The organism is Gabonibacter massiliensis, assembly GCA_001487125.1.
Taxonomy (GTDB): domain Bacteria; phylum Bacteroidota; class Bacteroidia; order Bacteroidales; family Marinifilaceae; genus Gabonibacter; species Gabonibacter massiliensis.
Genome location: LN913009.1, coordinates 1 through 57,671, shown reverse-complemented (window position 1 = coordinate 57,671; position 57,671 = coordinate 1). Strand labels below are relative to the sequence as shown.

The window sequence follows — 57,671 nt, the reverse complement described above, 5'->3', positions numbered from 1 at the left end:
GAAAGAAGACCGGATCGAATTATCTGGGGTGCGAATAAAATTGTTTTTTTAGGAGAAGGACGTTCTGTAACAGGGATACAATGGCAGAATTATAAACAAGATGTGGTCCGGGAGGTTAACTTTTCCTATAAAGGACGAACCTTGAGTCGATTGACGATCGGAAATGAAAAAGCCGGATTACTGGGGTATTATAATTTTGATTATTACTTGGATACGTTGCATGCCAAAACTCGGGATATATGGGGTTATTATAACGGATCGGCTACGAATATCGAACACTTGATTCCTTTAGTGGCGGAAATACAAACGAATTACCCTTATGTACAATCGGAACATTTAAGCCTGCCTCCCGAGCTGACTACATCTCCTGCCCGATCCTGTAATATCGATTACGCGAAAGCCTACTCTTTACGGCAAATCACGGGAACCGGAGGTTGGAAGTTAAACGTGAATTACGAGTTGAACGAGTATAACGGAAGTAAGTACGGCGGAATTCGTGTGAAGGAGGTCGTGCTGGACGATGGGGAGGGGAACCGGGATACCACCCGTTATCATTACCGGAATCTCGCCGCTACCGGTAACACGGGTTCCGGAGTGTTAGCGTTGGGATACCAAACCTTGACAAAAGAACTGAATTATGGTAGTTTCTCCGATAAAGTCCTTTTATCTTCCGTGCAAAATGACGAAATGGCTATCGTGAACACGGGGAATAACGGATTGTTCTACCAATACGTGGTGGAAGAGCAGGTGGGGAACGGTTACACGGCGCACTATTTTTGCGTGCCCCAATCATTTCAGACGACAACGGTGAATCAACGTTCTTTTTACCCTTATTGGTTACACGGTTTGCCGCTCGGTACTGCCGTGTATGACAAGCAAGGAAGGCTGTTGAAACTGAAAAAGAACCGCTATTCTCAAGCTTTGGTCAATCTTCCGGGGACCACTTATACCATTTCGAGTACGATTAAAAACGAGTTCTTTCCGGGGGCTTCTCTTTATGGTTTCTCTACCCAGGTTGAACAATTGAAATCCTTCCGCTTTTTTGTGGATACGGAGAATGCGTTAACCTATATGCCGAATCGAAACGAACCGTTTTATTGGAACGGGGAGGCAACAGTCTATTTCAATCCCTATACGACTTTTTATGTCCCCAACGTGCAACCCCGGGAGAATATGGTAGTGCCGGACCAATTTTATAAAATATATTACGGAGGAGCGACCGTTTTGACCGGGGAGGTGGAGTACGATTTCTTCGATCAGGAATCGGCAGCTGCCGGAACACCTTCCGAGAGTGATTTTACAAAAACCTCGTTTACCGGAAAATATAACGTGACCACCCGAAGCTACACTTACGGGAATACCCAGCGAACTACCCCCACGAGTGTTGTCACGACCACGGCCGACGGAACAGAGTACAAGCAGGATTTAAAAGTAGTGATGGATGCCTTTCCCGATAACACGAGCGCGTTGTTGACCGATATGCGTGCCGCTAATATGCTCTATTTACCCGTTCGAACGAGTACGTACGTGAAGGCGGCGGGAAGCACGAGCTTTCTCCTTGCCGGTGAAGAGGTAACGACTTACACGGATACCCTGATCGGTGGAAAACATTATTACCTGCCTTCTAAATTGTTGCGATCGAACCAGGTGAATCCCGTCAGCGTGGCAAGCGGTAGTTTGAATAATTACTTCACGCGGGCGCAGTCGGCCTATACCGTGGATAACCAATTACATTACTCCGGTGTAGGTGTGAAAGTGGAAGTTGCCGAAGTAAAATCTGCGGCGGGTAAAGAGACTTATGTCTATGACGAAGAGACCGGTAATCGTATATTTGTGGCCGCGCAGGCCGATCGTTCTTCCGTGGCCGCAATCGATCGCTACCGGAAGAGCGAATTAAAGCATCTGAATTTGAATGAATTGCCGGATAAAGGTATGAAGGAGAAATTGGAAACCTACTACGATTTTCATCAAAATCTCCCTGAAAGTGTTTTACGGGATTCTTTTTTGAGTGAGTCCTGGACACTTCATAAAGAAATTATGAATATCGTGGAGGATATTTTACAAGGTAAAGAACATCGTCAAAAAATCTTTGAGGAGGCCGGTAAAAAGGAGCAGATGCAGGGAGAATACGAAATGGTATGGTACCGTAGACAAAATAATATTGGAATATCTCGGGCGGATTATTTAAATATGATACAGGATATTGTCGATCCGATCCGGTTTGATACCCGGAAACCCGATATGATGGCATTCTTGTCGGGACGGGATAAAATGGGTGTGGACATACCGGGTAAACTACTTGTACAGAAGGTAAATGCTAATAAATATCGTTACAAGTTATTGGTTGAACGTTCTGCCGCAAAAGCCCTCTCCATATCCGTATCCTGGACATTTACCAAGTCGGGGGTAGCGGTCGGAACCGGGGAGAACACGTTCACGGTCACCCAGGGAACAGGACACTATTGCATGGAGGGAGAAATTCCTGTCTCGGCGGCGCAATTGTCAGCAAGCCTGGAATTGAGGTTTTCTGATGACGTGCTGTCCGCCGCGCTCTGTCCGGACGGTATTGAATTCGAACTGACCAGTCTTGACGGTAAAGGGAATGTCGTTTGTCGTACCGGCAGAAACGGGATTATCGAGAGCCGGGAATACGATCCGCAAGGGCGCTTGCTCCGGGCAAGAGATAAAAACGGGAATATTCTTCAAGAGTATCACTATCATGTACAGCCTGGTAATCATTAATCGTAAAAAACAAGATCATGAAAACGATATATATCATATTATGCTTTTTGTTTACCCACTATTTTGTGGCGGGACAAGGTGTGCTGGTTCATTTGGATAAGATACAAAAATTTGAACCGGAACGAGTTATTTTTCCCCAGAAAGGGGGAACAGTAAAGGTATCCTTTTTTACCTCGGATTATGTAACCGCTGAAAATATTCAGACCGCTTTGCGGCAGAAGTTGCAGGGAACACCTTTTTCTTCAGCCACGATACAAGTGGCAGGGGGAGAGATTGAAGGCTATGATGGAGAGATAACCATAACTATGCCGAGAACGAGTGAGCTCTATTTTAGGGAGTACCAGTTGAAGTTGGCTAAAACTTCGTTGTTTCTCCGTCGGAAAGGATCGTACGGCAACCTGAATCGGTTTCGGGTATCGGGAGGCGGTGTCGTGGTCGACACAAACTCGGTCGTTATACGCCTGTCGGGCACGGAACCGGGTGTGAAGTACGGTCTTTATCGTGACGGAGTACAAGTGGCGTATCTTTACGGACCTGCCAATCCGGATCTGAGCCTATACCCGGAGTGGCCGGATGATGCTCAAGCCGAAGAGGTCGAAAAAGGGAAATGGCAATGTTACCTGGATCGTCCCATCGAGTTTAAGGTGAGAGAAGCCGGAGTGTACCAGATAAAGGCTACATTGGATATAGAAACCATCGCGATGATCGGAAGCGTGACGGTCTGTCGGTACGACGGGAAGCTCTACACCGCGGGGGTGGACCAGGTGATCAGCGGGCGTTACGACTCCGGGAGCTCGAGCTCGAACAGGGCCAAACGTGTAGACGACGTGCTCTACACGGGTCCCGGCGGACGCTCCAGGCAATTAGTCTCCGTGGCAGCCTCTCCCTCGGGGAAGGATATCGTCACGCCTTTCGGTTTCGGTAAACTCGGCCGGGAGGAGAAAAAGTTCCTGCCGTTCGAGAGTACCGCCGGAACCGGAACCTACCTCGATAAAAATCTCTTCGCCTCCCGGTGGGGAAGCATTTACGGGAGTGACGAGAGTAATTTCGCGTTTAGCTTCTCGACCTTCGAGACGAGTCCCCTCGGGCGAGTGTTGACCGAGACGGGTCCCGGCAAAAACTGGCACCAGGCGGGAAAACGGGTGGCTCTTTATTATGGTACCAACACGGCCAACGAGGTGCGTCGCTGGAAGGTCGACGCTGCCGGGACATTAATCGACGGGGGCTACTACCCGGCTAATTCTCTCTCCCGGGAGAGAACCACCGACGAGGACGGCAATATCACGGAGAGCTTCACCGACGCGAGGGGGCAAATGGTGGAGAGCGTGACTTACCTCTCCGGGCAACGTCTGGCCACCAGTAACGTGTACGACGACCTGGGGCGTTTGCGTCACGTGTTATCGCCGGAGGCGAATGCCCGTGGTCCTTTGACAGCAGGTATAATTGGTCTTTACGGTTATTATTACGCTTATGACGGTAAGAGCCGGGTGACGGAGAAGAAATTACCGGGATGTGCTCCTGTCTACCTGGTGTATGACGAGCGTGATCGCCTGGTGATGAGTCAGGACGGTAACCAACGGGCCGAGGATGCAAAAAAATGGAGTTACTCCCTTTACGATGACCTCAACCGGGAGATTGAAACCGGGGAGGTAGTGTTGTCGGCGGCTACCACTCCCGCCGCCCTCCAATCGTCCGCATCCGCCAGCGCGAGTTATACCCCGGCGGGAACGAGAACGGTCCTGTCATACACGGCGTACGATACCTATCCCACTACCGGGAACGTGATAGCGATTCCCTTTGTCGCTACCGCCGGGTACGCCACCGCTCCAGGCACGAACACCGGGGGTAAGATCACGAGCGTGAAAACCCGTGTTCTCGGCACGAGTACCTGGCTCACCTCCACCACCTATTACGACGACCTGGGCCGGGTGATCCAGGTGGCGAGCGATAACCTCCTCGGTTACAAGAGCCGTGTCGACATGAGTTACGATTTTTCCGGAAACGTCCTGAAAACCCGTGAAGCCCACGGTTATAGCGCCACGGGAAGCGACGTGCTGGAGACGGCGAACACGTACGATCGCCGGGGACGGCTTCTCACATCGAGCGGCGTGCTGAACGGTGGAACCCCCGCCGTGGTACAACACGAGTACGACGCCGTGGGGCGGTTAAAGACCAACAAGTACAAGACGGGATCGACCTTCCTTCCCGAGACGATGACCTACAACGTCCGGGGATGGCTTACCTCCAAGACCAGCACTCCTTTTACCATGACGTTACGTTACGAGACGACCGCCCTCGGTGCTTCCGGGAAGAAGTACTACAACGGCGACATCGGCGAGTGGGAATGGAAAAACGGGACCACGACTCCCGTGATGTACGCTCTCTCTTACGACGGTTTAAACCGGCTGTCAGGCAGCGTTCATTACCAGGGGGGAACGGCATGGACAGCTCTTGCCGGGAACAACGCTTATGAAGAGAAAGGGCTGACTTACGACCGTAACGGCAACATCCTGACCCTCAATCGCACGGGTTCATCCGCGACCTCTCTCGCCTACACTTACACGGGAAATCAATTGACCGGCCTGACCAAAAACGGGGTTAGCGGGACCTACTCTTACGACCCCAACGGGAACATGATAAATGACAGTCGAAAAAGTTTGAATTTTGAATATAATGTTTTAAATTTGTTATCGGCGGTAAAGTCCGGAACGACGCTAAAAGCCTCCTACACTTATTTGGCCGACGGGACGAAGTTAAGGGTATCGGATGCGAGCGGCAACGGATTCTATTACTTGGGTTCTTTGACATACGTTAAAAACAGCGCCGGGATACAGTTAGAGGGCGCAGCCATGGCGAGCGGTCGTGTTCTTATTGCGGCGGGTAGCCGTGTCGGTACCGATATTCGTTACTTCCTGACGGATCACCTCGGTAGCGTCAGAAGCATCGTGGATCAGTCGGGAACCGTGAAGGAGCGAAACGACTACTATCCCTTCGGCACGAGATACAGCCAGTCGGGCGGTAACGTGGATCCCGCCAACCGTCTGAAATACAACGGCAAGGAAGATCAGACCACGGGCAACCTCGGTTACCTCGACTACGGTGCCCGGATGTACGATACCGAGTTAGGACGTTGGTTCAGTGTCGACCCGATGTCCGAGGCGTATTACTCGTTGAGTTCTTATAATTATTGCGCTAATAGTCCGATTTTGTTTATTGACCCGGATGGACAAGCGATGGATTGGTACCAGAATAGTGATGGAAAGGCTCTTTTATGGAGAGACAGTAAAGCAAGAGAATTAGAGATAAATGGAGAAACTTATCGTAATATAGGTAGTAGCGTGTCTATTAATATGGGAGACATGTATTTAAATTATTATCAAAATATACCAGTTTCGACCTCTTCATTACCTGTAAATGCTTTATCCTCAATTTTGAATCATCCTGCATTGTCATCGAGATTATTGGGTGTAAATAGTCCATTGGCTGATACTTACAAAAATGATATAGTTGTAAATAGTATGCATAGGGCTCAATCTAATTTCTTGAATCATCCGATGACTCAAGTTGCGATCAATTCGTTACTCTTTGTAGGAACTGGAGGAATAGAGGGAATGGTTTCATTAGGAAGTTTAGGAAAATCTCTGTTAGGAAATATAAAGATTCCTATTTATCGTGTTTTTGGAGGAGAGGCTAGAGCTATTGGTAATTATTGGACTCCAATTAATCCAAAATTATACGGCTCTCACTATAGAAATTTTGCGGGTTTACCTAATGTAAATACGGGAGTTTATACATTGAAAGCATCAACACCATTGAAGAATATAAATATTAAAACTTTGAATACGGCAGCTCCATTGGACGGAAATTGGGGAAGATTAGTACCTGAATTTAAAGTTTATAATAAAAATAATATTTTGATAAAAGATTTTTGGGTAAATTATTAACTGTATTAGTTATGTTATATTTATTTTCAGAAGAATACGAGAATTTGAGAGGTCCCTATGAGTGTACAATTAGTGAAAATGTACATGTCAACAATCGTCAAGTTTTAGTTGTAAAAATTAATCATAGTTTAAGTGGTATAGATTATGGGATAGAGTTAAAAGAAATAGCATTTTTATTGTTATTGGCGAAATATAGTGATTCTGCGATCAAGAAATTAGATCATTTTCCGATAGATGTAGTCGTGTTTATACCTGAAAATTTGGATGCTCCATTAGAGGATTTGAAATCGTGGGATCAAATGAAAAGTATAGGATGGGCCACTTTAACAAATGAGATACATATGCAAGTATAGATGAATGGTTTGTTAATGAAGTTTTATAAATGAATAAATAAATTGATAACCCGTCTAACAATAGAAAGTTAGACGGGCTTTTTGTTATTTTTATGATTACTAATTTTTAGTTTTTACGATAATGGTAAAGACGGAGTCTTTCACGATGGAGCATCCCTCGTTGGTCACCCGGATCGAGAAGATGTATTTTCCGGGTGGTACGGTGTGATTCCAGGGTAATTCGATGATTCCTTTGCGTACCATTTTAAACTGGGATGCCTTGTCGGGGTTGCCGTCCGCGGTTTGCACCCGTTCAATGGTGTATTTGATGGGGGCTGTTCCTTGGACTCCTTCTAAGGCGAGGGATTGCCAGGGAATTTGATTCGTGATTTGTTCTTTGTCTATTACCGGATCGAGTTCGGCTTTTATAACGAGCGAATCGGGGGTGTAAGAGAGGTTATCGGTAAACAGATAACCTATCGTGATATGTTCGCAACCGGGTATGGCGAAACAAAGCAGAATCGGGATGATAAGTTTATATATGTTTTTCATGGTATGTCGGTTAAAGTTCTGTAATTTGATAGGTATTACTCAAGGCGTGAACGATTCCATTCGTCATTTCCAGGTTGGAAGTGGAGATATAGACGATATGTCCGTATTTCAGGGAGTGAATAAAGAGATCTTCCGGGCCGATGTCGGGGATGTCCATGTAGGAGCTTTTTGTCCGGTAAATTCTCAAATCGTTCCCGAGAAGATTTTTTTCTATTGTCCCTCCCGTGAGTGTCCCGACATTCTCGTACTCGAAGGTGTTTTTCATTTTTCTTCCTTTGATCACGTGGGAAAGGATCATTTGTCGGCAGAGCTCGACAGGGATTTCATCGACCGAGCGGTAGAGCATTTGATTCCGGTCGTCGACCGTCTTAAACAGAAATTGCATGACGGCTATGTTAGTGGGACCGAAAAACGTGATCTCCTTGTGTTCGCTGTCCGACCCGTCAAAGAGAGATTCCAGTCCTGCCCGTTTGATGATCAATAGGGTGGAATCCCAATTTTCTTTGTCGTTTTGCATGTATTCCCAAATCGTACAGTCGTGCTTGCCGTTTGCCAATCCCGTGTCGTGAAAATAATGATCGTTACATCCGCAGATAAACGCGATGCATGTTATTATAAATAGAATGTATCTGTTCATGGTCTTTTTTGTTTTAAGATTAGTATGCATATCCGTTTCTGGCCCAATAAGGAGTTTGTTTCATCAGCGTGTTGTCTGAAAAGGCGGCAATGCCCACGGGTAAATAGAGAGCTCCATCGGACACGTCTTTGTCGGTCAGAGTTTTATGTTTACCTTTTAATTTTTCCCTGAATATGCCGTTGCGTACGATGTCGTAGTAGCGAGCCCCGAATTCCAGAAATAGCTCTTTTTCCCTCTCGAGGGCTATTCCCTCTTTCAAGTTTCCCTCTTCGGGTGTGTAGGTTTTTGCTTTTGCCCGGTTACGGATCGTGTTTAAATCTGTAATTGCGCCCCTCGTGTCTCCCGTGTTTGCTCTTAATTCTGCCCGGAGTAATATAATGTCGGCCAGACGAAGGATGATTTCGTTGTCGTCAAATGTTTTTAATTTTCCCGCATCGCTTCCGTCCGTGTAAGTAATGACTCCTCTCCATTTTTGAATGTAGGCGGCTCCTTGCGTGATGGATGTCGGTTGAGTGGCCATATAATCCAGTTCGTAGAAATATTCTTTTCTTCTTTCGTCCGACAGATCCGGGAACAAAGCTTTTGCCGTTGCATTGTTCATTCGTAAAAGAGAACGGCGGGTTGAAGGAGTCGTTAAAGGGACGATAGGCCATTTTTGGAATGTAAAGGCCGGGTATGCTCCTACTGATTTCAAATCATTATCGGATATGTTTTGATAGTCTAACTCAAAAATTCCTTCCGGACTATTGCCTCTCATAACCTTTTCGCAAACATCCCTGATATTATCGGCTAAACGATAGGATTTGTCGGCAATGACCGAGTCACAGGCGGCTATAGCCAGTTGATTTAATTCGGGTTCCCTGTTTAAAGAGGCTTTCCACGCGTAAAGGTGTGCAAGAATGGCCCATGCCGTGCCTCGTGACGGGGTTTGTTTACTTGTGACCGACGAACCGTTGGCATCAAGTAGATTTGTCGCAATCGGTAGCATGGCTTTAGCCTGGTTTAAATCCTCGATGGCAAAATCTGCCACTTCCTGCCATCGAATCCTGGCTTTTTCGCCCACATCCGTGGATGTCTTGATCAAAGGTACGTCTCCCCAGGTTTTAAGCAGGTAGAAATAGGTGTAGGCTCGAATACATAGAGCTTGTCCGAGGTAATAGTCGTGGCGTCCTTTTTCCAGTTTGGCCCGGTTGATGTTATCAATGATAAGGTTACATTGTGCCATGACCTCGTATTCTTTTATCCAGTTTAGTTGGCTTGAGGTACTTCTCCAGTTGGGCGTACCGTTTGACGGCCGGGACCAGATGGCATTCATGTAATCAAACGGCAATCCGCGATCCCGGTAAATGTAGTTTACATCCCCAAATGTCAATCTAAACAGGTAATGTAGTCCGTGTAGGGCGGATTCAACGTCTTGTTCTGTTTTCCAAAAATTGTTGTTGGTTACTGCCGTTTCCGGTTCTTCGTTTAAAAAGTCTTCACATCCCGTTAACGTGGAAAGTAAGAGTAATAGGTATATAATCTTTTTCATGTACTTAAAAATTAACGGTTAAACCTAAAGTTACTCGTTTGCTTAGGGGATAATTCCCGAAATAATCGATGCCTGTCACCGGGTCCACGGATTCAGGATCCGGACCGCTGTAGTTGGTGAGCGTGAATAGATTTTCTGCCGAGATGAATACTCGTGCATTTATTCCGATCGACTTCATTATTTTCTCCGGGAGAGTATACCTGAGAGTGATTGTTTTAAACTTGATGAAACTGACATTTTCCACGTTGGAAAGTAAGTTTGTGGTAAAATTCAACAATACGCCTTCCAGGCGGTTTATCGGAAAGTCGGTTTTGTCCCCCTGTTTTTTCCAAAAACTGATTTTATCGAGATTGGCAAATACCGGAGTCGTGGTCTCAGCGAGCGTGAGCCCGAGACGTGTTCCCACGGAAGCTCCTTTGCCTGCATTGAGGATGTGACGCCCGATCACGAAATTGAAGAGCAGGTTGAGGTCGAATCCTTTCCATTCGAGTCCGCTGGTGATTCCCCCGTTGGCGATGGGAAGAGGCGATCCCGAATAGACCCGATCGTCTTGCAAGGGTTGTAACGTGTTGATTTGGCCGTTTCCGTCTATGTCAGCAATGATACGGTCTCCAGCCCGATAATATTGTTGTGTCGAGTTACCGTATAAATACATTTTTCGTCCGTTCGAAAAATAATAGGGTACGTCGCTGTCTTTATCGTAAAACCCGTTGTCCTGATAAGTGTAAATGCCGTTTAGAGGTTTGCCCAAGATACTCAGGTTGTTTTGGAATTTTTCCGACCCGTTTTTGTTTTGGAAATCCATGCCGTTAGTACTTCTTTTTAGTTTGTTCCAATTTCGGGCGATGTTGAAAGTTACCTCCCATTTTAATTTTTCATTCCTGAAAATGTTCCATTTCACGAGAAATTCAATTCCTTCATTCACGATGGCGTAAGCGTTTTGCCATTGTCGCTGGTAACCGGAATAGTTTCCCGGAAGATTGATAATATACAATAGTTTGTTTGTCAAACGGTGATAGTAGTCCAGAGTGATGCTTAATCGGTGATCGAAAAGATCGATGTCTGCCCCGATATCGTATTGGTTTGTTTCTTCCCAGGTTAATTTCTGGTTGATCAGTCCTCCGCTCCAAAGTGGGATAACTCCCGGCTGATTAAGGAAAGGAGGGGATGGCACGAGTAACCCGTGTGCGATATAGGGTTGCGAGAATTGTTTTCCCGATTTCCCATAACTGATCCTGATTTTGCCGAAGTTCAGGATATCCCGACACCAATCCATAAAAGGTTCTTCCGAAAACGTGTAAGCGATAGCGTAAGAGGGGAAAGTTCCCCATTTTACTTTTTCACCGAATTTGGAGGAGGCGTCACGTCTTAGAGTAACAGAAGCGAAATACTTTTGTTTGTAGTTGTAATTGATTCTCCCGAACAATCCAATCATCGTACTTCTTTGGCGTTCGGAATAGAAGTCCTTGAGAATTCGATTGGCGTTGACATCGTACACGTTCGCGTACCAGCTGACGTAGTGGATCAGGTTACTGGGAGCTTTGCTACCGTAACCCCGCAGGGAATTCGATTCATCCGCTTGTAATGAGTGCCCTAATAAAATATCGATGTTATGGTTTTCGCTAAACGAGCTTTTGTACGTTAAAAGATTTTCGTTCAATAGCATCATGGCTCGCTCGATTTGGCCACCGGAATACGATTCGTTGTTCTCGTTCAGGTACGAGGGCTTAAACTGGTTTAAATTTTGTTGGGAATAGTCGACCGCCACGGACGTTTTGAGTGTCAGTCCTTTTATAAATTCGTAACTCAAATCATAATTTGCTCTTGCCCTGTAGGATTCGTTTTTTTCTTTTGTCCCCCGGAATCTTCGGATCATTTGATCGAAAGCCGGAGAACCTTCTCCCGGAAATAGAGTGGAGGTTTTTAATAATTCGTCCGGGATTTGTTCCAGATCGTTACCGGTCGTGAAGTTATAGCCGTTCTGACTACTGGAAGAACGACTTCTGTCGGTACATGCCAGGTAAAAACGCAGGTTCATTTTCATCCGCTTTACCGGGGTAATGTAAAGGTTGGATAGTAACTTGATCCTGTTAAAACCGGTCCCTCTCAATACTCCTGTTTCGTCGTAATACCCTAAACCGATGTTATACGCGATGCTTTCACCCCCGCCGGAAACCTGAATGTTTGCATCCGTAATTTTCGCCGTGCGGAAATAATAATCGAACAGGTTCGTGGAGTTGTTGTAAAAGGGATTCAAACTATCCTGGTAAATGGGAATATTTGCCCCGTTTCCCATGTTCCAAAAATAGTTGTATTTTGCCCCTCTTTCATACGACTCCCTGTAGCTTCCCGGGTAAGTATACCTGTTGTTCGCAAAATCGAGATAAGTCTCCTGTTCGTTCTTTAATGCTTCCATTCTTAAGAGTCTTTCCCGTTTTCCCCCGGTAAGTTCCGGCAAGTTGGGATTAAAGGAAAATGTTCGGGAGATATTGATGCTTACCCGTGCATGTTGATCCAGACGTCCCTTTTTTGTTGTGACAAGTATTACGCCGTTAGCGGCCCGGGACCCGTAGATGGAGGCTGAGGCCGCATCTTTCAGTACTTGTACCGTTTCGATGTCTTTAGGGTCTATCTCGGCCAAAGTATTGAGTCCCGTGATAGGGGAGGTAAAAGAGTACATGGGCACCCCGTCGATTACCCAGAGCGGTTCGCTAAACCTTTGGCCCGCTTCGACGGATAGGCTATTGAATCCCCGGATAGTGGTGATGACACCGCCACCACCGGGAGAACCGGAAGCGTTTATCACGTTCATTCCGGCTACTCTTCCCTGCAATAGATTGGCTAAGTTCGGGGAGGGAATGTCTTTAATTTCTTCCGCTTTCACGACGGACATAGCGCCGATCACGTTTCTCCTGCTTTGTTCCCCGTAAGCGATGATCACCACTTCTTCGAGTTCCGAAATGTCCTCTTGCATTCGAATGATTAACGGTTCTTCCGCTTTAAATTTCGATTTGATCGTTTTGTACCCTATAAATGAAAACACCAGTATTCCTTTCGTTTTTGGTAGACGCATAAGAAATGTTCCGTCGCTATTCGTGGTACACCCTAATTTCGTCGAGTCGAGACGAACGGTTACCCCGGGTATAGGCAGCTTTTTTTCGTCTAAAACCTTTCCTTTTACAAGATACGATTTGGAGGTGTTCTTACTGGAATCTTGTTGTTCGTGTAGAGTACTACCCCGACAGGGCATGATCCAAATTAAAACTATAGATACGCTCATGATTAGAGCATATTTTCCACGAAGGATTTTACTAACTCTTGTTTTTTTCATAACTTTGTAGTTCTAAAAAGTAAAAAATTTATTTGTTTTAGGGAGAGTTCCAAAGTTTACTAGGCGTTGGGCTCTCCTTTTTTTGTGGCTTTTATTTGTGCTTTATTCTTTTGAATTAATTTGTTGAAACTCTTTAAAGAATACCATTTAATAAGTTTAATATCAATAAATTTTTAGTTATTTACCGAGCTATCACTCGTTTTATTTCGCATCTAATTATAGTTTCTTTATCAAAGATTTTAAATATGAAAACTAAAATAGAGAGGTACGTCATAAAACGAGTTCGCGAAATGCGAAAAGCACGAAAACTCACGCAAGCCGAATTAAATGATTTGTTGGGATTTGGTAGTGGATTTGTAGGTCAAGTAGAGAGCAACAAATGCCGGAGCAAATACAATCTGAATCATTTGAATAAACTTGCGGAAATTTTTGATTGTTCAATCAAAGATTTCTTCCCAGATAAATACATAAAATAATTTTTTCATTGCAACATGTTCATTATAAATTTCTTCTATTAAATAGGAGTGTATAAGTTTCTGAATTTCTATTTTCGATATTATTTTTTAATGTAACATAATAAAGGCTTTTCCTGTTTTTAAGCACTTCATTTTATGTATTTTGGGCGTGTATACACGACATTTTGTTTTCTGAATATACTGTTACTTTACAAATAATTTTTTTATAATGAAGTCTGTAATAGAATTGTATATTATCTCAGAAGTTAAAAAGCGTCGTAAGAAGCTGAAAATGAGTCAACGGTACATTGCTGACTGTTTGAATGTTTCCCGAAGCTTTATACGTGATATAGAAAATCTTAAGAAAGATAGTGCATATAATGTTGATCACATTAATGAACTTGCACGGGTCTTAGGATGTTCTCCTCGTGAATTGTGGCCAGAGAAACCTCTTTAATTTTAGTCTGGTGGTTCGTCCATATTCTTTTTATTAAACTTTACCTTCATCCTTTAAAAGCAAAAATTGTACAATAAAGTAAGCGAGGACTGTCGTAATTATCTGAACCAAGGTATCGCTAAACACCCGTATACTGATAGACAACAGTCCACGCTAATTTGTGTGAACGTGTTTGTCCATCTAGTATGTAATAATTTAGCGAACTTTTGGTTCAAGATTTTGACAAACTTTCACTAATATGTTCATGGCGGATTACTCTACCTAATATCAACAACACAAATATAGAAATATTTTTCAATAATCCAATATATTGTAATTTGATTTTAATTTGGAATATTAATTCGTTGTAAATGTAAATAAGTAAAATTATAATACTCTCCGGTAATTTACTGCCGAAGAGTATTATAAACTAAATCATCGAGGTGAATTTACGGTGTGCTTAAAAGTTCCATGATTATATCATCTTGGGCACCTCCTTGGGCGATAATGACATGGGTCGTTTTATACCCGTCACAAGAAAACGATAGGGTAGATCCGGTCGTAATCTGACTAATGGTGTAATCACCGTTTGTGGTAGTAGTGTTACCCGTAAATTGTCCATCGATTAAAATGTCCGCATTAGCTACGGGATCTCCGTATTGGTCGATTACTCTCCCGTAAATACTGACAACAGCTTCACTTTTCGAAGAATGGGTCGTCGCAACTGTTTTTAAAACAACATTTTCCGATAAAATAATTAACAGATTTTGATCTGTTTCCCTATCCGTTTGATCAGCCAACACGTTCAATCCTGTTACAAACAGAACCAACGCGATAATTTTGACAACAACTAAACGTTTGTTCATCGCGGTAAGCATTAGATTGGTGAATAATTAAAATACAAGCACGCGTTATCGCGCTAAGGATCAACCAATCAAAGTTAAGATAATATTTTCTATTAAAAAATAGCAAAAACAATTATTTTTGGAGGGAAAATAAGATGTTTAGAATTTATTCTTATTTATAGTTCTGGCTTGTTGTTGAAAGTTGAATCCTAACATGTCATAGAAGATAAATACAAAAAGATTTGTGAGGTAAGGAATTACAAATTGCAATTTTTGAATTTGATTCAGGTAAGAAAAAGCGTTAAGATATTAGTTTCTTGTTATTAGAATGATATTTTTTGTTTTTTTAAATTATGCTACTTTAAAGAGATTTAAGGATGATGCAGGAATAAATAAAAGTATAAACGCCAAGAAAATTCGTTTTGAAGAAAGTAGGCCCTATGAATGCCATGAAAAGGTTTATGATTATTATAAAGAACTGATAGAAGGTGATTATTATTTAGGACGGTTTTCTATAAAGAAAAAAACAAATTATTATGGTTTGATATTTGGTTCACATCATCCTCTGGGGTTGAAAAAATTTTTGGATGCTTCTTGGAGTATCGATGAAAACAATGGTGTGGCAAACCATGATATAGATGAAACGAAGAAATATGAGAATTCATTTATGGATTTGTTTGATGAAGTTTCAGGAATTAGTAAATTTAAGAAAAAATTAGAATCTTATGAAGAACGTTTATTGAACTATTTTTTCACTCCTAAAACAAATAAGGAAATTTATAAATTTTCATTAGAGTCAGGTATATGTATTTCTAAAACGGTTGATGTTCTGAAGAAACTGGAAAAAGAGAATAAAATACGTGTTGAAGGAGAAGATAACAGAAAACGTGGCGCTTTCTATTTAGACCATAAACCACAAAAAATTATTAAGGTAACAAATAATGAAAACAACAAAAATTGAGTGGACTGATAGTACATGGAATCCGACTACAGGATGTACGAAGATTTCTGAAGGATGTCAACATTGTTACGCTGCGATTATGGCATTGCGCCTAAAAGCGATGGGAATAAAAAAATACAGTAGTGGTTTTGAATTGGTTCTACATCCAAAAACTTTGAATGAACCTCTAAGATGGAAACAGCCACGGACGATTTTTGTAAATTCGATGAGTGATTTATTTCATAAGGATATACCTTTTGAATTTATTGATCAGGTTTTTGATGTGATAAAGTGCACCCCGCACCATCGTTATCAGGTATTAACAAAGCGGGCAGATATACTGAAGCAATATTTTGCAACCCGAGAAGTTCCCTCCAATGTTTGGTTGGGTGTCACCGTTGAAAATCAAAAAGTGAAAAATAGAATTAATGATTTGCGTGATATTCCCGCTACTGTGAAATTTTTATCTTGTGAACCTTTGTTAGAAAATTTGGAAAACATAGATTTGACTAATATTAATTGGGTAATTGTCGGCGGCGAAAGTGGTACTAATGCTCGTCCAATGAAAGAAGAGTGGGTTTTAAATATTGAAGAGCAATGTCGAATTCAGGGAGCTGCTTTCTATTTCAAACAATGGGGAACTTGGGGGGCAGATGGGATTAAACGTAATAAAAAGGAGAATGGAAAACTTTTGTGTGGACATGTAAAACAGGAATATCCTTCTTCCAACCTATTGGATAGCGTTTTTATGGACAAATTTTGATTTGCGAGGACCTTATTATTTATATTGTTTCAAGAATAAATTGTCAATATACATGACGCGTCCTGATTTTATTTTGAAAGCAACAAGTTTGACGAGATGAATTCTTTTGCTCAAAGCAGGTTAAAAGAAAACGAGAATGAAGAGAGGAAAAATACTCGTTATTAACCAATAATTGCGGAGATTTCGCGACAAACGTGCTAAAGCAGGACGATCGAATATCAAAAAGGGCTATGTAGTTTCGAGTGCCTGACCCGTACAGTTTAACAAAACAGTATCGGGGAATAAGTGATTACGATTTCTTTTATAATTACGGTATGGGGATTACAATAAATTATAACGATCAAACAACACGGTATGATGAAAAAGAGAAAAAAACAAGCTCGGAACAAAACTGGTGGCAATAGTTTTGGTATGGTAATAAAAAGTAGTGTAATTCTATTTATTTTAATACCCTTACTATGTGCCTGTTGTTGGAATAACAAAAAAGTAGAGGCGCCTCCAAGAGAATCGGGTATCCCGGAATCTGCCATATGGCATGGTGGAATAGACGGAGGGGTTTGGATAGACATGGACACTACCGAAATACCGAACCAATTTCATGTTCACTGTTATTTTGATGGAAGTGGAAGAACGTGGGAAAAAGGTATATTTCTTTTGGATTCCCTGTCTGTGCAAGAAAATTACTCCATAGAAAAACTCCACGGGGTAATTAATGGTTTTGACGGGGTAAGAATATTCTTTATGCCCGAAATGTATGAAAAGAATCCAAATGTCGTGTTTAAAAAAAAGAAGTGATTACTTCATAAGACCACGAAAAGATTTGTATTAGCCTAAAAGGACGGTTCTCGCGGGTGATTTCGACACTCGAGAACCGTCCCTAGGATTACCGAGTTAGGGTGGTGGTTCTGTGTCGACCCGATGTCCGAGGCGTATTACTCGTTGAGTTCTTATAATTATTGCGCTAATAGTCCGATTTTGTTTATTGACCCGGATGGACAAGCGATGGATTGGTTTGTTGATGCCGATGGTAGCTTGTATTATGATCCGTTTATGAAAAAAGGAGACGAGTCGAAACTTGGAGATTCCTGGAGTTGGTTGGGAGAGAACGGAATGTTCGGAACCCCGGACAGGAATATTTTAAATAAATATTCCAACAGGATTTCCAAAAAGGGATTTTCAACAAAAGAGATGTATATCGCCGGAACGGGAGAATGGAGAAAAGTTGGCTTGCCAACCGCTTATTTCGACAGGAATAATGCCCTGGAGGTGATGGATGATTTGGGATACAAGTACGCGATGACCCAATATATAGAAAGGAAAAGTAGTTATACAATGTCTATGGATAAGGGAAAGGGACATATAGCTGATTTTATTTATGGAGAACGGAATATTTTTGTAGAAAAAGCGACGTATTTTCCTAAAAATAAATCTGTGCTTTTTTATCAAGGACTAAAACACCTTGTAGCTCCAGAGGTTGGAGTTCAGATGTTAACTTTAACGAGAACAAGTTTTATTCGTTATTCCCATCCAGTAGGAATCAATACATTTTGGGCTAACTTTTGGAGTTTAGTACAAGGAGGTAATAAATTTGGTAAGGAATTTGACTACATGAATGAAAATATAATGTATGAAAAAACACGATTAAAATGAAAAGTATAATTAGAACGACTTTATTATTGATAATAATATTGGGAGGATGTAAATACGACACTGCAGAACGGGTAAACAAAGAATTTAATAAAGAGTATCTAAAAACTCGTTCAATGTTTGACAGTTCGCTTGTAACCATATTTCCTTTCTATGTTCATTCTTCATATTCAAGAATTAGAGGATATACTTTGGGTTCATATGAATATTATAGGTTTAACGGAATGATTTTGGAGGTTTCTTACTCGGATTCTCTTGCCCGATCATTAATTAATTGCGAACATAAAGCGGCTTATTCCTCACAAGATAGTAATTTGCTGATTGTCGGTAGACTCGGGGAGAGCACTTTGGAACGATATCGGGAATTTGGAAAAAATTATTCTTGGTCGAAAAGTAAAGGCTATATACCGGTACCTAATTTTTATGAACATAACTATCCTATTGGAACTCATCCGGGTATTACAGATCCACTAAACAATCGTTTACCGGAGGGATACACGATTTACGTGGTAGACGCCTCGCCCGGGATCTATATCAAAAAAGAGTGGTTGACGGAAGGGTTAGGTCTTCCTCCCGAGTGGAAGAACGGTTATTCCCGGGGATATGCAATCAGTAGTGATACCACTAAAAATATTATTTACTGGTTAGCGATTTGGTGATTTTATTTGTAAAATAGGGATATAGTTACGGGGGAATGTCTTTTGGGCATTCCCCCGTTTGTTGTTTTATTTGAATTTTGAATATAATGTTTTAAATTTGTTATCGGCGGTAAAGACCGGGGCCATGTTGACATCCCTCTATATTAATTTGGCAGATATGGTTCTGTGTCGATCCGATGGCCGAGGCGTATTACTCGTCGAGTTCTTATAATTATTGTACTAATAGCTTATTTTGTTTATTGATCCGGCTGGAAGATTTTTTGTACTTATTGATCATACGGGAATTATTTTGAAATAAATTGATTTTTAAGATGGTTCCGATGCTATTTTGCAGGTAGCTTTATTATGAAACATTTTTGTTTAAAACAAATTTGTTTCATATATTTGTTTCATAAAACGGATCTTACAATGAATACACCATTTATTTTCGGAAGAATAGCCAAGTCGGAAAATTTCACCGACAGGGAAAAAGAGACCGCATTGCTGGTCTCTAATTTTAATTCACTCATCAATACGATTATAATCTCTCCGAGACGTTGGGGGAAAAGTTCTCTTGTAGCCAAGGCTGCCGATATTGCAACTTCGCAAAATGAAAAACTTAAGATTTGTAAGATTGACCTTTTTAACGTGCGTAATGAAGAGCATTTTTACGAACTCCTTGCTATGAACATTCTGAAAACCACCTCTTCGAGATGGGAAGAGTCTATTGATTCAGTTAAAAAATTTTTCACCCGAATTATTCCCAAAATTGTTCTTGCCGGTGATATGCGAAACGAAATCTCTCTTGAGTTCGATTGGAATGAAATAAGAAAAAATCCAGATGAGATTTTAGATTTAGCTGAACGAATTGCGATAGACAAGGGAATTCGTATAGTTGTATGTGTTGATGAATTCCAGAATATTGCCGAATTTAATGATCCGCTTTACTTTCAGAAAAAACTGCGTTCGCATTGGCAGCAACATCAATATGTTTCTTACTGCCTCTATGGAAGTAAACGACACATGATGCTCGATGTATTTACCAATTCGTCAATGCCGTTTTATAAGTTTGGTGATTTGCTGTTTCTTGAAAAAATAGACACCCCTTCGTGGATTGCATTCATCACGGAACAATTCTCAAAGACAGGTAAAATCATAACCGAAACACAAGCACGCCTGATTGTCGGCTTAGCAGACAACCACCCGTACTATGTTCAACAGCTTGCGCAACAAGCATGGCTTAGGACAAGTGATTCTTGCACGGAAGAGATTGTAAAAGAGGCTCATATCACTATCGTCGAACAATTAAGTTTATTGTTTGTAACGATTACGGAGTCACTAACCAATAATCAGATAAACTTTTTAAAAGCAATGGTTGCAGGAGAAACAACCTTATCATCAACCAAGGTGATTGCTCATTACCGCTTAACGTCGTCCGGTAACGTAACTCGTTCAAAGAAATCTCTTATAGAGAAAGATATTTTGGACAATAAGGCGAATAAGCTTTCGTTTCAAGACCCGATGTATTATTACTGGCTTAAAAATCAATATTTTGCATGTGGGTTATAGTCGGAGATATAACCGTCAAACATGGGAGTACTCCGCTTTCGTTCTTTGAATATAGGTATATATTTTTTTAATATAGTTAATTGTCAGATGTCTGTGTGGGTTAAAGTTGGATTATCGAGAGCTGCGTTTTACTGATATGTCCAATTTTTGTAGATTTACTGATGATCTAAAAAACCTTGCTGATGGTTCTTGGATGTGATTTTTGTCACCCCAAAAGAACCGTCCCTGCAGATCACTAATTTTTTGTTTGAATTTATCGTGTAATAATTAAAATATTGTTCGTATATTTGCGAACAATATAAAAGTATGAAAAAGCCAGAAATGAGTAAACAGGAGAGATTAGCACGGATTGCCAAAGCAATGGGACATCCTCACCGTATAGCAATACTTTCTTTTCTTGCAGGTCAGGATACCTGTTTTTTCGGTGATATTCACGAGATTTTACCCATTGCCAAAGCAACCGTATCACAACATCTCAAGGAGTTGAAAGATGCCGGGCTGATTCAGGGGGAAATTGAAACACCCAAAGTAAGATACTGTATAAATAGAAGAACCTGGGACTTGGCCCGCAAGTTGTTCCAGAATTTCTTAAGAGAATTGCCGGAAAATAAAGATGTATGCTGTTAGCATATATTTTTTATATATAATGTTCGTAATATTACGAATAATTAATAATTATAATTTATGAATAAAAATGAGATCAAAGAGATGGTCAGGCAAAAATACAATGAGATAGCCTTACAAGATAAAGAGACAAATCAATCCTCCTGTTGCGGCTCCGGCGGATGCTCCACGGAAGTATATCGTATTATGAGTGAGGAGTACAATGAACTCGATGGTTACAATCCGGATGCCGACTTGGGGTTGGGGTGTGGTCTGCCTACTCGATACGCGAAAATTAGAAAAGGGGATACCGTGATAGATCTGGGGAGCGGTGCCGGAAATGATTGTTTTGTTGCAAGAGCGGAAACCGGGGAAACCGGAAAGGTAATCGGTATTGATTTTACTCCTGCCATGATTGCTAAAGCCAGAAAGAACGCTGAAACGCGAGGTTTTAACAATGTCGAGTTTCGGGAAGGGGATATAGAAAATATGCCGGTATCGGATGAGGTTGCCGATGTTATTGTCAGTAACTGCGTTCTTAATCTCGTACCCGATAAACGTGCCGTGTTTGCCGATATTTACAGAGTATTAAAGCCCGGAGGGCATTTTAGCATATCCGATATCGTTCTTACGGGTAATTTGCCGGAGAAGATCAAATCGGCGGCTGAAATGTATGCCGGTTGTGTTGCAAGTGCCATCGATAAAACGGAATACCTCGATTATGTTGCGGAGGCGGGATTCACGAATGTAATCCTTCAAAAACAAAAACCGATTATAGTACCTGACGATATACTTAAGCGTTATTTGAGTGATAACGAGATTACAGAGTATAAAGCTAATCCGACGGTAATTTTCAGTATCACGGTTTACGCGGAAAAGCCAAAATCTTGTTGTTCGTCGAATAGTTGTTGTAAGTAAATCATAAGTACCCCGTAAACCTTGTCATAGTAGGTTACAAATTCGTTTTGCAAGAATTCGGATTATTTTTTTATAAAATGTGAAAGCGCATACGGCTATAGAAAATACGCTATAGTCCAATAGTGTTTTTATATTTAAAAAGAACAGCATAGAAAAAGCGAACGTCAATCCTGGGATGCCGGTAAGAAGAGTAGCCAAACGTTTTTGGAACCCTATCAATAACCGTATGCCGAGAATGATTATATAGATTTATATGTTTCAGCCGGGTATATAGATGTATCGCTGATTTTCAATGTTATTCTCTATGGGTGACTGATTTTATATTTTATTGTAAGTTAAAAAAAATTATTATATTTACGAAGTTGTTGAAATAAATGTTGTTTGTGAGGACATGTGTGATAAAAAATGAATATTTGTAGTATGAAAATAGAAATTTTGGATTCAAAAAAACAGATCGGACTTTTATTATTGAAAGGAGTTTGGTTGTGCTCGTTAGTAGGGCTTGCAATCGCTCTTTTTATGGTAATTCAATGTTACGTGACCGGGGAGACCGGTGAAGTTTTGGGGAAACAGTTGTTTTATACTAAAATAGGGTTTGTCGCGTCTACTTTACTCGGGGTCGCTATGATTTTCACGCATCGTTATGTTAATAAAGCCGTGCTGCAGGTTATCCGGTTTACGGGAATTTTTTACGGCATTTGTTTGGGAAGACTTACCAAAGATATGAGTAATAGGCATTCAGGCGGTATGGCCTGGAGCGATTTGACCGTAGAGTGGTATAATGTCGTTGCGATTTCTATCGTCATCATCGTGCTTTTGTTTACTTACCATTGGGTTTATATCCGGGTTAGACGGGAAACGGTATAAACAGATGTTGATTTATGAAGGAAAATGTACAGGTATCATTGGACGAGGAGGGGATTAGAGTCACGATCTTATCCTTGGAGAAACAGGCTTTAGAGCGATGGAATCATGGAGACCCGGATGGGTTTATAGAGTTATCGTCCGATGATGTCGTTTATTTCGATCCCGCTTTAGAACATAAGCTTGAAGGTAAAAAAGCCTTGGAAGAATACTATGATCTTATCCGGGGAAAGGTTGAGATCGACGAGTATAAGATGATAAGGCCTGCTGTACTGTTATCCTGTGGTATTGCCGTTTTGACATACGATTACGAGGCGTGTAGAGACGGGCAGGTATTTAGAATGCATTGTACCGAAGTGTATAAATCGGGTTCATCCGGTGGGTGGAGTATTATACACACGCATTGGTCTTTTGTTTTGCCTAACCATTGATGTTCTTCGGGGACGGTTTCAAGCACGAAAATGTATTTTGAAACCGTCCCCGAAAATACCCGAGGGTTATTCGGGGATTTCGTTTTGTTGGTCTTCTTCGAGAACAAGATTGATTTTATACTGGTGTTTACCGGAATAGCCGATAGCTTGAGAGGTCGAGACTTTCAGGTGATCGGCGGGAATGCCTTTGGTTGTTAGGTAGTTTAAGGCTTGTCGATTGCGGAGTTCGATCAATCGGTTTATCTGTGCTTCTACAAATGCCGCGGATAGGAGCGACCGCGCTTTTTCCTGTACGGAACGAGTGGAAATGTTTGGGTCTACCTTACTATTCAAGTAGTTGTTGAAATTGGAATCTTTGGTTTCGATTTCCATGATTTTGGCGTAATCTATGGCTTGTAGCGTGGTATCGCTTTTTTCGGGATACATTGAAAGATAGTAATCTTTTTTAATGTCGAACAAGGCTATTTCGTTGTAAGCGGCTTCCCGGTCGATCTCTTGTTCCAAAGTTAATGTCATTTCCGGTTTGGCCTTAAGTAATTCTGTTAAGGCGTTGAAAGTGGAATACTGCTCGGAAGTAAAATCCCATTGGGTTGCGATTAAAGGAATCGAACTTAATTTATCGGGAGAAAAACCTAATGAATTGGCTAAGAAAGAGACCGGGGATACTGCTACTTTTATCAAAAGGTTTGTCAACGTTTTGAAAATGAGTTTACGGTATGAAAATTCGGGGGAGGAGATGTTTCCGCTGACCGGAAGATTCATATTGATTTTATCGTTTTTATCTTTGATCAGGTAGAGAGCTGTTTTTAAGGGGAGGTTATACTCTACCTTAAGACCTTTTTGTCTGTTTTCCAATTCGCAAGCGAATACGTCTAATGAATTGCGCCCTTCCAGTTGATTTTTCTTTACCGTGTTTATACTGGTGAACGCAAGATTACCTTTTCTGATCGGATAACCGAAATATTGTAGGCAATAAGGGGTGAATTCTTTTAGATTCAAGTTCTTAATGGCTAATGTAAGGTCTAAGTCGCTGATGTCGTTTAGCTTACCTTTCCAATTGACATAGGCGGATCCCCCGTCCGGGAGTTTCGTTTGGAGGCGAATATGGTTAATGCCCGATAGCGTTAACGTATCGGAAATGACACTTAATTTATCCATACGGAAAGAGAACGGTTCATGCAGGGTATGATCGTTAAACGTGAAATCGGATTCGGTTACGGCTAATTTTCCCAAACGTAAATCCATGGGGATAGCGGTCGTGTCCGGTGCGGCGGTCGGTGTTTCGGGCGCGGTATCCGTTGGTGTTCCCGATTCTTCTTTGAGAAATGCCGTGTAGTTATTGTGGTCGGAGTAGAGTTCGAACGAGGAGCTGAATTTATGGATGGCTAACGCGTTGAAACGGAACTTAGCTGTTCCGGGATTGATCTCTTCTATATCCAGACCGACAGAGTCGATAGAGACTATTTTTTGTGCTTTTTCATCAGTAATATGCAATTCTCGTAAAGAGGTAAGCCCTTTTATCGAGATGTCCATGATGTGGTTCGTATTTCCCGCGATTTCCAAATCGGCGGAGAGCGAGCCGTTCAATCGACCGATCTTCACGTAATCCGCCAGGTAAGCCTGGAGATTGTCGATGGCGAAATTGTTTAAATTCAAATGAACCAAATACTCTCCGTCCGTCAGATTATATTGGGTTTGAGTCTGTAACGAACCACCGTTACTGAAATTTAAATTAATGCCAACATCTGTATTTTGTCCGCTGAAATAGACTCCCGGAATATGCAAATTCATATCTTCCATATCCCATAGGGAATTGCGGATCAGATCTTTGTATCGTATATGTCCTCCCGCGAGATTGATATTATAGATGGCTATTGCCAGGGAGGAGGTATTTGAAGTCGTATCTTCCGGGGCTGTGAGCGTATCCGTCGAATGTTTTTTCAACAGATCGCTGAAGTTGAATGTCTCGCCTTTTTGCCAAAGGTTTACTTTCGGATTTATAAGTGATATTTCGTTTATTCTTAGTTCGTTAACGATTAAACGATACAAGGAGAGATCTACTACTAACGTGTCGAACGAGATAAAGGTATCGGAATCGTTTGTTTCATACAAGGTAAAACCACAAATCCTGTTATAACCCGTGAAAAGATTGGCATAAAGTTTTTCTATCGTTACTTTGCGGCCGATCAATTCTTTCCCGTGTTTATTAATGTAGTTTTTAGCGATGGGCGGGGCTATTAAAATACCGATAATTATCAGACTAAAAAAAATAACCAATGCGATAATAATAATCTTAGTGATCTTCTTCATGATTTTAATTTTTATCTATAAATCGTCATAAATCCAATCGCGAAATTATCAAAAAAATGCAAAATGGATCCTTTCTGCAGTGGTTTTAAGTCTAATTCTTGCTTGAGTTTTTGGTATATACTATAGAGGATTCCATAGTTTCAATTTTTTATTAAAAAGAGTGATTTAGTTTGATTTTGTTACTTAAATGATTAAATCCTGTTAAAAATTAAGTTAAAATAGATTTTAGAGTCACCCTTTTGCTACCCTTTGGTGTTATATAAGCAGAAGATTAAAATTGATGATACTATGTTGAAAATTATTTTAGTTGTTGGGATGTTATTATTCAATTTGGTAGAAGTTGAAGCCCATGAGAAAGAGATGGTGGCATTGGATGAGTTGGTACGAAAATTTGAAGCAAATCCGGCAGATGCACAAAATACGATTCAATTATTGAAAGAATTAAAAAATCAGGGTAAGCCGAATAGTGATGTGGTAGAGCGCTATTTTAAGACTCAGAGCGAGACGGATTACTTGAAAGAGTATAACTGGTCTATTATTCGGGATTTCGTGGATGATGTCGATGCGCCGCAGATAAAATATTTGTTCAAAAACCAACTTAAATTTATACAGTCTTATTCTAAAGATGATGTTTTCCAGAAGTTGGACAACGTATTGGTAGGGCATCTGGAGCGTTTTTACGATAAGGATAAGATTCAATACCGGAATTATTTGGAATCGTTGAAAAAATCCGGATACGAACATTACGATGTGGTTGCTGATTATTTTTATATCCGGGAATTACGTTCGGAGCGTAAATCGGAAGATTATTTTTATAAAGCCCGGAAGCTTTTCCGTTATTTTCCGGAGAATCGCAAAATGATCAAAGAGATCACGGATGGAGCGTTAGAGATCATGAATGATGTTTCCAGGTTAAAGGTAATACAGTTATGGGCGGGTAAGACCGTAGAGTCTGCTAAGGATTTCGATGCTATATACAATTACGCCTTGATATCTCAAAAGTGTGGATTTAAGGATGTTGCTGAGAAATACGCTCGTTTGGCCAATGCTATCGCTGAAAAATCGAAAAATCAGAACTTTCAGGAGAAGGCTCGTAAATTGATGCAGGTAGTGAGATAGTCTTTGATTCGTAATAAAAATATAACGGAGGGTAATCGCGGTGGTTATCCTCTTTTTTTATATCTTCGCAATTGAACAGAAGAGTAAAAGAATGGAAAAGAAAGGTTTGATTATTGCTGTTGACGGTTACTCATCCACCGGTAAGAGTACGGTTTCCAAGATTTTAGCGGCACGTTTGGGGTATACCTATATCGATACGGGAGCGATGTATCGAATGGTAACCTACAGGGCGATATCCGAGGATATACTGTCGGTGGACGGAGTGGATGACAAGCGATTGAAAGAGGAGTTGCAAAGGATTGTTTTTGGATTTAAATACAACCGGGAGAAAAATCGATACGAATCTTATTTGAACGGGGTTTACGTGGAGGATGCGATTCGTCGGATGGATGTATCCGATTCTGTCAGTTTGATCGCGGCGATTCCTTATGTGAGAGAGGTACTGGTACGTAAGCAACGGGAGATGGCCGAAGAAGGGGGTGTCGTGATGGACGGGCGGGATATAGGAAGTGTCGTGTTTCCTCACGCGGAAGTTAAGTTCTTTATGACGGCTGCTCCGGAAATACGGGCTCAACGCCGTTACAAAGAGTTGGTGGAGAAGGGGGAAAAGGTGACTTATGAAGAGGTTGAAGAGAATGTTCGTAAACGAGATTATATCGATGAAAACCGGGAGGTCAGTCCGTTGAGGAGGACACCGGATGCTATCGTTATTGATAACGGGGAGATGTCTATCGAGGAGGAAGTGTCGGAGATGTTGAAAGTGATAAAATCAAAATATGAAGGTCGAGATTGATGAGAACTCTGGTTTTTGTTTTGGTGTCGTCAATGCTATCGAAAAGGCAGAGGAGGAGTTGACGCGCGGTCCTCTATACTGTATCGGGGATATCGTACATAACAGCCTGGAGGTAGAACGACTGAGAAAGTTGGGGTTGTATACGATCGATCATGAGGTTTTTGCCCGTTTGAAGAATTGCCGGGTATTGTTCCGTGCTCACGGAGAGCCGCCCAGTTCTTACCGGATGGCGGAGCAGAATCACGTGGAGATCATAGATGCATCCTGTCCTGTCGTGTTGAATTTGCAGCAAAAGATTCGCGAGGCTTTTTTAACGGAAAAGGAGGCTCAGGTTGTTATATACGGGAAACGGGGACATGCTGAGGTAAACGGTTTGGTCGCTCAAACGAACGGGGAGGCCGTGGTCGTGGAAGATGAAACGGATATCGAAAATATTGATTTTTCCCGTCCGGTTATATTGTTTTCTCAAACGACCAAAAGTTTAGACGGTTTTCGGAGTATGGTGGAGAGGGTTAAAGCCAGGGCCAGGAATTCGGTAACCGTAAATGATACGATTTGCCGGAAGGTGGCGAATCGTATTCCTCAATTAAAGGAGTTTGCGGCTCGTCATGATGTGATCCTTTTTGTGAGCGGGGAAAAAAGTTCGAACGGCAGACAACTTTTTGCGGTTTGTCTGGACGTGAATCCCCGTACTTATTTTGTTCAGGGAGAGGATGATATCCGTGAAGAGATGATCCGGGATGCTCGGAGTGTAGGTATTACGGGAGCGACCTCGACACCTCATTGGGTTATGGAGGCTATTTTACATCGGTTGGAAACAGACCCTTTTTAATTATATAAGACCGTTTTAAACAATAACGTTTATCAGGAGATTACTATGGGAAGAATAAAAAAAATAGGTGTTTTAACCTCAGGAGGTGATGCGCCGGGAATGAATGCCGCTATTCGTGCGGTTGTAAGAGCTGCTATTTTTAATGGTTGTGAAGCTTATGGTATTTATGACGGATATGAAGGATTAATTTCGGGTAATGTGAGACGTTTGCAATCTCATGACGTGAGTAATATTATACAACGGGGGGGGACGATATTGAAAACGGCGAGGAGCGAAGCTTTCCGGACACCGGAAGGACGGACTCAGGCTTACGAGTGTTTGAAAAAGCATGGTATAGATGCCCTGGTAGTTATCGGGGGTGACGGAACTTTTTCCGGGGCTCGCGAGATGATACAGGAACATGATGTGCCTATTGTGGGGATACCCGGAACGATCGATAATGATCTTTACGGCACGGATTATACGATCGGTTACGATACGGCGGTGAATACGGTGGTGGAAGCTGTCGACAAGATCAGGGATACGGCAAGTGCGCATAACCGTTTGTTTTTTATCGAGGTCATGGGACGCGATGCGGGATTTATTGCCTTGCGCTCGGCTGTGGCTACGGGAGCGGAGGCCGTTCTTGTCCCGGAGATCAAGACGGATTTGGATGCATTGAATCAGTATTTGGAACACGACTATAAGCCACATAAATCCAGCGGCATCGTGATCGTGGCTGAGGGTGAGAAATCAGGAGGGGCGTACACGATTGCGGAAAAGATATCTGAGAAACATCCGGATTATGATGTGCGGGTAACGGTTTTAGGGCATATTCAACGAGGTGGTTCTCCTTCTGCCTTTGACCGGGTAACGGCCAGTACGTTAGGAGTTGCAGCCGTAGATGCTTTAATGGACGACCAGATGAGTATTATGGTAGGGATCATGAATAAAGAGGTCGTACACGTACCTTTCAATAAGGCGATAAAAAATTCCAAACCGTTAAATCATAATCTGTTGGGACTTTTGGAAATACTGTCGATTTAATTGCAGATTTTAGATTGACGGATTAAAGGATCGGGGGATTGAGAGATTACGTGATTAGGGTGACTACGTGATTGAGGGATTAGAAAGATTGACGATGGTGGATTGTAACTTAAAAAACGGCGTTCAATTTACAATTAGAGCGTTTGATATAATCGTAAATATAAACTTGAAGTTTTAGCTTGGTTTACGCGGATGTTATTGTTCCTTTGGGAGTAGAGGGCTTTTTTACGTATTCGGTACCGGAAGAATGGGAGCATGCGGTAACGAAAGGGGGACTTGTTGCTATTTCCTTTGCCGGGAAGAAGCGGTACACGGGCGTCGTGTACGCTTTACATACTCAAAAGCCGGAAGGGATTACCGTAAAGCCTATAGATCGGGTGATGGAGGCGGGATTTATTCTTTCGGAAAAACATTTGAAGTTTTTATTGTGGATGAGTGAATACTACATGGCTCCTCCGGGAGATGTCATTCGGGCTGCCTTTCCTGTTGCCATGCGTTTGGAGAGTCATACTTGTGTGAGGTTGACGGAAACGGATATTGAAGATAGGATATTTAGCGATGCCGAAAAAAAAGTATTGAATCTGCTGCGTCCGGGAGAGTTCCTTTCCGTCACGGAGATTGAAAAGTGCTTAAAGAGTAGTCAGGCGGTTAATATTGTAAAGAGTCTGTTAGATCAGGGGGTGGTTACGATAAAGGAGAAAGTTGATGATCTTTTTAAGCCCAAACGGGAAAAAAGGGTTTGTTGGGCGCGTCGATTTGAAGAGGAGGAGTTATCCCGTTTGTTAGATACCTTAAAGAGGGCCCCGGTACAATACCGTATGTTGTGCAAATGGATTGATTATTGCGAGGTGCAGGGGGTGGATTTTATCATTAAAGAAGATTTTTCCCGTTTGATCGGGAACTCTGCGGTAGCCTTAAAGTCTTTATGCGACCGGGAAATATTGAAAATAAATTCGGTAGAAGTCCATTGGCATGACGAGGATGAACGGGGTGAAAGGGAGGTTAACAGGCTTTCGGATACCCAGGAACTCGCTTTAATGCAAATCCGGGATTCTTTTAAAAAGAAAGATTGTGTTTTGTTGCAGGGGGTGACATCTTCCGGCAAAACCGAAGTATATATTCATTTGATACGGGAAGTATTGGCTCAAGGCAAACAGGTGTTGTACCTGTTGCCGGAAATTGCGTTGACCGTACAGATCGTGAGGAGATTACAAAAAGCTTTCGGTAATCAGGTCGGGATCTATCATTCGGGTATGTCCGACAGGGCCCGGGTAGAGATGTGGAAAAAACAAAACGGAGATGCTCCGTATCGACTCGTGTTGGGGGTGCGTTCTTCTGTTTTCTTGCCTTTTCAGAAGTTAGGCTTAGTCATTGTAGATGAAGAGCACGAGAGTTCTTATAAGCAAAAAGAGCCTTCACCCAGGTATAACGGGAGGGATGCGGCGATTATGTTGGGAAAGATGTTCGGGGCTAAAATCGTTTTGGGATCAGCGACACCCTCTTTCGAAAGTTACGGGAACGCGATGAGTGGAAAGTACGATTTGATCCAGATGAATATCAGGTACGGAGACGTGAAAATGCCGGAGTTGGTTTTTGCCGATATGAAGGAATTTCGTCGGAAAAAGTTGATGAAAGGTGCTTTTACTCCGGTATTGTACGAAGAGGTAAAACGGGTATTGGAAAAAGGGATGCAGGTTATCTTATTGCAGAATCGAAGAGGTTATTCTACTTATTTGCAGTGTGACCATTGCGGTGCGATTCCACGTTGTAAGCGTTGTGACGTAAGTATGACCTATTATAAATACAGGAGTACCCTGAGTTGTCATTATTGCGGAAGTCTTCGTACCGTTCCGTCTTTATGCGAGGAGTGCGGACAGGGACGTTATATTCAGCGAACTCCCGGAACGGAACGTATCGAAGAGGAGGTGTCGGAGCTTTTCCCCGGGGCCCGGGTGGCCAGGATGGATTTGGAGGTGATGAACAGCAAGACGAAGTACAAGACGTTGATCGATCGTTTTGAAGCGGGGGATTTCGATATCTTAATCGGAACGCAGATGGTTTCCAAGGGACTCGATTTCGAGCGGGTGAAGTTGGTCGGAGTGATGGATGCGGATAGTTTGATAGGATACCCTGATTTTCGTGCCGAGGAGCGTACTTACGCTATGTTGACGCAGGTCAGCGGGCGAAGCGGGCGGAAAGGAGAGCGGGGAAAAGTTGTCATACAGCTTTCGGATCCGGATAACCGGGTTTACCAATGGGTGGCGCGGGGGAGTTTTTCTCTTTTTTATGAAGCCTTAGCCCGGGAGCGGGAATTTTTCGGGTATCCTCCTTTTGGCCGTTTGATACAATTGGAGTTGCGTCATAAGGATGAGCTTCTACTTCGTCGTGCCGCTAACGAGTTGGCGGAACGGTTGAGGTCGAGATTGGCTGGACGCGTGTATGGACCTGCCGTTCCTGAAGTTTCGCGTATTCGGGAAATGCAACGGATTCAGTTGTTAATAAAGGCAGAACCCGCTTTATCCTTATCCAAACTGAAATCTTTTCTGAAAGGGGCGATCGTCGAACTGCTTACTCTTAATAATTACCGGACGTTGAAGGTGTATTTTGATGTGGATCCCATGTGATCCGTCGGATTTGGCAAGGAAATGGAAGTTGATTCTCGGGTTGACGGTTTATATTATTCCTGCTTTGTCGCAGATCGGGAGCATAGGGGCGACTAATCTTTTTTTTACGTGTGTTAATATTCATTTTTGCACTTTTATGTTCGTAACCAGTCGCCTTAAATTGGTCCGTCAAGGGAAACGAAAGGATCGGATAAAATAGCAAACGTCGGTTATCGGGAAATTTTGGAAGAGGTTACTATTTTTTTGGGAAAAACTTAAAGTTAGCATTAACATTTTTTAGCGGACCCATTTTAACATTTGGGTGAATAATCTTTACTTTTGAGGAAACCGAAAAAATAAGGTGGTAAATTACTTAGTTCGGTGTGTCTTTTGAAACATGTAGCGGGGGTTTTACGTTACGTGTTATTATGAAAAGTGGAATTATAAATTTCTAATTAAAATATTAAGTATATGAATACTGTTGATATTAAAGCATTAAATGAACGCATACAGCAGGAAAGTTCGTTCGTCGATATGATAAACATGGAGATGAATAAGGTGATCGTAGGCCAGAAGCATTTGATCGAAGGACTTATGATCGGCATGTTATCAAACGGGCATATTTTATTGGAAGGTGTTCCCGGGTTGGCGAAAACATTAGCAATAAATACGTTGGCTCATATTATCAATGCAAAGTTTAGCAGAATTCAATTTACTCCGGATTTATTACCGGCCGACGTGGTGGGTACTATGATCTATTCTCAGAAGAAAGAAGAATTTGTTGTGAAACACGGTCCGATATTTGCAAACTTTATATTGGCCGATGAGATCAACCGAGCTCCTGCAAAGGTACAATCGGCTTTATTGGAAGCCATGCAGGAACGTCAGGTTACCATTGGGGATATGACTTATAAATTGGACGAACCTTTTTTGGTGATGGCCACTCAGAATCCGATAGAGCAGGAAGGTACCTATCCGCTACCGGAAGCACAGGTAGATCGTTTTATGTTAAAAGTAGTGATCGATTACCCGAAAAAGGATGAAGAGAAATTAATTGTCCGTCAGAATTTGGAAAAGAGTTTTCCGGAAGCTAACACGATATTGCAACCGCAAGATATTATGCGGGCACGCGAAGTGGTGAAAGAGGTTTACTTAGATGAGAAAATAGAGAAATACATTGTAGATATCGTTTTTGCAACGCGTTATCCTCAGGAACACGGGTTGGAGAAGTTTGTCTCTATGATCGCTTACGGGGCTTCTCCTCGAGCAAGTATCAGTTTAGCCAAAGCGGCACAGGCTTATGCCTTTATAAAACGGAGAGGTTATGTTATTCCGGAAGATGTAAGGGCTGTTTGTCATGATGTATTGCGTCATCGTATCGGTTTGAGTTACGAGGCAGAGGCCAATAATTTGACGAGCGAGGATATTATCAGTGAGATATTGAACACGGTAGAGGTACCTTAATCGATTTATGGTCTCGGGTAGAAACAGGATCCCGATCAAGTACCAGTTTTGAGGCTGGAATTTCGAATTTAAAATCGGTAAATCTAAAATGAATTAAGGTGGAAACTTCAGATCTGTTAAAACGAGTCAGAAAAATAGAGATCAAAACCCGGGGGTTGTCGAAAAATATTTTCGCGGGAGAATATCATTCAGCTTTTAAAGGTCGAGGAATGACTTTTAGTGAAGTTCGGGAATATCAATACGGGGATGATATCCGGAGTATTGATTGGAATGTGACGGCTCGCTATAATCATCCTTACGTGAAGATATTCGAAGAAGAGCGGGAGCTGACGGTCATGTTGCTGATAGATGTAAGCGGCTCCCGTAACTTCGGTACGATTTCGAAATTAAAGAAAAATCAAATTACCGAAATAGCCGCGGTCTTGGCTTTTTCTGCCATACAGAATAATGATAAGATCGGAGTTATTTTCTTTTCCGATAAGATTGAGAAATTTATTCCACCCAAGAAGGGAAGAACTCATATCTTACATATTATTCGGGAGTTGATAGATTTTAAGCCTGAAGATAAGCGGACCAATATTACGGAGGCTTTACAGTATTTGACCAATGCTATAAAAAAGCGTTGTACTTGTTTTTTAATCTCTGATTTTATGGATGATCATGATTTTGAGCATCCTTTAATGATCGCGAATAAAAAACATGATATCGTGGCGTTAAGGGTATATGATCCTCGGGAAAATGAGATTCCCCCTGTCGGGCTGATGTATTTAACGGATGCGGAGAGTGGCGAACATATTTGGGTCGACACGTCCGATCGCCGGGTGCAGGAGGATTATCGCCGTTATGTATTTGACCGGGAAAAGGAGTTGGATCGTGTATTCAAACATTCCGGGGTAGACGTCGCTTCAATCAGTTCTGACGAGGATTACGTGAAGTCCCTGATAGCTTTGTTTAAACGCCGGGGTGCCGGTTATTAACATAAAATGCGGCGGAAAAGAAATATAAAAGCAAAAGATGCACATGAAAAATAAGTTAGTTATATTGATTGTTGTTTTGCTGGGATGTATCATGGGTGTGAGGGCGCAAAACGTTGAGTATATTGCCGAGTTGGACACGAATTACATGATGATCGGCGATCAGATTCATTTGAAAATGAAGGTGAAGGCTGATCCGGGAGTTCGGGTCGTCTTTCCGGTATTGAAAGATACGATTGTTAATGGTGTCGAGGTTATTTCCGGTCCTGTACGGGATTCGATCAGGGAGAAAGACGGTCGTATGTTGATACAGGAGGCTTACCTGATCACTTCCTTCGATTCAGGGGTCTACAGGATACCTTCCTTGCCTATCCAAGTGGAAAAGGAGAGCTACAATAATGTGTTGCGGACAGATCCCATGCAATTGATCGTAAACACGTATGCAGTGGATCAGCAGAAAGGAAATTACGATATCGTCATGCCGATAGCAACGCCTTGGACTTTTGCCGAAATCTTACCTTATCTGTTATGGGTTTTACTGGGTCTTGTGATTCTGTTGCTGGTTTGGTGGATCATTAAAAAGCGTAGGGCCAATAAGCCTTTGTTTGCTACCGAGAAACCGGCTATTCCCCCTTATGATTTGGCAATGAAAGCCTTGAACGAAATCAAGGAGGAAAAATTATGGCAAAGCGGAAAGACAAAGGAGTATTATACGCAATTGACGGATGCGATACGAAATTACTTGGATGGAGAGCTGGATATTCCGGCTATGGAGCAGACTTCGTTCGAGACCATGCGCTCTTTGGAGGGGTGCAGGGAGGTGGCCGCACCGTTGAAGGATAAGTTAGGGATGATGTTTGAGACTGCCGATTTCGTGAAATTTGCCAAGGCGATGCCGTTACCGGATGAGAATGCCCGGAATTTGGATATCGCTTTTGAGTTTGTCAACCATACGAACGAGCAGGTACAGGAGTTAAAAGAGCGGGAAAAGCAGGAGAAAGAGAGCCGCGAGCGGGAAGAACGGGAGAAGGAGGAGGCTGCACGAAAGGAAGCGGAAGAGGGAGAAGAAAAGTAGAATTGATTTGAAAATATATTCATTTGTAGATTTGGAAAAGAGCGATTCTTTCGAGAGCGTGAACTTTTTCGAATGTCGAATGTTCAAATGAAAAGATTATGTTTGGATATGAATTTGCAAGCCCTGGGTATTTTTGGATATTGTTGGTATTGATACCGATGATTATCTGGTACGTACTGAAGGAGAAAAGTTCGCATGCTGATTTGCAGTTTTCTTCTATCAGGATATTTAAAATGATGAAACGGGGCAATCGGATTTGGGCTCGTCATTTGTTGTTTGTCGCAAGAGTGCTGGCCATTGTATTTTTAGTATTTGCCCTTGCCCGTCCTCAGTCCAGTAACAGCTGGCAGACTTATAACAGCGAAGGTATCGATATCATGTTAGCTTTGGATATCTCCGGAAGTATGCTGGCACGGGATTTTACTCCCGATCGTTTGGAGGCTGCCAAAGAGGTTGCCACGAAATTTATACTGGAGCGTCCGCAGGATCGAATCGGTTTGGTGGTTTTTGCGGGAGAGAGCTTTACCCAAAGTCCGCTGACGACGGATCAGGCCGTGTTAGTCAATGTGATGAAAGATATTCATAGCGGGATGATAGAGGATGGAACGGCGATAGGATTGGGGTTGGCCAATGCGGTGAATCGTTTGAAAGACAGTCCGTCCAAGTCGAAGGTAATCATTTTGCTGACGGATGGAGTAAACAATCGGGGGGCTATTGCTCCGATGACGGCTGCCGAGTTGGCTAATACTTTCGGTATTCGTGTTTACACGATTGGCGTGGGGTCTTTGGGAGAGGCCCCTTATCCGGTACAGACTCCTTTTGGCGTTCAATTGCAACGTATGCCCGTGGAGATCGATGAAGATGTCTTGACGCAGATTGCCAATATGACAGGAGGAAAATATTTCAGGGCGACCGATAATGCTAAATTGGCTCAGATATACCAGGAGATCGATCAATTGGAAAAAAGTAAGATAGAAGTAAAGCATTTTAGTAAGAAAAACGAGCAATATTTTTATTTTGCTTTGATCGGAGCTTTATTGTTGATATTGGAATCCGTATGTCGGTACACGTTGTTGCGGAAAATTCCGTGATCGTTATCGAGGAGATGTTATATGAATAGTATTGAACATGTGGTTTACCACTTAAAAAATAGAAGGTATGTTTAGATTTGCGCATCCTGACTTGTTATATTTATTGATTGTCATTCCGCTATTAGTTATATTTTATATCGTGACGGTAAGGCATAAGAAGAAGGCGATAGCAGAATTTGGAAATCCGGATTTGCTAAGCGGTTTAATGCCTTTATTATCCTTTAAGAGGGGAGCTTTGAAGTTCGTTCTGATCTTGCTTGCGCTCCTTTTTATCATATTGGGTGTTGCGGGACCTCAGTTCGGATCCAAGTTGCAGCAGGTGAAAAAAGAGGGCGTGGAGTTGATTATAGCCTTGGATGTTTCCAACTCGATGTTGGCACAGGATATAAAACCCGATCGCTTAGAGGCTGCCAAGCAAGCGATTTCTCGTATGGTGGAAAAGTTGAATAATGATAAGATCGGTTTGATCGTTTTTGCCGGTGATGCTTATGTGCAATTGCCTATTACAACGGACTACTCTTCTGCCAAGTTATTTTTATCCGGCATAAGTACGGATATCGTACCGATTCAGGGAACAGCTATAGGTAACGCTATCGATTTGGCATCCAAATCGTTTACACCGAACACGGAGGCTTCTAAAGCAATCATTGTGATTACGGATGGAGAAAATCATCAGGATGATGCCGTTGCCGCGGCCAAAGCAGCCCGGGAGAAAGGGATATATGTACATACGATAGGAATGGGACTACCGCAAGGAGGACCGATTCCGGAAAAAGGAAATCCAGGTCAATTTATGAAGGACGGTTCGGGAAATGTAGTGATTTCCAAGTTGGATGAAGAGACGTTAAGGGCCATAGCCAAAGCGGGAGAAGGTATGTTTGTACGGGCAAGTAATTCGAATGTCGGATTGACAACTTTGTTGGACGAGATCAATCGAATGGATAAGACCTTGTTGGAAGAACGGGTATACAGCGATTATTCAGAGAAATATCAATATTTTATCTTAATAGGTTTATTATTCGTATTGCTTGAATTTATCGTTTTAGGGCGTAAGAATAAGAATCTATTGAAGATTAATATATTCGGTAATGAGGAAAACGTAAAAAATTAGGAATATGATGAAAACAATAATACTGATAGCGGTTGCCTTGATGGTGAGTTTGACATCGTGGGCACAACAGGAGAGAAAGTTCATCCGTGGCGGAAATAACTTGTTTCATAAGCAGGATTTTGAAAAAGCGGAAGTGGAGTATCGGAAGGCTTTGGATAAAGAAGTGGATTCTTATGAGGCCGCTTTTAATCTGGGAGATGCTATGTATAAACAGAAAAAATACGATGAGGCCTTGCAACAATTCATGTCTTTGGCCAAGGATGAGACGAATAAAGAGCGATTGGGAGAGTTATATCATAATATAGGCAATACTCTATTGTCTATGAATAAGTTAGATGAAAGTATAGAGGCTTATAAGCAATCTTTAAGGAGTCGTCCGAATTCTTCCGAGACCAAATATAATTTGGAGTTTGCCCGTAAACAGAAACAAGATCAACAGAATAAGGACCAGAATAAGGATCAAAACAAAGATCAGAACAAGGATCAGCAGAACAAAGATCAGCAGAACAAGGATCAACAGAACAAGGATCAACAGAACAAGGACCAGAATAAGGACCAGAATAAGGATCAAACCAAAGATCAGAACAAGGATCAGCAGAACAAAGACCAGAATAAGGATCAACAGAATAAAGACCAGAATAAGGATCAGCAAGGTAAAGATCAACAAGGAACGAAGATTTCAAAGGAAGATGCTAAGCGTTTGTTGGATGCTTTGGAAGCTGACGAAAAGAAGACGCAGGAGAAAGTGCAAAAAGAGAAAGTTCAGGCTCAGAAGGCGAAGAAAATGAAAATAGAAAAGAATTGGTAATTTTGTGTATTCTTAGAGGCTAACGGACACTTTTAAAAAAGGAACAAATGAGGTCATTTATAATTGCAATCATCATATGTATTTTAGGGGGAGTAAAGGGATTTGCCCAGGATGTTAAATTGGAGGTCTCTGCTCCGAGTGTCGTGGGAGTAGGTGAACAGTTCAAACTGATTTATAAGCTGAGTAAGAGGGGAGAGAACATGAAATTACCCGCTTTGAAGGGATTTGAACTGTTGATGGGACCTTCCGTGAGTGAAGCTCAGAACATTATAAGTATTAACGGCAAAACGACGGTGGAGACGTCGATAATCTATTCTTATATATTGATTGCCGATGAAGAGGGTGAATATACTATTGATCCGGCTACGATCGTTGTGGATGGTAAAGAGATTAAGTCTCAATCAATGAAAATAAAGGTCGTAAAGGATGAGGGGACCTCCCAGGCAGACCGGGGACAAAAGCAGACCGAGGGGCGTGAGGTGTCCGGGCGGATTACGGAGGATAATTTATTTTTACGATTGGAGGTTAACAGAAGTAGTCTTTACGTGGGTGAGAGCTTGGTGGCCACGTTAAAGGTATATTCGAGAGTGGATTTGAATGGTTTCGGGCGTACGAAGTTTCCTGCTTTTGATGGTTTTCTTGCTGAAAATGTAGAGGTGCCTCGTGTTGAATTGAAGCGGGAAGAGTACAACGGAAAGATTTATGACGTAGGCGTGTTGAAACAAGATGTACTTTTCCCTCAGCATGCCGGCGTGCTGACGATAGAACCTTTCGAGTTGGAGTGCAGAATGTTGCAAAGGGTGGGCGGTTCTCCGGATTTTTTTGATAGTTTTTTCGGAAATACACGTACGGTAACGGTATTACGACGTACGAAACCGGTAAAAATAACCGTAAAAAATTTGCCGGAAACCGGGAAACCTTTAGGTTTTAGCGGGATGGTCGGAACATTGAGTATGTCGACTTCTTTGTCGCCCGATACGTTGAAGGCGAACGATGCATTGACTTATAAAGTGATATTCAAGGGAATTGGTAATTTGAAATTACTGGAAGCCCCGAGAATCTCCCTGCCTCCTGATTTTGATATATTTGATCCTAAGGTTACCAAGGATCTGCGGACAACGGTAAGCGGTTCGACGGGTACGGTTACCTACGAATACCTGATTATACCTCGTTTCGCGGGCGATTATACGATACCATCCATTGAATATTCTTTCTTCGATCCTTTAGCGGCTAAATACAAAATATTGAAAGGAAAGGAGTATAAGGTACATGTTTTAAAAGGAAATGATACGGGAGGAGGAGTACAGGGAGGTGCCGTACAATCCTTTAAAAAGGAAGATGTGAAGATGTTGGGGGAGGATATTCGTTATATCAAGACGGGGAATAGTGTTTTAAAAGCGAAGGGAGTCCGGTATTTTGCCTCGACGGCCTATTGGCTGAGTTTTTTGATTCCGTTTGTTCTTTTTATCATAGGGATGATATTGAATCGTCGTAGGATCAAGGCGAATGCGGATTTGGTAAGGGTAAAGAGCAAGGCTGCCAGTAAGGTGGCGCAGAAGCGCCTGAAAGCTGCTTCCGTGGCAATGAAGAGCGGTAATTCCGAGTTGTTTTATCAAGAGGTATTGAAAGCTTTATGGGGGTATGTCAGTTTTAAGCTGAATATAGAAGTTTCCGAATTAAATCGGGACAATATCAACGAACACCTCACGAAACGGGGAGCATCTGCAGAATTGATACAGAATTTTATAGATGTTTTGGATCATTGTGAATATGCTCGTTACGCACCCGGAAGCAATCAGGGGGAGGAGATGGATAAGGTGTATAAAGACGGTTTGACTGTCATTACGAAATTGGATAAGGCTTTGTAAAATCGTAAATCTGGAATTATGAAAAAAATATATATTATATTGTGTCTGCTCTCGCTGAATCTGAGCGTGTTTGCTGTCGATGTAAAGGCGTTGGAGGGAGAGGCGAATAAGATGTATCAGGACGGAGATTATCAGAAAGCGATAGAGTTATATAATCAGGTTTTAGATGCGGGAGTGGAGTCTTCTGCAGTTTATTACAATCTGGGTAACAGTTATTATAAATCGGGAGAGATCGCCAAAGCGATTTTGAATTACGAACGGGCTTTGGTTCTGAATCCGGGAGATAAGGATACGAAATATAATTTGACGCTGGCTCATAAATCGACGGTGGATAAAATTAAAGTTTTGCCGGAATTATTTTTTGTTCGTTGGTATAACTCTTTTGTTTCTACCTTTACAGCCGATCAATGGGCCTATTTTTCAGTGGTTTTGTTTATTGCCTTTTTAATCATGGCAGCTCTGTTTTTCCATTCTAACTCGATAAGTTTGAAAAAAACAGGATTTACGATGGGAATTGTTTTGTTAATGTTGACGGTATTGACGGTATTCTTTGCCGCTAAACAATACCACCGGGTGTCGGATCGAAATTACGGTATCGTGATGACGCCGAGTGTCATCGTTCGGGGTGCTCCCGATAGTAGCGGTACGGAGTTATTTGTGGTGCATGAAGGATTGAAAGTTCAGATCCTGGAGGCCTTGGGCGATTGGTATAATGTCAGGATGGCCGATGGAAATGAAGGCTGGATATTGAAAACGGATTTGGAAAAAATTTGATTATTTCAGATCGAAAATAGAAATTTATTGTAGAGTTGGTTTTTACTTTGTAACTTTGTAAACAAATCATACGGGTTGTTGAGGTGGTAGCATCTGTTTTAGCCGAAAAAACCTGATTGTTTATTTCTTTTTGTCCTTCTTGATAATCATGTGGTTATATTATGGAAAATTATGTTGTTTCAGCTCGAAAATATAGACCGGCAAGTTTTGATACGGTGATCGGACAGCGTGCGATTACCTCTACGTTGAAAAATGCCATATTGAATAAACAGTTGGCTCAAGCCTATTTGTTTTGCGGACCTCGGGGGGTCGGAAAGACAACTTGTGCCCGTATTTTCGCTAAGACGATCAACTGCATGAATCTTCAACCGAACGGGGAACCGTGTAATGAATGCGAGTCCTGTGTCGCGTTTAACAATTCCCGTTCCCTGAACATCCATGAATTGGATGCGGCTTCCAACAACAGTGTGGACGATATCCGCGGGTTGGTGGATCAAGTACGTTTACTGCCACAAGTCGGAAAATACAGTGTATATATCATTGACGAGGTGCATATGTTGAGTGCTTCTGCTTTCAATGCTTTTTTGAAAACGCTTGAAGAGCCTCCTGCCCATGCTATTTTTATTTTGGCTACGACAGAAAAGCATAAGATATTACCGACTATTCTTTCCCGTTGTCAAATTTATGATTTTAACCGGATAAAGGTTTCGGATACCATAGAACATTTAAAGAGGATAGCGGATAAAGAGGGAGTGCAGGTCGAGGAGGAGGCTTTAAATATTATAGCTCAGAAAGCGGATGGAGCGATGCGGGATGCCCTTTCTATTTTTGATCAGGTGGTTAGCTTTTGCGGAAAAGAGTTGACTTACGCGAAGGTGATAGAAAATCTGAATGTATTAGACTACGAGTATTATTTTAAATTAACGGATTTGTTTTATAACGGTAAGGTGGCGGAGACTTTTCTTTTGTTTGATGAAATCATGACGAAAGGTTTCGATGCGGGTAACTTGATCGCCGGTTTAGGAAAGCATTTCCGGGATTTGTTGGTTGCAAAGGATGAGGTTACCTTGTCTTTATTGGAAGTGAGTGCATCCATTCGTGAACGTTATTTACGGCAGGCAAAAGAGGTGGATGTCGATTTTATCTTTAATGCATTGAAGGTGATCGAACAATGTGAGATGCAATATAAGGTCCGGGTAGAAAAAAGGCTTTGTGTAGAGATCACTTTAATTAAGCTTTGTCAGATTAATGCATTAAAAAAAAAAGCCTTAGTGTAGAAGAGTTTGCCGGCCTTTTAAAAATCGACGGTTTTATCGGAAAGTTTCAGCAGGAGGTATGTCCGCCTGTTCCGGCGGTTTCGGCTTCCCGACCGGCGGTGAAGCCTGTCATGAGGCCGGCGATTGAATCCTTCAAGTTAAAACAGGCTATGGCTGAAAGCAAGGATTATGCGGAGATACGAAATACGTCTGAAGTCCAAAGAATCGAGAAAAAGGTTAAAGCGCAAGACCCGTTCGACGGGAAAACGGTTTCTTCGGTCTTAAGTACTTTTATTGATTCTTCAGTCGGGGAGGCCGTAAAAGTGGCTCTTACATCACATCCTCCCAAGGTCAACGGATTTGTCGTTACCATAGAGGTTGACAACGAGTTTTTGATGGCTAAAATGAATGAATTGCATCAGCGAATCTTGTCTTATTTAGCAGAACGCCTGAACAACGGTTACATCACGTTGAATATTGAGCTTTACAAGGAGACGGATGATGGAAAAGAGAAAAAGCGTTTATTCACGGCAAAGGATAAGTTTGAACATTTTATGGGATTGAATCCGGCTGTCGGAGAGTTAAAAAATCTTTTCGGTTTGGAGATAGAGTGATGAGTCTTGATTTTAATTGATGGTTTTACCTTCGGCCAGACACAATAATTTTTGGTGTTCACCCACGATCCATACGATATCTCCTTCTTCGAAGACGGTAGAGGGTGAGGGGTTCATGATGGAAGTGGAGCCTCTTTCGATACCAATGACCAGACAGGCTTCTTTATCCCGTATTCCCGATTCCCGGATGGTGCGTCCGACCAATTTCGCCCCTTTTTCGATGATGAACTGTTCTAAACTCACTTCTTCCGTGTTTTTTTCTTTAATCTCTTTCTCTCGTTGTTGGACTCTATTTTCTACAAATTTGCGGAAAATTTCGATCTCGTTATCCGTGGCAGCCACGATAAGGCGGTCAAACGGATAAACCACCTCCTCTCCTCCGGGTATGTTTATTCGTTCTTCTCCCCGAAGAATGGTCACCACGCTAACCCCGCAGGTTTGTCGGAAGTTTAATTCCTTTAGACTTTTCCCTACGCTCGGGGAGGTTTGAGCGACTTCGAATTCGGCCAAATGTAAATCTTTGGATAATAAATGACGTACAAAACGTTGTTTGATGGGCGATTTACGTTCTTCTTCCTGCTGACGTGCCGTAAAGTTTCGTAGGAATCGGCGTTCAAGAAGAATAGAGTGTTTCTTCAGGCGTTTGGAGAAAATAAAAAGCAGAATGGTAATCGTGGCGATAGCGATAAGAAGTCCCGATGCCACGTTGATCAGTTTGGAAATGACAAACATAACGATCCAGATACATAATGCTATCCGTAAGACTATCAGAGAGATCAGGGGGCCCCTGTTGTATTTGTTGTCGTTCCATAATTGTTGAAATTCCGACGAATGATTTTTTTTCATCATGATGGCCCGTAAAAACGGTGAGATGACGAGAAGTATCAAAACGGCGCTTATGATAGAGCCCTGAATCCCCGGGATTTTTTCCCGGATAAAGGGGGTTATGTATTGTAAAAAAATGGCGATTGAAAAGATAGATAAAACCGTGTAGGTAATTACGATTTTGAACAAGGATTTCAACAGCTGTTTCCAGGTATTCTTGTGGCGGATCGTGTTTGATCCCGAGCTATATCTTTCCAGAAAATGGATCCATGATCGAGGCAGGCGGGTGCTCAAGGAGCGATAGGTAGGTTCGGCGATCCGGATCATATAAGGTGTGAAAAATGTCGTAATGACGGAAACGGCAACGACAATGGGGTATAAAAAATGATCCGTTACCTTTAGAGAGATACCTAAGCCGGCTATAATAAAAGCGAATTCTCCGATCTGAGCCAAGGAAAAGCCGGATTGCACGGCTACCTTCAGAGTTTGTCCCGAAAGTAAAACTCCCGATGTCGCACAGGTAATTTGTCCGATCATTACGGTTAAGGTAATGAGTAAGATGGGAAACCAATATTCCAATAGCATGGCCGGATCGATCATCATTCCTACGGAAACAAAGAAAATAGCCCCGAACAGGTCTTTTACCGGTTTTAAGAGATGTTCGATATTTTCGGCTTCGGTGGTCTCGGCTAAAATGGAACCCATAACAAAGGCTCCCAAGGCAGAAGAGAACCCTGCTTGGACGGCCAACATGACCATGCCTAAGCATAATCCCAGGGTCACAACTAATAACGTTTCGCCGTTCAGCCATTGTTTCACTTTTTTTAGTAGGGTCGGAATAAGGAAAATACCGGTTATGGACCAAAAGAGTAAAAAAGCACTTAATTTCAGTATGCTGTCAATCATTTCCAGTCCTTCGAAGTGTTTGCTGACGGCAAGCGTGGATAGTAGGACCATCAATACGACCGCGAATAGATCTTCAACCACCAATATCCCGAATACGACACTTGCAAAACGCTGGTTACTCAATCCCATGTCGTCAAAAGCCTTGAAAATGATAGTCGTTGAAGACATCGATAGCATTCCTCCCAAAAAAAGACTGTTCATGTGTCCCCAACCTAAAAACATGCCGACCACGTATCCTAATGTCATCATTCCTCCCACGGTGGTAAGAGCTCCTATCATGGCTGTTCCTCCCACGTTCATCAATTTTTTGAAACTGAAATCGAGGCCTAAGGCAAAAAGTAAAAAGATAACGCCTATATCGGCCCATATCTGAATATCTTCCGTATCGGTTACTAATGGTCCTCCGAAGGTATAGGGGCCGGCAATCAATCCGGCAACAATATACCCTAAGACAACAGGTTGTTTAAGCCATTTGAAAATAATGGTAATTAATCCGGCCGAGAATAGTATAATTGCCAAATCCGATATTAAAACGGGTACGTGCGACATTTGAATCGTTTTAACGACGCTCCAAAGGTAATGAATTTTGCCCCGGATGGAATGATTCTGTCGAAAAAAGATGTTTCGTGTAGAAAATGAGTCTGTTATTTAGATTCAAAAAAGATATCTTTTCTACTTTTTTAACATTATAGTCTGAGCAAGGATATTACATTTGTCAAATTAATATATGTGTGTTATGAAAATAGATCGTTTTTTACAAATTTTTGTCGTAAAGGAAAAGAAATTTTATCCGATGTATAAGGAGCAGGCTTCTGTGATAGAGCAAGCCGCCAATCTTTTGGTAAAACTTTTGCAGGAGCAAGACCCTGAAAAACAGAAAGTATTGTATAAGGATATAAAAACATTTGAGAACCAAGGGGATAGTATTACTGCAAAAATATATGAAGAACTGAATAAGACTTTTGTTACTCCTTTTGACCGCGAAGACGTGAATTCGTTAGGTTCGCGGATGGATACGTTTTTAGATTTCATACATGATTCAGCAAAGCGGATTCTGATGTACCGGCCCAAGAGTGTGAATAAGACTTTGGTCGAAATCGGAAAGCATATTGCGGAGGATGCCGTTATTTTAAAGTCGGTTATGGAAAATTTGGAATACATTCAGAAGAAGCCGCAAATGATCAGTGAGAAATGTTATCAGATCAAGGCAATCGAGCATGAGGTGGACGATTTATACGAGCAGTTTATGAGTGATGTGTTCGCCAACGAGAAAGATGCGATCGAATTGGTTAAGTTGAAAAATATCGGGCAGGCTTTGGAAGATGCCACTGACCGGGCCAAGGACATAGGAGATACGGTTCGGGGAATTATCATTAAATTTGCATAAACCTATGTTGACCATTGTACTTATTGCGATTGTTGTAGCCTTGTTGTTCGATTTTTTGAATGGAATGAACGATGCAGCCAACTCGATAGCTACTATTGTGGCGACACGGGTATTTTCTCCCACGATGGCTGTCTTATGGGCTGCCTTTTGGAATTTTTCCGCGATTTTTATTTTTGGAGTAAGTGTAGCTCACACGATGGGGGAAGGCATAGTCGAACCCACTAAGATCAACGAATTTTTGATTTTAGCTGCCCTATTGGGATCGGTAGTTTGGGTTTGGTTGTGTACTCATTTCGGTATGCCTATCAGTGTTTCTCACGCTTTGATCGGAGGTTTGATCGGTCCGGTTTGGTTTACTTACGGAAGTTCGGCTCTGGTATTTTCCGGAATTTTCAAAATAGCTATATTTATCGTACTTTCCCCGCTGATCGGTTTGATACTCGGGTTTATCATGATGTGTATTACTTTGCGCGTCTTTCATAAGCAGCATCCGGTAAAAGTAGAGGGGCTTTTTAAGGCCTTCCAGCTTTTTTCGTCTGCAATATTCAGCTTGGGACATGGTGCAAATGATGCACAGAAAACGATGGGAATCATAGCTATCCTTCTTTTCAGCGTGGCTGGAAGTAACGAATTTGTCGGTGAATATCTATACGAGAATACGGGCCAGTTTCATGTCCCGTTATGGTTGATTATTACCTGTTATTCCGTCATTGCCTTAGGTACTATTATCGGGGGTAAAAAGGTGATAAAGACGTTAGGGGACGGATTGGCCAAATTGAAGCCTGTACAAGGTTTTTGTGCGGAAACAGCAGGAGCTTTGACGTTGATCGGAACAGCGGTATTGGGAATACCGGTTAGTACTACTCATACGATTACCGGTTCTATCATAGGGGTCGGTATTACGAAAGGTGTTGCTTCTGTCCGTTGGGCCACGGCTTCCAATATTGTTGTCGCTTGGATATTAACCATCCCTGCCACCATTGTCATGTCCGGTTTGATTTATTGGATGATGGGATTCTTTTTGCCGTTGCCAGAATGACGGTTGCTAAGAACAAGATGTATCAGATGAATACCTGGATAAGATTTTTGAAAGGGCCTTATCCAGTTTTCAATTAATTATCAATTATTATACCCGCTGGGCAATGGTCCGAATGGTTGGCGTTGGGAAGAATATAGGCATCTTTTAGTTGGGCTTGTAAATTTCGGGATGCCATGCAATAATCGATACGCCATCCTTTGTTGTTTGTTCTGGCATTGAATCGATAGCTCCACCAGGTGTAACAATCAGGTTCTTCCGGGTGGAAAAGCCGGAAAGTATCGATAAAGCCGGAATCGATGAAATTACCTATCCATTCCCGTTCTTCGGGAAGAAAACCGCTATTCGTCGCATTCCGTACGGGATCGTGAATGTCTATCGGGCGATGGCATATATTATAATCTCCGCATAGAATTAATTTCTCGCGTGTTTTCTCCAGATCTTTGACATAATTTTGAAAATCAGCAAGCCATTTCATTTTAAAAGCTTGTCTTTCATCTCCGGTAGTTCCGGAAGGATGATACACGCTCACGACGGAAAGATCCCCGTAGTCGGCCCGGATGAATCGTCCTTCATTGTCGTATTCGGGAATATTCATCCCGTATACTATTTGATCCGGTTTCTGTTTTGTCAGGATGGCTACGCCGCTATATCCTTTCTTTCGGGCTGAAAAAAAATAGGTGTGATATCCTAATGCTTCAAATTCCAGAAGTGGAATTTGTTCCGGTTGAGCTTTGGTTTCCTGAATACATAAAACATCCGGTTGTTCTTCAGCCATCCATTCCGTCAGTCCTTTGGAAAGAGCGGCCCGGAGGCCGTTCACATTGTAAGTGATAATTTTCATTTTATTCCGTTAAAACGGACAAATCTACATTTTTTTGCTGAAGAAGAAAAACGGAATCGAGGTTCTTTATTTTAAATAATCGTGACGAACAGGCATGAGTTGATCGTCTAATTCGAACAATTGAGGAATACCGGTCGGTATTTCCAACTTGACGATATCTTCATCGCTGATGTTATTTAAATATTTAACGAGAGCTCGCAAGCTGTTCCCGTGTGCGGTTATCAAAACCGTTTTATCGCTTAATAAAGCCGGTGCAATATAATCTTGCCAGAAAGGCAGGACTCGATTAATGGTCAGGGACAACGACTCTCCGAGAGGCAGAGCTGCCGGGTCCACATCTTTATATTTGTTTTCAAAGACGGCGTTACGGGGGTCGTCGGGTTCTAACAAAGGAGGTGTTACATCAAAGCTTCTTCTCCAGATGTGGACTTGTTCCGCCCCGTATTTTTTGGCTGTTTCTGCTTTGTTCAATCCTTGTAATGCACCGTAATGTCTTTCATTTAGCCGCCAATGATGGATTTCCGGGACCCAAACCAGATCGGCCGCTTCGGCCAGCAGATGTTGTGTCCTGATAGCCCGTTTTAGAACAGAGGAGTAAGCGATATCGAAAGTCAAATTATTTCTTTTGATTAGTTCTCCTGCTTTTCGGGCTTCCTCTTCTCCTTTTTCGCTGAGGTCTACATCGATCCATCCCGTGAATTTGTTTTCTTTATTCCAAACACTTTCTCCATGTCTGACTAATATCAATTTTTTCATGTTTTTTCTTATTTGTATTTATGGGTATTACGTGTTTGTAACACGAAATGTTTTGGAAAGCCGGAGGGTATCGCGTGCAATAATAGAGGTTTCCGGGGTTTGTAGACGGAAATAAAAACGGTTGTAAGTAAAAGGTGGGGGTGGGAAATCTCCGTTTGTTTCCTGTACCGTATAGTAGTCCGGTAACGATACAGTCGTCTTCCCTATCATGATGAATGCGGCAGCAGTCATTTTTAACGGTAGGGAAAACGTCTACGTTTCATGGTTTTCTCTCGGGTGAGTACTTGTTATAAGTAGCATCAGGCTAAAAATACCGCCTGATCGTTTTGCCGACATGGGTAACTAAACGGATAATTAAAAAAAAACGAGCCGGGAATGAAACAATTTCAGTGGAAAGAAAGTTTAATAAGAAAATAAAAAATATAAAGTTATGATATTTATTCTGTACATAATTATCGGTATATTAGCCGGGTATTTTGCCGGTAAGATCGTTCGGGGCGGTGGATTGGGTTTAATCGTGAATTTGATTGTCGGTATTATCGGTGGCGTGTTAGGCGGCTGGTTGTTCGGGTTGATGGGAATTGCTATGGGAGGAGTTATTGGGAGTTTGATTTCGGCAACTGTCGGGGCTATCGTATTATTGGCAATCGTGTCGTTATTCAGCGGCAAATGAACGGATAAAATTGAATTGTAATGTAATTGATAATGAGAAACGGACGAAGGGGAATTTGTCTGCTCGTATTTGTATTATCATTGAATTGCTTTGTCACGGGGCAGATTCAGGGGATAAAGGAAGATAGTTTATCACGTCAACGGGAACGATTGATTCGGGAAAAAGTACGTCTCGATACGATTTTGCCTAATGAAGAGGATGCTTTGGCTATTTTTGATAATACCCCGAGTTTCGGAATATACAGAGATAATTATTTTGTGACCGGAGTTCCGACCAATCGTCGTATAGACAAAAATAGTGCGGATGCGAAATTTCAAATCAGCATCCGGCAAAGATTGACTAAAAGTATCTTACCTTTTAGAACCTTTCTTTATTTGACCTATACTCAAAAATCTTTTTGGGATATATACCGGAAATCGAGTCCGTTTTTAGATAATAATTTTAATCCCGGGCTTAGCTTAAGTAAAGCCATCATATATAAAAATCAGATACGGGGAGTTGCGGTATTCTCTTTTGAGCACGAATCGAACGGAAGGGATTCTTTAGAATCCAGGAGTTGGAATTATTTTTCTTTATCCGGTTCTTATTTTTTTGATTTGCGCTTTTCGCTGCAACTTAAATTATGGGCCGGATGGGTCGATAAAGACGGGAATCCAGACTTGTTGAAATATAAAGGTTATGGATTATTGGCTTTTAATTATCAAAGTGCGAATGAACGTTTATGGTGTTCCGTCGTTATTAATCCCCGACGTCAATTTATTGATATGAATACCATATTGGAAATAAATTATAAGCCATCCCTTAAAGCGAATGAGTATTTTTTTATTCAGTATTACAACGGTTATGCAGAGAATATGCTGGAGTATGACCGTTATGTTTCGATGGTACGCGTGGGATTTTGTATAAAACCTTTTTTAAGAAACTATTATTGACAAATAATATTACTTGATTATTAAAAGATTTGGATGAATATATTGGAGTAGATGTGGGGGAAATAGGGGTTTAATTTGTAATTTTGTTGTCTCCTTTTTGTCATGTTTGGAGTGTTTCTTAAAATAAGTGTGTGAGTAATGACAAGAATTAAATATGATAAACAAATCTCTATTTAAAATGGACTATAAATCGTATTTGTTGAGTCTGATTTTATTATTTTCGGGGATAAGTGGATTACAAGCCAAAGAGGTAGCAGAAGATAAAAAATTGTTGGTGATTAGTTCTTATTCTCCTCTGAAAGAGAGAGGAAGTCGCATCATTTCGGCCTTCATAGAAGAGTTGGGGCTGAACACGGATGTGAAGGTGAACATAGAATATTTGGATTGTGAAGCTAATCAGAATTTTGAGGATTGGAGTAGTTGGATGAATTCTTTATTTCATGCTTATAGCGTGTTGCCGAAAGCCGTTATTCTAATTGGAAGTGAAGCTTGGATGGCTTATCGACATAGTTGTATAGAGAAATGGAAAGGTATTCCGGTCATACTGGGAGGTGTAAAACGTGGTATAATCGACTATTCGGGGGTTAAGGCAAAAGATATACACGATATTTTATCTACAGAAACAACATTCGACGGATACAAGGTGGCGGGTTATTATATCGTGGATTATTTCGAGGAAAATCTACGGTTAATAAAACAGTTACAACCGGAGGTGAAACATATCCTACTTTACTATGACGACCGTTATCGCCAGATCTTTTTCGAACCCTATTTGAAATCGATTGTTGAAAAAATAGGTGGTTTGAAGATACATTATTTTCCTGGAAGTCGTTTGAGTACGACAGCTTTATTGGATTCTATCGCTTTGGCTGATAATCATTGTGCCTTGATTTCTGCCGGATGGTATACCGATGTGAACAAGTCTTTACATGCGAGCACCATGTTGAGTAACGAGTTGCCCTATCATACGGACAAATTCGTTTATGGAATATTAGATTTGGATTTTGGAGATTCTTGTAATTTCGGAGGGTATTTTGTAACCGGAGAGGAGCTGGGAAGGGATCTGGCCAGTTTGACTTATACGGTGTTGAAGAACGGGATAGAGAAAGCTCCGTTTTTTACGATAACGCCTACACGGCCTCGTTATCATCTGAATTATTCCATCTTCTCGCAATCCGGGATCAGTAAGTCTCGTTTGCCGGAAAATGTGGTTTGGCATAATATGATTCCCTCTTTTTGGGAAGAGTATCCGGAGGAGGTGGTTGTGTTTTTTGTTCTGCTTATCTGTTTGGTGATTGTTATTTTATTTATTGGTTATAATAAAAAACGAAAAGAGAGGGAATACGTACGGTTAGTTTCAAAAATGACCCATTTGTTGGAAAATATGCCGGACATGGTGGTTATTTACGATAGTTCCCTGAATGTGATAGATATTGTTAATCCTTTGCAAGATGTATTATTGGTATTGACAAAGGAGGAGATATTGGGGAAAAATATTCAAGAAATAGGAGAAATAGCGCCTGAATTTAAGGAGGCTTTTACGATTATAGAAGAAAATGTCAGGCGTACGATAAAGGACAAGAAGCAATATTCTTTTAATTACGTGGTAAAAATAGGGGATAAGGAGGCATTTGCCGAGTCGAGGACGGCTCTTTTCGAGGGCGATAAAGTGATCTGTTTTGTACGTGATATAACCCCTCGCGTAGCGGCGCAAAAAGAGGTTCTGAAATTGAAAACTTTTTTGCAATCGATCATCGATAACCTGCCTGTTGGACTCTTTGTAAAAGATGTCTCGAATGATTTCCGTTATATTTTTTATAACCGGAAAACGGTAGAGTTTTACCAGGAAAAATCTGATATTTTTTTGGGGAAGAATGATTTTGAGTTGAACGATCCTAAAGCCGCCATGTATAGAGAAGAAGATAGGATGGTGCTGAATAGTGATATGCCGTTGACATACGAGAGGTGTATATATGATCAAGAAGGTGCTCTTTTGCGTTGGGGCGTGTTGACGAAAACAAAATTATTGAATAATGATGATTCCTGTTATCTTATCGGAATTGTTGTTGACATTACGGATATCAGAAAGAACGAAATCGAATTAGGTAATATTAAGAATGAACTCTCTTTGGCCTTGGATGCCGGTTCTTTATCGGTTTGGACTTATGATGTATCCCAAAAGAAGTTCTCCTCTTTTTATCATGATACGGTAGCGCAGAACGGTTTGAGTTTTGAGGAAGCATATTCCATATTGCATCCGGATGATCGGGAAAAGTACAAGCGTTTTATGAACGTATTGATTTCCGGGGAGAAAGAGAAAGATTCCGTTCGATTGCGTTTTAAACGGGGAGAAAATTACAAGTGGTATGAAACGCACGCGATAGGTATTTGTTCTGTGGACAATGATTCGATTTGTCAGATCGTCGGTACGGAACGGGATATTACGGATGAGATCGGTAAACAACAAGAGTTAGAGGAGAGTAAATTTAAATTGGAATTGTCTTTTGAAGCGGCGGATATAGTGCCTTGGGATTATAATGTTGAAGAGGATTTATTTTATTCCGGCAGTGAGAAATCGGTTTTTTTTGGTAGGAGATTCAGTCTAAGCGAGTACTTGCTTCTTGTACATCCCGATTATCGCGATAGATTCCATCGGGAATTGCAACGGGTAATCTACCGGGAAACTGATGTGATGGATTTGGTGATCTATACGACTGCTTTAAGTGGTAATTATGAATGGACTCAGTTGACGGCCAAGGCTATGGGGATAGACAAAGATGGAAATGCGCTGAAGGTTATGGGGACCCGAAAATATATCACAGAGGCAGTGGAGGCGGAGAGGAGATTAAAAGATTATATTTTTAAATCTGATTTGGTCATAAAATCTGGAGGAATAGTTCAATGGGATTACGATATTGCTACGGGAATATTTTCTTCACCCAATCCGGAGTCTTTCATGTACCATGGCATTACGACGGAAGAGTATTATTCTTATATGTACGGAGATGATATTCATATCGTGGAAGAGGCTCTTCAAGAGTTGATTCAAGGAGAGGTCGAGACAATAACCATTCAAGTCAGAGTGAAATTACAAAATAAGGATTATCGTTGGGTAGAGATTCACGGAGTCGCCTATGAACGGGATGATAAAGGAAAATTAGTGAAGGTCACGGGGTTGAGGAGAGATATAACGGATTGGAAGAGTGTAACGAACGAGTTAATTCTATTGAGAGACAAGGCTGAAGAATCCAACCGATTAAAGACGGCCTTTTTGGCTAATATGAGCCACGAGATTCGTACTCCGTTGAATGCGATTGTCGGTTTTTCCGACCTGATTACCCAAACGACCGATGCGGATGAGATTCAGGATTATTGTCGGATTATTGAGACCAATAACGAGTTATTATTGCAATTGATTAACGATATTCTGGATCTGTCGAAAATAGAGGCGGGACAGCTTGAATTTGTCTATTCTGATATAAACGTCTCTACCCTGTTCCGGGATCTGGAACAGATATATCTTTATCGAATTAAACCGGATGTACGGTTGATTTGCGAATTGCCCGAGGAGACCTGTATCATTCATTCTGAAAAAAACCGTTTAACACAGGTGATATCTAATTTTTTAAGTAATGCCAGTAAGTTTACATCGTCGGGAAGTATTCGTATGGGGTATGAACGGGTTGCGAAAGGATTGCGTTTTTACGTTACTGATACTGGTAAAGGGATTGCTCCTGAAAATCTAAAGAATGTATTTGAACGTTTTACTAAATTCGATAGTTTCGTTCAAGGAACCGGATTGGGGTTATCTATATGTGAGATGATCGTTAAGCGGTTGGGAGGAGAGATCGGGGTTGACTCCGAATGGGGTAGAGGAAGTACATTTTGGTTTTTCATACCTTGTGACGTTTCGGTTGAAAAGGGGGTGAGAACCGATCTTTTGTTGCCCAAAAACGGAGCGTCGGTTAAGAAGGAGAATCGCAATAAAAAAGTAATTTTAATTGCCGAAGACAACGATAGTAATTTTTTGTTTTTGTCCACTATTTTAAAGAAAGAGTATGAATTGGTATGGGCCAAGAACGGAAAAGAAGCGATTGCTTTATATAAAGAAAAAGCTCCTCAAGTGATTTTTATGGATATAAAGATGCCTGAAATGGACGGATTGGAAGCGACATATGAAATCAGGAAAATAGATAAAAGAATCCCGATTATAGCTTTGACTGCATATGCGTTTGATGAGGATCGAATTCGTGCCGCGGAGGCAGGATGCGATGAATTTCTGACCAAACCTGTCAACGTGAAGATGTTGAAGGATTTGTTGGTTCGGTTATTTGAAGTTTGAAGATTCGTGATTGGATAATTGAAACGACGGGAAACCCCGTCGTTTCAATTGTAAATCTGTTTGATATTTAACGCAGATCGTTGATTTCTACATCGGGATGAGCTTTCGTGTCGAAACGGAAAAAAGTTATGTCCAATTCCTGTTCCGGTTTTTTTAGACTTTTAATCGTAATGATAATGTCGTTTCCGTCTTTCCCGTAAGAGATAACTTTCTGTACCGTATTTTTGGCCGTATCTATCCAAACTCCTATTTTTTTTATTTGTTTATGAGGAGCTTTAGGGGTTAATTCGATGTAAGCAATCCCGTTTTTATTCTCGACTAACTTTTGGTTGAACTTTTGATTATGAATGTCGAAAAGAATAGTCGGGTTTAAAAAGGATTCCTGATCTTCGTCGGGGAGTTTTACGGTTACCTCTTCCGCATCCGGCATGTATGTATAAATGGTCTCTCCGTCAAAGTAATTTATTTGATCCATAATTTCAATCTTATACATTTTTTCCTTCATGTAAGCTTTCCCCTCGTAAGACTCGTGGATATTTTCGGCTTTATTTTCCATCGCCATGTCGAATACAATTTCTACGGCAGGATACGATTTTATTTTTTCTACAGTTTTGTCCAGAATGTTTTTAGCGTTCGTGTCTGTTTGAGCGTAAGAGAGCATGCTGCTCATGGCGATTGCGATAAGGGATAAAATGTATTTCATAGTGATTTGCTTTATATTTTCTTTAATATGGAGACAAAGATAAAGAATATCGGATAGATGTAAAAATTTGAGGGCAAATGTTTCCTAAAATTCGTATGGATCTTATTAAGGATAGATACGTTGGATCAGGCCATTGCGTGCTAATCAATTTGATGAGGATATAATCGGGAATAGGTTGTTCCTTTCTTTAATTGTTTATTACCTTTGCGGCATTTCGAAGGAGACGATATGAAGAAGGTAAAGGGAATAGTGTTTGCTGCCGTGTCGGCTGCCACTTTCGGATTGATCCCGTTGTACGCGAATCAAGCTATTATAGATGGGGTGAATAACGAAACAATATTGGTTTATCGGTATGGGATTGCCGGTTTGTTGTATGCTATTTATTTGTGGATAAGTAAGGTAAGCATGCGTCTTTCCCTGGCGGAATTGAGGGAAGTTTTGATCGCCGGTGTCGGTGGATATGGGATTACGGCTTTTTTTCTTTTTCTTTCTTATCATTATATGCCGACGGGGATGGCTACGGCTATTCATTTCTTCTATCCAGTCGTGGTGGCCGTATTGATGGCTGTTTTTTACCGGGAAAAATTATCCGTGGTTGTAAAAGTCGGTATTTTAATGGCCATCGTCGGTGTTTATTTTCTCTCTTGGTCTCCGGGAGAAATCAAGTGGTTCGGGTTGTTTTTTGTATTGATGTCGACCTTGACTTACGGTTCTTATATTGTTGCTTTGAACCGTCCCGTACTGAAACGGATAAATCCCGATGTCCTTACCTGTTATGTGATGTTGTTTTCGGCTGCATTTTATTTTTTGGTCGCAGTCGTACAAGGGAAATTAGAGATAGTGGCCCGCCCGGCTTTCGTGTTGGATATGTTTTTATTGGCTTTATTAAGTACTATTTTGTCTGCTCGTCTTTTGGTTGCAGCCGTAAAATTGATAGGTCCTGTACCGAGTTCCGTGTTAGGGACTTTAGAACCTTTGACAGCGATTACCGTTGGTGTTTTTTATTTTCACGAGCAATTGACCTTCTTGAATTATGTCGGATTGATCGTTGTTATTGTTGCGGTGACGATCGTCATCTGTAAAATGAAAAAGTAACCTGCTTTTCTGTTTGAAGTTTATTCGGATGTTTGCGGGTTTGTATTGTATTTTCTTTAAATTTGCAAAAGATTTTAGATATGGATTCTATATGTTATTGTTTATAAAACTCGGTTTTTTTGATATTATAGATATTTTATTGGTAGCATTTATTTTTTATCAGGTGTATAAACTGGTGAAAGGAACAGTCGCTATCAATATTTTTGCCGGGATTTTTACGTTCTACGTGGCTTGGTTATTGGTCCGGGCTTTTAATATGGAGTTAATATCTTCTATTCTGGGGCAGTTTATCGGAATGGGAGTGATTGCTTTATTGATCGTTTTCCAACAGGAAGTAAGGCGTTTTTTATTGTTGATCGGCAGCAAATATAATCTGCAAAACATATTTAACCTGGAAAGATTGTTTTCGAAACCTTCCATGAAGGACGAAGTGATAGATGCTATCGTACGGGCGTGTGACTATTTTTCCAAAACAAAAACGGGGGCTTTGATTGTATTGTCTCAAAACTCGGAATTGTTTAATTATGCGCAAACCGGAGTTCTGCTTCGGTCGAATGTTTCGGAAGAGTTATTGGAAAATATATTTTACAAGAATACACCTCTTCATGATGGTGCCGTGATCATTACCGATAATAAAATTTTGGCGGCGCGTTGTATCTTGCCTGTTTCGGATAATAACAATATACCGGGGAGTCTGGGGTTACGCCACCGGGCGGCTATCGGTATGAGTACGGCAACGGATGCCCATATCGTGGTCGTTAGTGAAGAGACCGGAAATATCTCTTTCGTTAAAGACGGTCACTTTAAGGTACGTATTACTCCGCAAGAATTAAGTAAATTTTTGCATAATGATTTTGCCGGTTTTGTCGTAAACAAGTGAAAGTGATACCCCTTGGTCGATGTATGGAGTATTTGACCACCTTTTATGTACCCCGTGTTTTTATTCGAAGCGATCGATTCTCGATTTTCCTCTCGCGTGAAAACGCGTTAGTTTCCTTTTTTCAAACGATTCATCCGCAGGATGATAGCTTCCCGTTTGATTTTTTCCTGTAAAAAATGTGATAAAAATTTGGAAAAGGGGATAAAGTTGTTTTATCTTTGCACCCGCTTTCCGGAGGGGTAGCGAGATGAAACGGGCCTGGAGGTGTTGAACGAGGGGGTTGAAAAAAAGTTCGAAAAAAATAGTGAAAAAGATTTGGAAGGTAAGAATAAATGGTGTTATCTTTGCGTCCGCTTTCGCCGTTAAAAAAGGGGGAAGCCGGTAGATAGAGAGACG

48 protein-coding genes and 1 pseudogene (1 of these 49 running past the window's edge) are annotated in these 57,671 nt (G+C 41.6%); 37 read left to right on the top strand and 12 right to left on the bottom strand.

Annotation, left to right across the window (positions count from 1 at the left end; all coding sequences use genetic code 11):
• The 3 genes in view from BN3283_RS00445 to BN3283_RS00435 are tightly spaced (at most 17 nt apart) and all read left to right on the top strand, a layout consistent with a single transcriptional unit that may run on beyond the window.
• Positions 1-2,742, top strand: the 3' portion of a protein-coding gene (locus BN3283_RS00445) for a hypothetical protein (protein WP_059025283.1). The gene continues 1,287 nt to the left of window position 1, outside the view; 2,742 of the gene's 4,029 nt are visible here — the last part of the coding sequence; its start codon lies off the left edge, out of view; it ends in the stop codon at positions 2,740-2,742.
• Positions 2,743-2,759: 17 nt separating this feature from the next.
• Complete coding sequence (locus BN3283_RS00440) at positions 2,760-6,686, top strand: RHS repeat domain-containing protein (RefSeq protein ID WP_059025282.1); 3,927 nt, start codon at positions 2,760-2,762, stop codon at positions 6,684-6,686.
• 11 nt (positions 6,687-6,697) lie between these two features.
• Positions 6,698-7,039 (top strand): hypothetical protein, encoded by a 342-nt coding sequence (locus BN3283_RS00435; protein WP_059025280.1) that lies wholly within the window; start codon positions 6,698-6,700, stop codon positions 7,037-7,039.
• Between the two features lie 99 nt (positions 7,040-7,138).
• On the opposite strand, the gene BN3283_RS00430 is transcribed toward BN3283_RS00435, so the two are convergent.
• From BN3283_RS00430 to BN3283_RS00415, 4 genes are read right to left on the bottom strand one after another with little or no spacing between them, the layout of a single operon-like run.
• A complete protein-coding gene (locus tag BN3283_RS00430) occupies positions 7,139-7,570 on the bottom strand; it encodes a hypothetical protein (RefSeq protein WP_059025278.1) in 432 nt (143 codons plus the stop codon).
• Between the two features lie 10 nt (positions 7,571-7,580).
• Positions 7,581-8,207 (bottom strand): fasciclin domain-containing protein, encoded by a 627-nt coding sequence (locus tag BN3283_RS00425; protein ID WP_059025276.1) that lies wholly within the window; start codon positions 8,205-8,207, stop codon positions 7,581-7,583.
• Positions 8,208-8,226: 19 nt separating this feature from the next.
• On the bottom strand, positions 8,227-9,738 hold the full coding sequence (locus BN3283_RS00420) for a RagB/SusD family nutrient uptake outer membrane protein (RefSeq protein ID WP_059025274.1): 1,512 nt from the start codon (positions 9,736-9,738) through the stop codon (positions 8,227-8,229).
• A gap of 4 nt (positions 9,739-9,742) precedes the next feature.
• Positions 9,743-13,018: a SusC/RagA family TonB-linked outer membrane protein gene (locus BN3283_RS00415; RefSeq protein WP_059025272.1), complete on the bottom strand. Its 3,276-nt coding sequence runs from the start codon at positions 13,016-13,018 to the stop codon at positions 9,743-9,745.
• A gap of 296 nt (positions 13,019-13,314) precedes the next feature.
• On the opposite strand from BN3283_RS00415, the gene BN3283_RS00410 reads away from it, so the two are divergent.
• Both BN3283_RS00410 and BN3283_RS14705 read left to right on the top strand, forming a co-directional pair.
• Positions 13,315-13,545 carry a helix-turn-helix domain-containing protein gene (locus BN3283_RS00410; protein ID WP_059025271.1) on the top strand — a complete coding sequence of 77 codons (231 nt, stop codon included), beginning with the start codon at positions 13,315-13,317 and terminating at the stop codon, positions 13,543-13,545.
• 208 nt (positions 13,546-13,753) lie between these two features.
• The gene (locus BN3283_RS14705) at positions 13,754-13,981 is read left to right on the top strand and encodes a helix-turn-helix domain-containing protein (protein WP_059025269.1); all 228 of its coding nucleotides are present in this window, start codon (positions 13,754-13,756) and stop codon (positions 13,979-13,981) included.
• Positions 13,982-14,409: 428 nt separating this feature from the next.
• Here BN3283_RS14705 and BN3283_RS00400 read toward each other — a convergent pair whose 3' ends face one another.
• Positions 14,410-14,826 (bottom strand): carboxypeptidase-like regulatory domain-containing protein, encoded by a 417-nt coding sequence (locus BN3283_RS00400; protein ID WP_286137412.1) that lies wholly within the window; start codon positions 14,824-14,826, stop codon positions 14,410-14,412.
• 307 nt (positions 14,827-15,133) lie between these two features.
• Here BN3283_RS00400 and BN3283_RS00395 point away from each other — a divergent pair, with 307 nt between their 5' ends.
• From BN3283_RS00395 to BN3283_RS00350, 10 genes are all read left to right on the top strand, one after another.
• A complete protein-coding gene (locus tag BN3283_RS00395) occupies positions 15,134-15,766 on the top strand; it encodes a class I SAM-dependent methyltransferase (RefSeq protein ID WP_059025265.1) in 633 nt (210 codons plus the stop codon).
• Entirely contained in the window at positions 15,747-16,508 is a 762-nt protein-coding gene (locus tag BN3283_RS00390) for a phage Gp37/Gp68 family protein (protein WP_059025264.1), read from the top strand. The genes BN3283_RS00395 and BN3283_RS00390 overlap by 20 nt, the downstream gene beginning before the upstream one ends.
• Before the next feature lie 354 nt (positions 16,509-16,862).
• Entirely contained in the window at positions 16,863-17,303 is a 441-nt protein-coding gene (locus tag BN3283_RS00385; RefSeq protein WP_059025262.1) for a hypothetical protein, read from the top strand.
• Between the two features lie 207 nt (positions 17,304-17,510).
• Entirely contained in the window at positions 17,511-18,158 is a 648-nt protein-coding gene (locus BN3283_RS00380; RefSeq protein WP_147625504.1) for a hypothetical protein, read from the top strand.
• A complete protein-coding gene (locus tag BN3283_RS00375; protein WP_059025258.1) occupies positions 18,155-18,814 on the top strand; it encodes a hypothetical protein in 660 nt (219 codons plus the stop codon). The genes BN3283_RS00380 and BN3283_RS00375 overlap by 4 nt, the downstream gene beginning before the upstream one ends.
• Before the next feature lie 408 nt (positions 18,815-19,222).
• Positions 19,223-20,362 (top strand): AAA family ATPase, encoded by a 1,140-nt coding sequence (locus BN3283_RS00370; protein WP_059025257.1) that lies wholly within the window; start codon positions 19,223-19,225, stop codon positions 20,360-20,362.
• A 306-nt stretch (positions 20,363-20,668) separates the two neighbouring features.
• The gene (locus BN3283_RS00365; protein ID WP_059025255.1) at positions 20,669-20,989 is read left to right on the top strand and encodes an ArsR/SmtB family transcription factor; all 321 of its coding nucleotides are present in this window, start codon (positions 20,669-20,671) and stop codon (positions 20,987-20,989) included.
• 57 nt (positions 20,990-21,046) lie between these two features.
• Positions 21,047-21,883: an arsenite methyltransferase gene (locus BN3283_RS00360; RefSeq protein ID WP_059025253.1), complete on the top strand. Its 837-nt coding sequence runs from the start codon at positions 21,047-21,049 to the stop codon at positions 21,881-21,883.
• Between the two features lie 420 nt (positions 21,884-22,303).
• Positions 22,304-22,750, top strand: a complete 447-nt coding sequence (locus BN3283_RS00355; protein WP_059025252.1) for a hypothetical protein — start codon at positions 22,304-22,306, stop codon at positions 22,748-22,750.
• Positions 22,751-22,764: 14 nt separating this feature from the next.
• Entirely contained in the window at positions 22,765-23,178 is a 414-nt protein-coding gene (locus tag BN3283_RS00350; RefSeq protein WP_059025250.1) for a YybH family protein, read from the top strand.
• A 66-nt stretch (positions 23,179-23,244) separates the two neighbouring features.
• Here the strand turns inward: BN3283_RS00350 and BN3283_RS00345 are convergent, their stop codons facing one another.
• Positions 23,245-25,488, bottom strand: a complete 2,244-nt coding sequence (locus BN3283_RS00345) for an AsmA family protein (RefSeq protein WP_059025248.1) — start codon at positions 25,486-25,488, stop codon at positions 23,245-23,247.
• Between the two features lie 288 nt (positions 25,489-25,776).
• On the opposite strand from BN3283_RS00345, the gene BN3283_RS00340 reads away from it, so the two are divergent.
• The 15 genes and pseudogenes from BN3283_RS00340 (at position 25,777) to BN3283_RS00265 (ending at position 42,896) form a co-directional block, all read left to right on the top strand.
• Entirely contained in the window at positions 25,777-26,607 is an 831-nt protein-coding gene (locus BN3283_RS00340) for a hypothetical protein (protein WP_041504520.1), read from the top strand.
• Between the two features lie 91 nt (positions 26,608-26,698).
• Positions 26,699-27,400, top strand: a complete 702-nt coding sequence (gene cmk, locus BN3283_RS00335) for a (d)CMP kinase (RefSeq protein WP_059025246.1) — start codon at positions 26,699-26,701, stop codon at positions 27,398-27,400.
• Positions 27,384-28,232, top strand: a complete 849-nt coding sequence (locus tag BN3283_RS00330) for a 4-hydroxy-3-methylbut-2-enyl diphosphate reductase (protein WP_059025245.1) — start codon at positions 27,384-27,386, stop codon at positions 28,230-28,232. Before cmk ends, BN3283_RS00330 begins: the two co-directional genes overlap by 17 nt.
• 45 nt (positions 28,233-28,277) lie before the next feature.
• A complete protein-coding gene (gene pfkA, locus BN3283_RS00325) occupies positions 28,278-29,258 on the top strand; it encodes a 6-phosphofructokinase (protein ID WP_041504709.1) in 981 nt (326 codons plus the stop codon).
• A gap of 179 nt (positions 29,259-29,437) precedes the next feature.
• On the top strand, positions 29,438-31,882 hold the full coding sequence (gene priA / locus BN3283_RS00320; protein WP_059025243.1) for a replication restart helicase PriA: 2,445 nt from the start codon (positions 29,438-29,440) through the stop codon (positions 31,880-31,882).
• 450 nt (positions 31,883-32,332) lie between these two features.
• On the top strand, positions 32,333-33,325 hold the full coding sequence (locus BN3283_RS00310; RefSeq protein ID WP_041504514.1) for an AAA family ATPase: 993 nt from the start codon (positions 32,333-32,335) through the stop codon (positions 33,323-33,325).
• A 98-nt stretch (positions 33,326-33,423) separates the two neighbouring features.
• Positions 33,424-34,302: a DUF58 domain-containing protein gene (locus tag BN3283_RS00305; protein WP_041504513.1), complete on the top strand. Its 879-nt coding sequence runs from the start codon at positions 33,424-33,426 to the stop codon at positions 34,300-34,302.
• 43 nt (positions 34,303-34,345) lie between these two features.
• Positions 34,346-35,374, top strand: coding sequence for a hypothetical protein (locus tag BN3283_RS00300; RefSeq protein WP_082667028.1), 1,029 nt, complete (start codon positions 34,346-34,348; stop codon positions 35,372-35,374).
• Positions 35,375-35,472: 98 nt separating this feature from the next.
• Positions 35,473-36,465 (top strand): vWA domain-containing protein, encoded by a 993-nt coding sequence (locus tag BN3283_RS00295; protein WP_041504511.1) that lies wholly within the window; start codon positions 35,473-35,475, stop codon positions 36,463-36,465.
• 67 nt (positions 36,466-36,532) lie between these two features.
• The gene (locus tag BN3283_RS00290; RefSeq protein WP_059025237.1) at positions 36,533-37,576 is read left to right on the top strand and encodes a VWA domain-containing protein; all 1,044 of its coding nucleotides are present in this window, start codon (positions 36,533-36,535) and stop codon (positions 37,574-37,576) included.
• Between the two features lie 4 nt (positions 37,577-37,580).
• Positions 37,581-38,384 carry a tetratricopeptide repeat protein gene (locus tag BN3283_RS00285; RefSeq protein WP_059025235.1) on the top strand — a complete coding sequence of 268 codons (804 nt, stop codon included), beginning with the start codon at positions 37,581-37,583 and terminating at the stop codon, positions 38,382-38,384.
• Positions 38,385-38,431: 47 nt separating this feature from the next.
• A complete protein-coding gene (locus BN3283_RS00280; protein ID WP_059025233.1) occupies positions 38,432-40,252 on the top strand; it encodes a BatD family protein in 1,821 nt (606 codons plus the stop codon).
• Positions 40,253-40,270: 18 nt separating this feature from the next.
• Positions 40,271-41,026 (top strand): tetratricopeptide repeat protein, encoded by a 756-nt coding sequence (locus tag BN3283_RS00275; protein WP_059025231.1) that lies wholly within the window; start codon positions 40,271-40,273, stop codon positions 41,024-41,026.
• 161 nt (positions 41,027-41,187) lie between these two features.
• Positions 41,188-42,276 (top strand): annotated as a pseudogene (locus BN3283_RS00270) (DNA polymerase III subunit gamma/tau); the annotation flags it as partial.
• A gap of 176 nt (positions 42,277-42,452) precedes the next feature.
• Positions 42,453-42,896: a DUF8439 domain-containing protein gene (locus BN3283_RS00265; protein ID WP_059025229.1), complete on the top strand. Its 444-nt coding sequence runs from the start codon at positions 42,453-42,455 to the stop codon at positions 42,894-42,896.
• 12 nt (positions 42,897-42,908) lie between these two features.
• Here the strand turns inward: BN3283_RS00265 and BN3283_RS00260 are convergent, their stop codons facing one another.
• A complete protein-coding gene (locus BN3283_RS00260; protein ID WP_059025227.1) occupies positions 42,909-45,176 on the bottom strand; it encodes a monovalent cation:proton antiporter family protein in 2,268 nt (755 codons plus the stop codon).
• Positions 45,177-45,363: 187 nt separating this feature from the next.
• Between BN3283_RS00260 and BN3283_RS00255 the strand changes: the two genes are divergently transcribed.
• On the top strand, positions 45,364-46,014 hold the full coding sequence (locus tag BN3283_RS00255) for a DUF47 domain-containing protein (RefSeq protein ID WP_041504504.1): 651 nt from the start codon (positions 45,364-45,366) through the stop codon (positions 46,012-46,014).
• 4 nt (positions 46,015-46,018) lie between these two features.
• Positions 46,019-47,053: an inorganic phosphate transporter gene (locus BN3283_RS00250; RefSeq protein WP_041504503.1), complete on the top strand. Its 1,035-nt coding sequence runs from the start codon at positions 46,019-46,021 to the stop codon at positions 47,051-47,053.
• Positions 47,054-47,126: 73 nt separating this feature from the next.
• Here BN3283_RS00250 and BN3283_RS00245 read toward each other — a convergent pair whose 3' ends face one another.
• From BN3283_RS00245 to BN3283_RS14570, 3 genes are all read right to left on the bottom strand, one after another.
• Complete coding sequence (locus tag BN3283_RS00245; RefSeq protein WP_041504502.1) at positions 47,127-47,894, bottom strand: exodeoxyribonuclease III; 768 nt, start codon at positions 47,892-47,894, stop codon at positions 47,127-47,129.
• Between the two features lie 66 nt (positions 47,895-47,960).
• A complete protein-coding gene (gpmA, locus tag BN3283_RS00240) occupies positions 47,961-48,650 on the bottom strand; it encodes a 2,3-diphosphoglycerate-dependent phosphoglycerate mutase (protein WP_041504501.1) in 690 nt (229 codons plus the stop codon).
• A gap of 27 nt (positions 48,651-48,677) precedes the next feature.
• Positions 48,678-48,881 carry a hypothetical protein gene (locus tag BN3283_RS14570; protein ID WP_059025225.1) on the bottom strand — a complete coding sequence of 68 codons (204 nt, stop codon included), beginning with the start codon at positions 48,879-48,881 and terminating at the stop codon, positions 48,678-48,680.
• 199 nt (positions 48,882-49,080) lie between these two features.
• Here BN3283_RS14570 and BN3283_RS00230 point away from each other — a divergent pair, with 199 nt between their 5' ends.
• The 3 genes from BN3283_RS00230 (at position 49,081) to BN3283_RS00220 (ending at position 54,597) form a co-directional block, all read left to right on the top strand.
• Positions 49,081-49,323, top strand: coding sequence for a GlsB/YeaQ/YmgE family stress response membrane protein (locus BN3283_RS00230; protein WP_041504499.1), 243 nt, complete (start codon positions 49,081-49,083; stop codon positions 49,321-49,323).
• 32 nt (positions 49,324-49,355) lie between these two features.
• Positions 49,356-50,255 (top strand): phospholipase A, encoded by a 900-nt coding sequence (locus BN3283_RS00225; protein WP_041504498.1) that lies wholly within the window; start codon positions 49,356-49,358, stop codon positions 50,253-50,255.
• Between the two features lie 178 nt (positions 50,256-50,433).
• The gene (locus BN3283_RS00220; RefSeq protein WP_286137408.1) at positions 50,434-54,597 is read left to right on the top strand and encodes a response regulator; all 4,164 of its coding nucleotides are present in this window, start codon (positions 50,434-50,436) and stop codon (positions 54,595-54,597) included.
• 67 nt (positions 54,598-54,664) lie between these two features.
• Here BN3283_RS00220 and lolA1 read toward each other — a convergent pair whose 3' ends face one another.
• Positions 54,665-55,300, bottom strand: coding sequence for an outer membrane lipoprotein periplasmic chaperone LolA1 (gene lolA1, locus BN3283_RS00215; protein WP_041504497.1), 636 nt, complete (start codon positions 55,298-55,300; stop codon positions 54,665-54,667).
• Between the two features lie 228 nt (positions 55,301-55,528).
• On the opposite strand from lolA1, the gene BN3283_RS00210 reads away from it, so the two are divergent.
• Together BN3283_RS00210 and cdaA are read left to right on the top strand one after the other, a co-directional pair.
• Positions 55,529-56,395: a DMT family transporter gene (locus BN3283_RS00210; RefSeq protein ID WP_041504532.1), complete on the top strand. Its 867-nt coding sequence runs from the start codon at positions 55,529-55,531 to the stop codon at positions 56,393-56,395.
• 91 nt (positions 56,396-56,486) lie between these two features.
• Positions 56,487-57,275, top strand: a complete 789-nt coding sequence (cdaA, locus tag BN3283_RS00205) for a diadenylate cyclase CdaA (protein WP_041504531.1) — start codon at positions 56,487-56,489, stop codon at positions 57,273-57,275.
• Between the two features lie 60 nt (positions 57,276-57,335).
• Here cdaA and BN3283_RS14565 read toward each other — a convergent pair.
• A partial coding sequence (locus BN3283_RS14565) for a hypothetical protein (RefSeq protein WP_286137406.1) occupies positions 57,336-57,671 on the bottom strand: 336 nt, incomplete at its 5' end.

Coding starts and splice junctions, on each gene's coding strand:
- BN3283_RS00440 (WP_059025282.1), top strand. CDS start 2,760: ATGAAAACGATATATATCATATTATGCTTTTTGTTTACCCACTATTTT.
- BN3283_RS00435 (WP_059025280.1), top strand. CDS start 6,698: ATGTTATATTTATTTTCAGAAGAATACGAGAATTTGAGAGGTCCCTAT.
- BN3283_RS00430 (WP_059025278.1), bottom strand. CDS start 7,570: ATGAAAAACATATATAAACTTATCATCCCGATTCTGCTTTGTTTCGCC.
- BN3283_RS00425 (WP_059025276.1), bottom strand. CDS start 8,207: ATGAACAGATACATTCTATTTATAATAACATGCATCGCGTTTATCTGC.
- BN3283_RS00420 (WP_059025274.1), bottom strand. CDS start 9,738: ATGAAAAAGATTATATACCTATTACTCTTACTTTCCACGTTAACGGGA.
- BN3283_RS00415 (WP_059025272.1), bottom strand. CDS start 13,018: ATGAGCGTATCTATAGTTTTAATTTGGATCATGCCCTGTCGGGGTAGT.
- BN3283_RS00410 (WP_059025271.1), top strand. CDS start 13,315: ATGAAAACTAAAATAGAGAGGTACGTCATAAAACGAGTTCGCGAAATG.
- BN3283_RS14705 (WP_059025269.1), top strand. CDS start 13,754: ATGAAGTCTGTAATAGAATTGTATATTATCTCAGAAGTTAAAAAGCGT.
- BN3283_RS00400 (WP_286137412.1), bottom strand. CDS start 14,826: ATGAACAAACGTTTAGTTGTTGTCAAAATTATCGCGTTGGTTCTGTTT.
- BN3283_RS00395 (WP_059025265.1), top strand. CDS start 15,134: ATGATATTTTTTGTTTTTTTAAATTATGCTACTTTAAAGAGATTTAAG.
- BN3283_RS00390 (WP_059025264.1), top strand. CDS start 15,747: ATGAAAACAACAAAAATTGAGTGGACTGATAGTACATGGAATCCGACT.
- BN3283_RS00385 (WP_059025262.1), top strand. CDS start 16,863: ATGATGAAAAAGAGAAAAAAACAAGCTCGGAACAAAACTGGTGGCAAT.
- BN3283_RS00380 (WP_147625504.1), top strand. CDS start 17,511: ATGGATTGGTTTGTTGATGCCGATGGTAGCTTGTATTATGATCCGTTT.
- BN3283_RS00375 (WP_059025258.1), top strand. CDS start 18,155: ATGAAAAGTATAATTAGAACGACTTTATTATTGATAATAATATTGGGA.
- BN3283_RS00370 (WP_059025257.1), top strand. CDS start 19,223: ATGAATACACCATTTATTTTCGGAAGAATAGCCAAGTCGGAAAATTTC.
- BN3283_RS00365 (WP_059025255.1), top strand. CDS start 20,669: ATGAAAAAGCCAGAAATGAGTAAACAGGAGAGATTAGCACGGATTGCC.
- BN3283_RS00360 (WP_059025253.1), top strand. CDS start 21,047: ATGAATAAAAATGAGATCAAAGAGATGGTCAGGCAAAAATACAATGAG.
- BN3283_RS00355 (WP_059025252.1), top strand. CDS start 22,304: ATGAAAATAGAAATTTTGGATTCAAAAAAACAGATCGGACTTTTATTA.
- BN3283_RS00350 (WP_059025250.1), top strand. CDS start 22,765: ATGAAGGAAAATGTACAGGTATCATTGGACGAGGAGGGGATTAGAGTC.
- BN3283_RS00345 (WP_059025248.1), bottom strand. CDS start 25,488: ATGAAGAAGATCACTAAGATTATTATTATCGCATTGGTTATTTTTTTT.
- BN3283_RS00340 (WP_041504520.1), top strand. CDS start 25,777: ATGTTGAAAATTATTTTAGTTGTTGGGATGTTATTATTCAATTTGGTA.
- cmk (WP_059025246.1), top strand. CDS start 26,699: ATGGAAAAGAAAGGTTTGATTATTGCTGTTGACGGTTACTCATCCACC.
- BN3283_RS00330 (WP_059025245.1), top strand. CDS start 27,384: ATGAAGGTCGAGATTGATGAGAACTCTGGTTTTTGTTTTGGTGTCGTC.
- pfkA (WP_041504709.1), top strand. CDS start 28,278: ATGGGAAGAATAAAAAAAATAGGTGTTTTAACCTCAGGAGGTGATGCG.
- BN3283_RS00310 (WP_041504514.1), top strand. CDS start 32,333: ATGAATACTGTTGATATTAAAGCATTAAATGAACGCATACAGCAGGAA.
- BN3283_RS00300 (WP_082667028.1), top strand. CDS start 34,346: ATGAAAAATAAGTTAGTTATATTGATTGTTGTTTTGCTGGGATGTATC.
- BN3283_RS00295 (WP_041504511.1), top strand. CDS start 35,473: ATGTTTGGATATGAATTTGCAAGCCCTGGGTATTTTTGGATATTGTTG.
- BN3283_RS00290 (WP_059025237.1), top strand. CDS start 36,533: ATGTTTAGATTTGCGCATCCTGACTTGTTATATTTATTGATTGTCATT.
- BN3283_RS00285 (WP_059025235.1), top strand. CDS start 37,581: ATGATGAAAACAATAATACTGATAGCGGTTGCCTTGATGGTGAGTTTG.
- BN3283_RS00280 (WP_059025233.1), top strand. CDS start 38,432: ATGAGGTCATTTATAATTGCAATCATCATATGTATTTTAGGGGGAGTA.
- BN3283_RS00275 (WP_059025231.1), top strand. CDS start 40,271: ATGAAAAAAATATATATTATATTGTGTCTGCTCTCGCTGAATCTGAGC.
- BN3283_RS00265 (WP_059025229.1), top strand. CDS start 42,453: ATGGCTGAAAGCAAGGATTATGCGGAGATACGAAATACGTCTGAAGTC.
- BN3283_RS00260 (WP_059025227.1), bottom strand. CDS start 45,176: ATGTCGCACGTACCCGTTTTAATATCGGATTTGGCAATTATACTATTC.
- BN3283_RS00255 (WP_041504504.1), top strand. CDS start 45,364: ATGAAAATAGATCGTTTTTTACAAATTTTTGTCGTAAAGGAAAAGAAA.
- BN3283_RS00250 (WP_041504503.1), top strand. CDS start 46,019: ATGTTGACCATTGTACTTATTGCGATTGTTGTAGCCTTGTTGTTCGAT.
- BN3283_RS00245 (WP_041504502.1), bottom strand. CDS start 47,894: ATGAAAATTATCACTTACAATGTGAACGGCCTCCGGGCCGCTCTTTCC.
- gpmA (WP_041504501.1), bottom strand. CDS start 48,650: ATGAAAAAATTGATATTAGTCAGACATGGAGAAAGTGTTTGGAATAAA.
- BN3283_RS14570 (WP_059025225.1), bottom strand. CDS start 48,881: ATGACTGCTGCCGCATTCATCATGATAGGGAAGACGACTGTATCGTTA.
- BN3283_RS00230 (WP_041504499.1), top strand. CDS start 49,081: ATGATATTTATTCTGTACATAATTATCGGTATATTAGCCGGGTATTTT.
- BN3283_RS00225 (WP_041504498.1), top strand. CDS start 49,356: ATGAGAAACGGACGAAGGGGAATTTGTCTGCTCGTATTTGTATTATCA.
- BN3283_RS00220 (WP_286137408.1), top strand. CDS start 50,434: ATGGACTATAAATCGTATTTGTTGAGTCTGATTTTATTATTTTCGGGG.
- lolA1 (WP_041504497.1), bottom strand. CDS start 55,300: ATGAAATACATTTTATCCCTTATCGCAATCGCCATGAGCAGCATGCTC.
- BN3283_RS00210 (WP_041504532.1), top strand. CDS start 55,529: ATGAAGAAGGTAAAGGGAATAGTGTTTGCTGCCGTGTCGGCTGCCACT.
- cdaA (WP_041504531.1), top strand. CDS start 56,487: ATGTTATTGTTTATAAAACTCGGTTTTTTTGATATTATAGATATTTTA.